Source organism: Rhizobium sp. AQ_MP, assembly GCF_014237835.1.
Classification (GTDB): domain Bacteria; phylum Pseudomonadota; class Alphaproteobacteria; order Rhizobiales; family Rhizobiaceae; genus Allorhizobium.
Window position 1 is genome coordinate 1 of sequence record NZ_JACJVI010000018.1, and the last position, 57318, is coordinate 57318.

At 60.0% G+C, this 57318-nt stretch carries 54 protein-coding genes and 2 pseudogenes (1 of these 56 only partly in view); 26 read left to right on the plus strand and 30 right to left on the minus strand.

Annotation, left to right across the window (positions count from 1 at the left end; all coding sequences use genetic code 11):
- Positions 1-359: 359 nt before the first annotated feature.
- On the plus strand, positions 360-809 hold the full coding sequence (locus tag H6M51_RS20400; RefSeq protein WP_210314893.1) for a MarR family winged helix-turn-helix transcriptional regulator: 450 nt from the start codon (positions 360-362) through the stop codon (positions 807-809).
- 12 nt (positions 810-821) lie between these two features.
- Here H6M51_RS20400 and H6M51_RS20405 read toward each other — a convergent pair whose 3' ends face one another.
- From H6M51_RS20405 to H6M51_RS20440, 8 genes are all read right to left on the minus strand, one after another.
- Positions 822-1331 (minus strand): flavin reductase family protein, encoded by a 510-nt coding sequence (locus H6M51_RS20405; protein WP_185811645.1) that lies wholly within the window; start codon positions 1329-1331, stop codon positions 822-824.
- 26 nt (positions 1332-1357) lie between these two features.
- Complete coding sequence (locus H6M51_RS20410) at positions 1358-2107, minus strand: PDR/VanB family oxidoreductase (protein ID WP_246780607.1); 750 nt, start codon at positions 2105-2107, stop codon at positions 1358-1360.
- Between the two features lie 227 nt (positions 2108-2334).
- On the minus strand, positions 2335-3072 hold the full coding sequence (locus H6M51_RS20415) for an SDR family NAD(P)-dependent oxidoreductase (protein ID WP_246780608.1): 738 nt from the start codon (positions 3070-3072) through the stop codon (positions 2335-2337).
- A 23-nt stretch (positions 3073-3095) separates the two neighbouring features.
- Positions 3096-3590 carry an aromatic-ring-hydroxylating dioxygenase subunit beta gene (locus H6M51_RS20420; RefSeq protein WP_185811648.1) on the minus strand — a complete coding sequence of 165 codons (495 nt, stop codon included), beginning with the start codon at positions 3588-3590 and terminating at the stop codon, positions 3096-3098.
- Positions 3587-4861 (minus strand): aromatic ring-hydroxylating dioxygenase subunit alpha, encoded by a 1275-nt coding sequence (locus H6M51_RS20425; RefSeq protein ID WP_185811649.1) that lies wholly within the window; start codon positions 4859-4861, stop codon positions 3587-3589. The genes H6M51_RS20420 and H6M51_RS20425 overlap by 4 nt, the downstream gene beginning before the upstream one ends.
- 18 nt (positions 4862-4879) lie before the next feature.
- On the minus strand, positions 4880-5242 hold the full coding sequence (locus H6M51_RS20430; RefSeq protein WP_185811650.1) for a hypothetical protein: 363 nt from the start codon (positions 5240-5242) through the stop codon (positions 4880-4882).
- Positions 5243-5269: 27 nt separating this feature from the next.
- Positions 5270-6418, minus strand: coding sequence for an acyl-CoA dehydrogenase family protein (locus H6M51_RS20435; protein ID WP_185811651.1), 1149 nt, complete (start codon positions 6416-6418; stop codon positions 5270-5272).
- Complete coding sequence (locus H6M51_RS20440) at positions 6415-7596, minus strand: amidase (RefSeq protein ID WP_246780609.1); 1182 nt, start codon at positions 7594-7596, stop codon at positions 6415-6417. The genes H6M51_RS20435 and H6M51_RS20440 overlap by 4 nt, the downstream gene beginning before the upstream one ends.
- 430 nt (positions 7597-8026) lie before the next feature.
- Here H6M51_RS20440 and H6M51_RS20445 point away from each other — a divergent pair, with 430 nt between their 5' ends.
- Positions 8027-8593 carry a nuclear transport factor 2 family protein gene (locus H6M51_RS20445; RefSeq protein ID WP_185811652.1) on the plus strand — a complete coding sequence of 189 codons (567 nt, stop codon included), beginning with the start codon at positions 8027-8029 and terminating at the stop codon, positions 8591-8593.
- A gap of 157 nt (positions 8594-8750) precedes the next feature.
- Here H6M51_RS20445 and H6M51_RS20450 read toward each other — a convergent pair whose 3' ends face one another.
- The 4 genes from H6M51_RS20450 to H6M51_RS20465 form a co-directional block, all read right to left on the minus strand.
- On the minus strand, positions 8751-10259 hold the full coding sequence (locus H6M51_RS20450; protein WP_185811653.1) for an aldehyde dehydrogenase: 1509 nt from the start codon (positions 10257-10259) through the stop codon (positions 8751-8753).
- Positions 10260-10327: 68 nt separating this feature from the next.
- Positions 10328-11179: an intradiol ring-cleavage dioxygenase gene (locus tag H6M51_RS20455; RefSeq protein WP_185811654.1), complete on the minus strand. Its 852-nt coding sequence runs from the start codon at positions 11177-11179 to the stop codon at positions 10328-10330.
- Between the two features lie 12 nt (positions 11180-11191).
- Positions 11192-12259, minus strand: coding sequence for a maleylacetate reductase (locus tag H6M51_RS20460; protein WP_185811655.1), 1068 nt, complete (start codon positions 12257-12259; stop codon positions 11192-11194).
- The gene (locus H6M51_RS20465) at positions 12259-12603 is read right to left on the minus strand and encodes a Dabb family protein (protein WP_185811656.1); all 345 of its coding nucleotides are present in this window, start codon (positions 12601-12603) and stop codon (positions 12259-12261) included. Before H6M51_RS20465 ends, H6M51_RS20460 begins: the two co-directional genes overlap by 1 nt.
- Before the next feature lie 217 nt (positions 12604-12820).
- On the opposite strand from H6M51_RS20465, the gene H6M51_RS20470 reads away from it, so the two are divergent.
- Positions 12821-13756, plus strand: coding sequence for a LysR family transcriptional regulator (locus tag H6M51_RS20470; RefSeq protein WP_185811657.1), 936 nt, complete (start codon positions 12821-12823; stop codon positions 13754-13756).
- A gap of 63 nt (positions 13757-13819) precedes the next feature.
- Positions 13820-14218, plus strand: coding sequence for a VOC family protein (locus H6M51_RS20475; protein ID WP_185811658.1), 399 nt, complete (start codon positions 13820-13822; stop codon positions 14216-14218).
- 74 nt (positions 14219-14292) lie between these two features.
- On the opposite strand, the gene H6M51_RS20480 is transcribed toward H6M51_RS20475, so the two are convergent.
- The 4 genes and pseudogenes from H6M51_RS20480 to H6M51_RS20495 form a co-directional block, all read right to left on the minus strand.
- Positions 14293-15591, minus strand: coding sequence for an FAD-binding oxidoreductase (locus H6M51_RS20480; RefSeq protein ID WP_185811659.1), 1299 nt, complete (start codon positions 15589-15591; stop codon positions 14293-14295).
- 65 nt (positions 15592-15656) lie between these two features.
- Positions 15657-16079 carry a RidA family protein gene (locus H6M51_RS20485; RefSeq protein ID WP_185811660.1) on the minus strand — a complete coding sequence of 141 codons (423 nt, stop codon included), beginning with the start codon at positions 16077-16079 and terminating at the stop codon, positions 15657-15659.
- Positions 16080-16160: 81 nt separating this feature from the next.
- On the minus strand, positions 16161-17315 hold the full coding sequence (locus tag H6M51_RS20490) for a tyramine oxidase subunit B (RefSeq protein ID WP_210314894.1): 1155 nt from the start codon (positions 17313-17315) through the stop codon (positions 16161-16163).
- A gap of 115 nt (positions 17316-17430) precedes the next feature.
- Positions 17431-18875 (minus strand): annotated as a pseudogene (locus H6M51_RS20495) (APC family permease).
- Positions 18876-18995: 120 nt separating this feature from the next.
- On the opposite strand from H6M51_RS20495, the gene H6M51_RS20500 reads away from it, so the two are divergent.
- Both H6M51_RS20500 and H6M51_RS20505 read left to right on the plus strand, forming a co-directional pair.
- The gene (locus H6M51_RS20500; protein WP_185811661.1) at positions 18996-20060 is read left to right on the plus strand and encodes an AraC family transcriptional regulator; all 1065 of its coding nucleotides are present in this window, start codon (positions 18996-18998) and stop codon (positions 20058-20060) included.
- 119 nt (positions 20061-20179) lie between these two features.
- Positions 20180-21226, plus strand: coding sequence for an FUSC family protein (locus H6M51_RS20505; protein ID WP_185811662.1), 1047 nt, complete (start codon positions 20180-20182; stop codon positions 21224-21226).
- A 14-nt stretch (positions 21227-21240) separates the two neighbouring features.
- Here H6M51_RS20505 and H6M51_RS20510 read toward each other — a convergent pair whose 3' ends face one another.
- Positions 21241-22176 carry a LysR family transcriptional regulator gene (locus H6M51_RS20510; RefSeq protein ID WP_185811663.1) on the minus strand — a complete coding sequence of 312 codons (936 nt, stop codon included), beginning with the start codon at positions 22174-22176 and terminating at the stop codon, positions 21241-21243.
- A 151-nt stretch (positions 22177-22327) separates the two neighbouring features.
- On the opposite strand from H6M51_RS20510, the gene H6M51_RS20515 reads away from it, so the two are divergent.
- From H6M51_RS20515 to catA, 3 genes are read left to right on the plus strand one after another with little or no spacing between them, the layout of a single operon-like run.
- Positions 22328-23509, plus strand: a complete 1182-nt coding sequence (locus H6M51_RS20515; protein ID WP_185811664.1) for a muconate/chloromuconate family cycloisomerase — start codon at positions 22328-22330, stop codon at positions 23507-23509.
- Between the two features lie 10 nt (positions 23510-23519).
- A complete protein-coding gene (gene catC, locus H6M51_RS20520; protein ID WP_185811665.1) occupies positions 23520-23810 on the plus strand; it encodes a muconolactone Delta-isomerase in 291 nt (96 codons plus the stop codon).
- Between the two features lie 52 nt (positions 23811-23862).
- Positions 23863-24801: a catechol 1,2-dioxygenase gene (gene catA / locus H6M51_RS20525; protein ID WP_185811666.1), complete on the plus strand. Its 939-nt coding sequence runs from the start codon at positions 23863-23865 to the stop codon at positions 24799-24801.
- Between the two features lie 415 nt (positions 24802-25216).
- Here catA and H6M51_RS20530 read toward each other — a convergent pair whose 3' ends face one another.
- From H6M51_RS20530 to H6M51_RS20565, 8 genes are all read right to left on the minus strand, one after another.
- Positions 25217-26242, minus strand: a complete 1026-nt coding sequence (locus H6M51_RS20530) for a BMP family ABC transporter substrate-binding protein (RefSeq protein WP_185811716.1) — start codon at positions 26240-26242, stop codon at positions 25217-25219.
- Between the two features lie 181 nt (positions 26243-26423).
- Positions 26424-27317: an ABC transporter permease gene (locus H6M51_RS20535; RefSeq protein ID WP_185811667.1), complete on the minus strand. Its 894-nt coding sequence runs from the start codon at positions 27315-27317 to the stop codon at positions 26424-26426.
- Positions 27314-28366, minus strand: coding sequence for an ABC transporter permease (locus H6M51_RS20540; RefSeq protein ID WP_185811668.1), 1053 nt, complete (start codon positions 28364-28366; stop codon positions 27314-27316). Before H6M51_RS20540 ends, H6M51_RS20535 begins: the two co-directional genes overlap by 4 nt.
- Positions 28363-29943, minus strand: coding sequence for an ABC transporter ATP-binding protein (locus H6M51_RS20545; protein WP_185811669.1), 1581 nt, complete (start codon positions 29941-29943; stop codon positions 28363-28365). The genes H6M51_RS20540 and H6M51_RS20545 overlap by 4 nt, the downstream gene beginning before the upstream one ends.
- Before the next feature lie 103 nt (positions 29944-30046).
- Positions 30047-31267: an FAD-dependent oxidoreductase gene (locus H6M51_RS20550; RefSeq protein ID WP_185811670.1), complete on the minus strand. Its 1221-nt coding sequence runs from the start codon at positions 31265-31267 to the stop codon at positions 30047-30049.
- An 8-nt stretch (positions 31268-31275) separates the two neighbouring features.
- Positions 31276-32469 (minus strand): cytochrome P450, encoded by a 1194-nt coding sequence (locus tag H6M51_RS24990; RefSeq protein ID WP_185811671.1) that lies wholly within the window; start codon positions 32467-32469, stop codon positions 31276-31278.
- A 51-nt stretch (positions 32470-32520) separates the two neighbouring features.
- Positions 32521-32727 carry a ferredoxin gene (locus tag H6M51_RS20560; protein ID WP_210314896.1) on the minus strand — a complete coding sequence of 69 codons (207 nt, stop codon included), beginning with the start codon at positions 32725-32727 and terminating at the stop codon, positions 32521-32523.
- 93 nt (positions 32728-32820) lie between these two features.
- On the minus strand, positions 32821-33825 hold the full coding sequence (locus tag H6M51_RS20565; protein ID WP_185811672.1) for a LacI family DNA-binding transcriptional regulator: 1005 nt from the start codon (positions 33823-33825) through the stop codon (positions 32821-32823).
- A gap of 174 nt (positions 33826-33999) precedes the next feature.
- On the opposite strand from H6M51_RS20565, the gene H6M51_RS20570 reads away from it, so the two are divergent.
- Both H6M51_RS20570 and H6M51_RS20575 read left to right on the plus strand, forming a co-directional pair.
- The gene (locus H6M51_RS20570; protein WP_185811673.1) at positions 34000-34839 is read left to right on the plus strand and encodes a sugar phosphate isomerase/epimerase; all 840 of its coding nucleotides are present in this window, start codon (positions 34000-34002) and stop codon (positions 34837-34839) included.
- A 180-nt stretch (positions 34840-35019) separates the two neighbouring features.
- Positions 35020-35409, plus strand: coding sequence for a hypothetical protein (locus tag H6M51_RS20575; RefSeq protein WP_185811674.1), 390 nt, complete (start codon positions 35020-35022; stop codon positions 35407-35409).
- 377 nt (positions 35410-35786) lie between these two features.
- On the opposite strand, the pseudogene H6M51_RS20580 reads toward H6M51_RS20575, so the two are convergent.
- Positions 35787-36242 (minus strand): annotated as a pseudogene (locus H6M51_RS20580) (ISNCY family transposase); the annotation flags it as partial.
- A 9-nt stretch (positions 36243-36251) separates the two neighbouring features.
- On the opposite strand from H6M51_RS20580, the gene H6M51_RS20585 reads away from it, so the two are divergent.
- From H6M51_RS20585 to ggt, 5 genes are all read left to right on the plus strand, one after another.
- On the plus strand, positions 36252-36521 hold the full coding sequence (locus H6M51_RS20585; protein ID WP_185811675.1) for a hypothetical protein: 270 nt from the start codon (positions 36252-36254) through the stop codon (positions 36519-36521).
- A gap of 610 nt (positions 36522-37131) precedes the next feature.
- Entirely contained in the window at positions 37132-37941 is an 810-nt protein-coding gene (locus H6M51_RS20590; protein ID WP_185811676.1) for an ABC transporter substrate-binding protein, read from the plus strand.
- Between the two features lie 10 nt (positions 37942-37951).
- The gene (locus H6M51_RS20595; RefSeq protein WP_185811677.1) at positions 37952-38731 is read left to right on the plus strand and encodes an amino acid ABC transporter permease; all 780 of its coding nucleotides are present in this window, start codon (positions 37952-37954) and stop codon (positions 38729-38731) included.
- Entirely contained in the window at positions 38728-39528 is an 801-nt protein-coding gene (locus H6M51_RS20600) for an amino acid ABC transporter ATP-binding protein (protein ID WP_185811678.1), read from the plus strand. The genes H6M51_RS20595 and H6M51_RS20600 overlap by 4 nt, the downstream gene beginning before the upstream one ends.
- 174 nt (positions 39529-39702) lie before the next feature.
- Positions 39703-41289 (plus strand): gamma-glutamyltransferase, encoded by a 1587-nt coding sequence (gene ggt / locus H6M51_RS20605; RefSeq protein ID WP_185811679.1) that lies wholly within the window; start codon positions 39703-39705, stop codon positions 41287-41289.
- Positions 41290-41359: 70 nt separating this feature from the next.
- Here the strand turns inward: ggt and H6M51_RS20610 are convergent, their stop codons facing one another.
- From H6M51_RS20610 to H6M51_RS20625, 4 genes are all read right to left on the minus strand, one after another.
- Positions 41360-42388, minus strand: coding sequence for a histone deacetylase family protein (locus H6M51_RS20610; RefSeq protein WP_185811680.1), 1029 nt, complete (start codon positions 42386-42388; stop codon positions 41360-41362).
- Positions 42385-44409 (minus strand): proline/glycine betaine ABC transporter permease, encoded by a 2025-nt coding sequence (locus tag H6M51_RS20615; protein WP_185811681.1) that lies wholly within the window; start codon positions 44407-44409, stop codon positions 42385-42387. Before H6M51_RS20615 ends, H6M51_RS20610 begins: the two co-directional genes overlap by 4 nt.
- Positions 44397-45353 (minus strand): ABC transporter substrate-binding protein, encoded by a 957-nt coding sequence (locus H6M51_RS20620; RefSeq protein ID WP_185811682.1) that lies wholly within the window; start codon positions 45351-45353, stop codon positions 44397-44399. Before H6M51_RS20620 ends, H6M51_RS20615 begins: the two co-directional genes overlap by 13 nt.
- 147 nt (positions 45354-45500) lie before the next feature.
- Positions 45501-46457: an ABC transporter substrate-binding protein gene (locus H6M51_RS20625; RefSeq protein ID WP_185811683.1), complete on the minus strand. Its 957-nt coding sequence runs from the start codon at positions 46455-46457 to the stop codon at positions 45501-45503.
- Between the two features lie 197 nt (positions 46458-46654).
- Here H6M51_RS20625 and H6M51_RS20630 point away from each other — a divergent pair, with 197 nt between their 5' ends.
- From H6M51_RS20630 to H6M51_RS20675, 10 genes are all read left to right on the plus strand, one after another.
- Entirely contained in the window at positions 46655-47449 is a 795-nt protein-coding gene (locus H6M51_RS20630; protein ID WP_185811684.1) for an SDR family NAD(P)-dependent oxidoreductase, read from the plus strand.
- On the plus strand, positions 47446-48489 hold the full coding sequence (locus H6M51_RS20635) for a glycine betaine/L-proline ABC transporter ATP-binding protein (RefSeq protein ID WP_185811685.1): 1044 nt from the start codon (positions 47446-47448) through the stop codon (positions 48487-48489). Before H6M51_RS20630 ends, H6M51_RS20635 begins: the two co-directional genes overlap by 4 nt.
- Before the next feature lie 85 nt (positions 48490-48574).
- Positions 48575-50029, plus strand: coding sequence for an amidase family protein (locus tag H6M51_RS20640; RefSeq protein WP_185811686.1), 1455 nt, complete (start codon positions 48575-48577; stop codon positions 50027-50029).
- Positions 50030-50105: 76 nt separating this feature from the next.
- Positions 50106-51059: a glycine betaine ABC transporter substrate-binding protein gene (locus tag H6M51_RS20645; RefSeq protein WP_185811687.1), complete on the plus strand. Its 954-nt coding sequence runs from the start codon at positions 50106-50108 to the stop codon at positions 51057-51059.
- A 257-nt stretch (positions 51060-51316) separates the two neighbouring features.
- Positions 51317-52063, plus strand: coding sequence for a GntR family transcriptional regulator (locus H6M51_RS20650; RefSeq protein WP_185811688.1), 747 nt, complete (start codon positions 51317-51319; stop codon positions 52061-52063).
- A gap of 407 nt (positions 52064-52470) precedes the next feature.
- The gene (locus H6M51_RS20655; RefSeq protein WP_185811689.1) at positions 52471-53226 is read left to right on the plus strand and encodes an SDR family NAD(P)-dependent oxidoreductase; all 756 of its coding nucleotides are present in this window, start codon (positions 52471-52473) and stop codon (positions 53224-53226) included.
- A 103-nt stretch (positions 53227-53329) separates the two neighbouring features.
- The gene (locus tag H6M51_RS20660; protein WP_185811690.1) at positions 53330-54115 is read left to right on the plus strand and encodes a creatininase; all 786 of its coding nucleotides are present in this window, start codon (positions 53330-53332) and stop codon (positions 54113-54115) included.
- Positions 54112-55071: an agmatinase gene (gene speB / locus H6M51_RS20665; protein WP_185811691.1), complete on the plus strand. Its 960-nt coding sequence runs from the start codon at positions 54112-54114 to the stop codon at positions 55069-55071. Before H6M51_RS20660 ends, speB begins: the two co-directional genes overlap by 4 nt.
- A 190-nt stretch (positions 55072-55261) precedes the next feature.
- On the plus strand, positions 55262-56317 hold the full coding sequence (locus H6M51_RS20670; protein WP_185811692.1) for a tartrate dehydrogenase: 1056 nt from the start codon (positions 55262-55264) through the stop codon (positions 56315-56317).
- 3 nt (positions 56318-56320) lie between these two features.
- On the plus strand, positions 56321-57318 hold the 5' portion of the coding sequence (locus H6M51_RS20675; RefSeq protein WP_185811693.1) for an NAD-dependent succinate-semialdehyde dehydrogenase. 460 nt of this gene lie beyond the right edge of the window; 998 of the gene's 1458 nt are visible here — the first part of the coding sequence; its start codon is at positions 56321-56323; its stop codon lies beyond the right edge, outside the window.

The following is a 57318-nucleotide window of genomic DNA, read 5'->3' on the forward strand; positions in this document are numbered from 1 at the left end:
GAGTTTGAATGCGAGAGTCTTGGTCATTGGCTTTCCTTGAGCAAAGACCCAACCCAAACAGTGGCTTGGTCTGGACTTGATTGGCGTTTCCGAAGTGTGGCGGCACGTCTATAAAAAATTGCTAATTTCGGATCTTGTGGCCAAGAGAATCGACACCTGGAGCGACGCCTATTCGCAGCGCGGCCAGAGATTGCTCCGGAAACAGGCAAAATGACTTTTACGCACACCAGCAAAGTCGACTTTTGATATGTCTGTTGGTGAACCGCTTGGCGTTGACGAGCGCCACCCTGACAGAATAAGCGTAAACTTACCGTGAAAATTGATATAAACAGCCTGGTGAATGAGAGATTGGAGTCGCTGTGAGCGCCAAGATTGTCACCCCACATTCCAAAAAGACCTGGCCTTTCTACTGGATCAGCCGTGTTGACCAGCGCTATGTGCAGGTTCTGGAAAAGCGCCTGAAGCCCATGGGCATCGATGCACCACGCTGGCGGGTCTTGATGTCGCTGAGCGAGGACGCCTATCTGTCCGTCTCCGAGATTGCCGAGTTTTCCGCAATGCGGCTCAACACGACGACCAAAGTGGTGCAGCGACTGATTGCCGACGGGCTCGTCACAACCCGTGTTCGGCCGAGTGACGCGCGCGCAACAGAGGTCTGCTTGACACCAGAAGGCCAGCGCATGGGTGCGCTCGCCCTCGAAGAAGTGCTCGACATCTTCGACCTTGCCTTCCGTTCCGTGAGCAATCAGGAAATGGAGATGCTCAACAGCATTCTGGAGAAGGTGTTCCTTCAGCTGAAGCGCATGTAGGCAGCCCATGCTTCAGCGTGCGGCTTCGGCCTGGAGGTGGTGGAAGTGACGGCCGAACCAGATGAGGCTTTCCGGCTGATCGGAATGCAGGCGCACCGCATCGACCTCGCACGTGAGAACCGAATGGGAGCCGACGGAGCGGACGTCGACGATCCGGCAGTCAAAGGCGACTTCGGCATCGTCGAGCACCGGAGCCCCCGTTGCAAGCGTAATCCAGTCAGCGCCATCGAAACGATCACCCACATCCTTGCTGGCGAAACGGCGCGACAGATCCTGATGCCGCCCACCCAGGACGTTGACGGCTAACACCGCGTTCTCGACGAAGAGATCGTGACAACGGATGCCGCGATTGACGCAGACAATCAGGGTCGGCGGGCTGTCCGTAACAGAAACCACGGCCGAAGCCGTCATGCCATGGCGACCTGCAGGGCCGTCCGATGTCAGCAGTGTCACGGCAGCACCAAGACGGCTCATGCCCTCCCGGAAGGTCAAAGCGGCTTCAGTCGGCTGCGGCATTGTCATGATCTCCTCCTTGGCGCCTTGGCGCATCAAACATCCAGAACCAGTTTCGAGCTGCAGGACCGCGAACAGCAGGCGCAGATCATCGTGCCCTCCTCCCGCTCGTCGTCGGTCAGGAACTTGTCACGATGGTCGGGTTTTCCATCCAGCACATCCGTTACACAGGTGCCGCAGACCCCCTCCTCGCACTTGACCTCGACTTTTACACCTGATCTGGCGAGGGCCTTGGCGATCGTGTCCTGCGGGCCGACGGTGACCGTGATGCCCGAGCGGCGCGCCTCCACTTCGAAGCTTTGGCCCGATGTGTCCACGTCGGCGCTGAAATACTCGCGATGAATATTTGCAGACGCATGTCCGGCCGCCTCAGCACCGGAAATCACCCAATCCATGAAACCTTGGGGCCCACAGACATAAAGATGCGTATCGGCAGCCGGAGGGGGCAAATCACGAGTCAGATCCAGCTTTTGCTCTGGCGCCTGATCGTCAAAGTGAAAGATAACCTTATCCTTCCACGGCGCATGCGCGATAATCTGGCAAAACGCCGTGACGGCGCGGGAGCGCGTGCAATAGTGCAGCACGAAATCTCGACCGAGCGCATCCAGCCGTCGCGCCATGGCAAGCATCGGCGTTACCCCAATCCCCCCGCCAAACAGGACGGTTTTTCGGGCGGTCTCGGCGAGCGGAAAATGGTTCCTTGGACCATCGACCTCGAAAACCACGCCCGGCAGAGCCAGCTTGTGAACCGCAGCGGAGCCGCCGCGTGTCTTCGGATCGAGCAATACGCCAATCTCGTAGAAACCCGTTTCCGCAGGATCCGAACACAGGGAATACTGGCGCCACAGATCGACTTTGCCGTCATTGAGCCGCAGGTCGAGATGCGCACCTGCTTCGAATTTCGGCAAGGGCCTGCCATCCGGCCGTGCCAATCTCAGGCGAAGAATGTTACCTGGCTCTTCCAGCCGTTCGGCAATTTTCAGGGTCAAGCCTTGCGAAGTCATAGTCCACCTCACCGCATGTATATGCCGCCATTGACGTCCCAGCAGGCGCCGTTGACGAAGTCAGCCGTTGGACCGGCCAGGAGAGCAACAAGCTCGGCGACGAAGACAGGGTCGCCCAGCCTTCCCACGGGAATATTCGCGAGCGCGGCTGCCATTTTCTCCGGCGTGATGACAGACCGCACCATGGGCGTATCCATAGGACCGGGGGCGATTGCGTTGCAGGTCACGCCGAAAGGCGCGAGGTCGCGAGCGAAAACCTTGGTCAGCGTCAGGATGGCACCCTTGGAGGCGGCATAGTGGGCACCCGTTGCCGTGCCGCCATTCTGTCCCGCGAGCGAGGCCAGGTTCACGATGCGGCCGAAGCCGCGATGCTTGAAATGGCGACCGAAGATCTGACTGCCGGCGAAAGTGCCGCCGGCATTCGTGGCGAGCACCGCATTGAAGTCTGCCGGATCGATGTCGAGCAGCGGTTTCACCGCCGTGCGGGCGGCATTGTTGACCAGCACCTCGACCGACCCCCAGCGCTCGACACACCGATCGAGGACAGACTGGAAGTCCTCGGGCTTCGATACGTCAAGCGTCGCGGTCACCGCCGTCTCACCCGCGAGATCCAGTTCGGAGGCGAGGCTTGTACCCGCCTCCGCATCCACATCGGTGATCACCACGCGGAAACCGGCACGGTGAAGTGACCGGACGATCTCGGCACCAAGCCCGCGAGCGGCTCCCGTAACGACCGCCGTCTGCATTTTTTCAGGAAGGGGTGCCGCCATCAGAACAAATAGCTGAACGAATTCAGCATCCCATCCGAGTTGAGAAGACGCACCACCTTGCTGCGGATCTTGAAGCCTTCGCCCGAAGCCACCAGCACATGGCGCACATTGGCGGCCCAGATGCGCTGTCGGCCGAACTTGTCTTCGACCACCTGCTCGGCGCTGGAAACCGTGACTGTATCCCCCTCGACGGCATCGATGACGAAACGCGACACGGTGCGGACTGTGCGCGCTGGCGGGGCCGACGAGATCGAAAAGCCCTGCTGGAAGCGCTGGATCCGGTCTCGCCGCATCCGATCATTGTCATGGCAAAGGTTCAGCTGATTATCGAAATCATCACCTTCGCCGATCGGCAGCGTGTAGAAGCCTTCCGGTATCCAGAGCGCGAGCCAAGAATCGTAGTCCTTGCTATCCAGAAGCGACGCTTCGGCCCAGAGGTAAGCGCTGACCTTTTGCAGCAGGACCAAGTCCGTGGTTTTGACCATCATATTCATACCGACATCATCCTCTTCCACATCTGATAGGCGGCACGCATGCCGGTTTCAGCGCTGATATGACCACGCGGACCGAGGTCACCAGCTTGCTCGTCAACGAGGCCTCGGTTGACCAGAATGGGCAGATCCTCGCCCCCTTTCGTGCCGCGCTGGACGCGCTCCCAGACTTCGGCATCGTCGGGCGATCCGAAGCCCATGGGGCCCTGGAAATGCTCGTGCAGGCGAAGCCGCGCGCGATTGGCCGCCGCCGGTCCGCCATCCATCCCGATCGCGATATGGCGAATATCTGTGCGCTCGACGTTGACCGGGGTCAGTACGCGGAAGAAGGCCAGAGAAAGAGAGACGTTGGGGAAGAGGTTGAGATTGAAGCCGGCACCACCCACGGCACGCACGATCTTCAAGACCTGGTCTTCCGGATACCCATATTCGCGAAGCTCATGCACCAGCGGCATGAAACGCTCTTCGATCGGATCATCGAGATGTTCATCGAGATCGATGCGCTCGGGGATCATCACCATGACGGAATGGCCGTTGCCAAGATCCTCGACATAACCCTTGCCGGTGTCGAGGAACTTGAAGGCCTCCTCCGCATCGCCGTCGAGCGACTGCATGAAGCTCTTGTGCACGACGGGAAAGTGATAGGCATCGGTCGTGTTTTCGAGCTGGATCTTCCAGTTCATCGGCACCGTGAACTGGTGTTCGCCGAGCACCTTCACCGGGAAGCCGCCACCCTGCTTCATGAACAGATCGATGTAGCGACAAACGCCCGGCCCGAGGAAATCGACCAGCGGCTCAATCTCGTCATTGAAGGTGGCGAAGATCATACCGGCATAGCTTTCGGTACGCAGAGACTTGAGGCCATGCGCGCCCTTGTCGAAATCCTCGCCATACTGTTCCGGATAGGGCAGTCCTCGCAGCGAGCCATCCAGCCCATAACCCCAGCCATGATAGGGGCACTGGAAGGATGAGGTCTTTCCCTTCTTCACCTCGCATACCGTTGCGGCACGATGGCGGCAGCGGTTGACGAGGACGTTGATGTCGCCCTTGCGATCACGCACGACGATGACCGGCTCCAGGCCGACATTCGACAGCTTGAAAGATCCCTTGTCCGCGACCTCGCTTGCATGGGCGACCCAAACCCAGGTGCGTTTGAAGATCCGCTCCATCTCTTGGCCGAAAAGGTCGGCATCTTCGTACATTGCGGTCGCGACCTTGGCTTCGGGCGAGTAAAGGGCGTCGAGATCGCTGAGTTTTTCTGCTGCGTTCAACATGACAGCTCCTATCCGTTCTCAGAGTTCGGGAATGGTGAGCGCGCGGCCCATGCGGGCTTCGACGCGCATGTATTTCCAGAGCCGATGATCTTCCTCATCGACCACGATCGTGCGCAGAAGGTTGCAGGCCGCGATCACCGACTGCCGGTCGGGGAAATCGCAAAGCATGTACCAGGTCCAAGGAAAGGCAGGCGACGTGCCGACCTGGGTCTGGTCATCGTCAAGCGTGCCAAGCACGGTCACGCCGTCGAGTTTCGCGACGCCGGCCATGAAGGCCTGTGTCGCCTTCCACACGCCGCCGATCTGTCCGAACGGCAGATCGAAGAAGGCAGGCTGGACGGCCAGGCAGAGCAGGGTCCTTATGGGTGTCGGTTCAGACATGGAAATCTCCTTTTGAAAATCTTGTGTTCAGGGGTAGCCGGGCGGCGTCTGCTGCTCGAAGAGCGCAGCACCGGCTGCCTGCCAACTGCCGGCATTGATGAAGGCATGCTGGGCGACACAAGCAGCATCGACCATGGCTCGCCCCAGCGGATGGCCGGATGTCATGGCATCCGAACCGCCGAGCACGAAGGCGATACGAGCGGCTTCGGCCCCGTCCTGCGCAGCCTTGGAGGCAGCATGGCGCAGCCGGATATGGGTCGGCCGGTCAATCTCGCCCTGGCTCTCCAGCTGCCGCCACCCGGTTTCAATGGCATCGTAAAAGGCAGATCGCGCTCCGGCGAGCAGACCCTCGGCACGCGCAAAATCGATCTGGACGTAAGCCCGGGCAGCGGGGCTTGGGGCCCCTGTGATCGAAGTTCGGGCGAGAGCATCGCTACGGACCCAGTCAAGCGCAGAGCGCGCCGCACCGAGTGCCACCACCGCCAGCACTTGCGCTGCAAGGGCCATGGCCGGATACCGGAAGATGATATCATCCATCTGTGGTTTGCCCCCGCGGATGAACGTCCAATCCTCGGGCACGATCACGCGGTCCGCCACGATGTCATGACTACCGGTGGCTCTGAGGCCAATCGTATTCCAGGTTTCGTCGACCGTGACCTTGTCGCGCGGCATGATGGCCGTGCGCGGCAGCGGGCTAGACTCGCCCTCGATCTTGATGCCGGCACCAACGATGGAAGCCCCCATTACGCCCGACCCCCATGGCCAGCGTCCGCTGACTTCAAAACCGCCATCCACACGTCGGGCGGCTTGCGGCGGGAACATCGCGCCCGCAAACACCGTGTTGGGGTCCTTGCCGTAGATCTTCGCGTATGTTTCTGGCGGCAGAGATGCCAGATAGGTGGCCGAAACGCCAAAGCTGGCGACCCAGCCGGCAGACGCATCCGCCGTGGCGATCTCCTCAACCAGCCGACAGAAAGCCTGTGGCGTTAGTCCGTCCCCGCCGAAACGTTTCGGCACGAAGGCACGATAAACGCCAACCTCCTGGAACCTCCGGACGATATCGACAGGAATATGCCGCAGATCCTGAAATTCCTGTCGTCTGAGACTGATCTCAGCCTTCAGGGCCTTCAGGGCCTCCAGCGCGTCGGCGGGCGCAATGCTGCTATGGGAATTCATGCTTCTCCCCTCAAGTCTGAGAACATCGGGTGGTGATCGCAAAGCCAGCGAGCGACTGCACAGAGCCGTGCATCAGCACCCTTGCGAGCTATGAGCTGGACGCCGGACGGCAGACCGCTCGAGGTTACGGCAGGCAGGACCAGTGCCGGGTGACCCGACAGGTTGAACGGCCGCAGATACCGGGTCAGTGGCAGGACCTTCGCCGGTTCAGAGGCTTCCGTCAGAAGCGGTGGCGCCTGCGGCAGAGCCGGCGTGACAATTACGTCGAACCTCGAAAGACGGTCGTTGACGGATTGCGTGAACGTGGCTCGGATGTTTTCGGCCTCGGCGAGCATGACGTCACTGATCAACAGTGCACCCTCCAACCTGAGGCGGACATCCGTTCCAAACTGCGCCGATGCCTCGAGAAGAGCCCGGTTCGCATCCAGTGTTTCTCGCGCGATGATCGTCATCCCGGCGCGAAAGGCTGCGTCCAGCTCCGGCAAGTCGATTGAGCCTGCCACCAGCCCGGCTAGACGAAGAGCCTGATGCGCTTCGATCATGTCGGGATTGTCGGCCTCATCGATCGCCAGGCACGCGATGCGCGGAGCGCTCGTCAGCGTTTCGGTCTGATAATCAGGGGCGATCATCTCCATGGCGCGGTCGATCATGTCGATGGTTCGTGCCAGGGGGCCGATGCAGTCGAGAGAACTGACCGCCGGCAATGCCCCTCGACGATCAACGCGTCCGAAGGTGGGCTTGAACCCGATCACGCCACAGCAGATCGCAGGTTGCCGCACCGAACCGCCGGTATCCGTACCGATCGCGAAATCGACAGAGCCCGCGGCGACCGCGACGGCAGAACCCGACGACGAACCGCCTGGGATGCGATCAGGCCAGCGAGGATTGACGGGCGTACCTTCATAGGCATTTACACCGGTCATGCCGTAGGCGATTTCATGCAGGCGGGTCTTGCCGACAATGCGACATCCCGCTTCGAGCAATCGATCGACAACCGCGGAATTGGTCAGCGCTGGAGCGGCATCCGCATAGGCTGCCGATCCGCAGCGTGTCACATGACCAGCGATATCGAGACAGTCCTTGACCGCCACGGTTGGGCCACCATCGACACCGATCGCCAGCATGCTGGCAAAACCCGTCGCCGCCGCACTCCCGTATTGTCCATCCCAGCTGTTCATTTCGCGTTCCCTTTTACGTGAAAATTACTGCAATAACGCGCGCTGTCAATCCGGTATCTGATCCGCTGAAGATATTTTTTTGTTTTAGATCAATTACTTAGGAAGATGGCAAAGCTTCGCCCCCGGCATGAAGCCGTTCCGGTCTCCGGATAGGGATGTCTGAGCCCGCCTCCTCAGCAGGTCAGCGTTTCTGTTGTACCACATGGCCCACGAGATCAGTGTTGCAGCGACTGCAATTCTGTTTTCTGGCGGTGAATTTCCCGATAAATCAGAGGGTTATCGGCGTAGCCTATTAAATCAAAAATTACGTGAATATTACCGCTTGACGCGGAATGGACCCCGGCTACCATCGTCAGAGCGTGGCTGACGGGACGAGCGATCCCGAGGTCGTGACCGCGCCGAGGCACTTTCATCTCCAACGAGGAAAATCATGACCGGAGAGACCGATATCATTGCCCTGTTGCGCCGCATCGAGGTGCTTGAGGCGGAAGCCGACATCCGCCGCATCCAGGCGCGTTACATGTTCCTGTGCGATACGCCAAATCCCGAATTCGGTGTCGCCGACGACATGGAGCGCATCGACCGGATCATGCAGCTCTACACCGAAGATGCCGTCTGGGAAGGCGTCGGCGAATACTACGACAATCAGTTCGGACGCGCCGTGGGTGCCGCTGCTATCCGCAAACATTTTGAAGGCTTCTGGGGCGGCAAGACGGACCCGGCGCTGATCCTCAACTGCCACTATCTGACGTCGGAACAGATCCATGTGCACGACGGCGGGACGACTGCCGATGGCCAGTGGGTCCATATGCAGCCCTGGCTTTTCTCTGACGGCAAGGCGTTGCTTCGCTCGTCGCGACTGAACAACACCTTCCGCAAGGAGCCGGACGGCACCTGGAAGATTACCCGCACCCGGACCGAAAACGTCTTCGTGGCGCCGCTCCCGGCCACCTGGGCGTCCGACTATCCGTCTAAATCGGTGCTAATGAAACCGTAAGGCCTTGCCGACGGAAGACGCGGCTCCAGCAATGGGACAAACATGAAAAAACGCTCCCGGCACCAACCGGGGGCGTTTTTGCTTGACGGAGAAAGGGCTGATAGCGAGGCCAGGCGCGGACGCACCCGGTTTCCCGGAAGCGCCCGAATCTTTCACCTTATCGATATGCGACGCAGACGGACTTGGTCTCGAGATAATTGTCGAGCGCGCCGCGTCCGTGTTCACGGCCAATGCCCGATTGCTTCATGCCGCCGAAGGGCATGTTCTGATCCGGGATGTTGTGGCTGTTGACCCAGACCGTACCGGCTTCGATCTTCGGCACATAACGCATCATCTTGTTGATATCCGTCGTCCAGATCGATGCCCCAAGGCCGTAGCGCGTGTCATTGGCCATCGCGATCGCCGCATCCGCATCGTCGAACGGCGTCATGGTGATCACAGGTCCGAAGACCTCGTCCTGCATCAGGGCCATGTCCTGCCGCACATCAGTGAAAAGTTCCGGCGCGACGAAGAAACCCTGTGACGGAGCCGTGGCACCGATAACCGGCTTCGCGCCATCTTCAATGCCGCGCGCAATGCACGCCTTCACATGCGCCTGGTGGCGGGCGGAAACGACCGGGTTGATCTGGTTACGCGGGTCGAGACCCGAACCGATGGCGAGACTGCGGGTGACATTCGCGATCACCTCCAGCGCCTTCTCGTAGATGCCCTTCTGGGCATAGATGCGCACACCGGCGCAGCAGGTCTGCCCGGTATTGAAGAAGCTGCCGATGCCGGCTGCGACGCCAAGCAGGTCGAGGTCCATGTCGTCGAACATGATCATCGGGGCCTTGCCGCCGAGCTCCAACGTGACACGCTTCATGTCCCTCATCGCCTGCACGCCGATCAGCTTTCCCGTCTCTGTCGAGCCGGTGAACGTGATCTTGGCGACTTGGGGATGCGCAACGAGCGGCGCTCCGGTTTCCTCACCGAAACCGGTCACCACATTGACAACGCCCTCGGGAACGCCGGCTTCCAGGCAGATTTCAGCCAGGCGGATCGAGGTGAGCGGCGTTTCCTCCGCCGGCTTCAGCACCACCGTGCAACCGGCTGCAAGCGCCGGCGCGATCTTCCACACAGCCATGTTGAGCGGGAAATTCCAGGGCGTGATCGCTGCAACGACCCCGACGGCTTCCTTGCGGGTAAAGGCCTGGTAGCGCATGCCGGGCGGGATCGGGATGGAGACGTCGAGCGTTGATCCCTCGATCTTGGTCGCCCAGCCCGCCATGTAGCGGAAATACTCGGCCGAGGACTGAACCTCGATGAGACGCGAGAGCATGATCGACTTGCCCTGGTTCAGCGTCTCGAGCTGGGCAAGCTCCTCGCCATGGGCTTCGATCAGATCGGCAATCTTCAGGAGAATGCCTTGGCGCTGGGTGGGCAGCATCTGCGACCATGGGCCCTCGAACGCGCGACGCGCCGCCTTCACGGCCAGATCGACATCCTCGGCGCCACAGGCAGGGACCTCGGCCAGCACCGAGCCATCGGCCGGGTTGAAGACGGAATAGGTCGTGCCAGACAGCGCCGCATGCGGCTTGCCGTCGATCAGACACTTCGGTGCGGACAGAAAGGCGGTGACCTGCGCAGAGATATTGGTCACGGCACTGTCAGGTTGGGCGATTTTCATAATGTTTCCCTCCGGTTTGGTTTTGTTCGTTCAACAGCTGCGTTCCCGGCGCAGCTGTCCGTCCAGGCTCAGGCTTGCTTCGCTACGGCAGGAGCGAGGACAAAATCGAAATGCGCCCGCCAGCGCTCACTGGGGCTCACGGCCGGCTTGAAATCGACGATCAGCGTTTCCTTCACACCAAACACGGCGTCAGAGGTCAGATAGGCGTCGCCGGCGACGAAGATGTGGGTAATGAGGCGCTCGCAACCGGGTGCCGAAACCAGGAAATGCATGTGCGCCGGACGCCAGGGATGGCGTCCGAGCGCCTCCAGCATCTTGCCCACTGGGCCGTCGTCAGGGATCGGATAGGCGACCGGCTTGATGCCCCGAAATGCATAGCGGCCATCCTTGCCGGTCCGGAAGATGCCACGATTGTTGTAGGGTGGCTGTACATCCGGCTGCTGCACGTCGTAGAAGCCGTCCTCATTGTCCGACCAGACGTCCACCAATGCGTTTTCAATGGGATTGCCATCGAGATCGAGCACCCGACCTTCGAACAGACAGGTCTCGCCCTTGCCATCGAGGCTGATATTGGCGCCCATCTCGCGCTCCGGCGCGCCATCGACGTGGAAGGGGCCGAAAACCGTGGTCTCTGTGGCCTGACCGGGAGACCGGTGGTTGATCGCATCGACCAGCATGGAGACGCCGAGTACATCGGAAAGCAGGATGAACTCCTGCCGCGTATCCGAACAGAGCTGCCCGGTCCGGGTCAAGAAATCGATGGCTGTAGCCCACTCCGCTTCCGTGAGCTCCACATCCTTCACGAAGGCATGCAAGTGGGTCACCAGCGAAGACATCACGCGCTGCATGCGCGGCGAGACCTTGGGGCCCATACGTTCGTTCACGACCTCCGCCGATGCCTCCTCGGTGAAATAGCGCATATGACGTCCTCCTCAGTCGATGACAGGCCGCTCACCGGAATAAGCACGGACGATCAGCGCGGTGATCGCCTCCTTTTCCAGCGGACGCGGGTTCCAGTATGGGTTGGCAAAGGCACTCTCCACGGCCTTGCCGATGCCGTCCTCGGGCATGCCGATCTGGGAAAGCGAAGCAGGCGCCCCGATGGCGCGAGCGAGATCGAAGAGCGTTCCGGACGGATCGGGGCCTAGAACACCCGAGAGCTTTTCCATCACCTGAGGCATGGCCGGCGCGTTATAGGCCAGCGCATGCGGCAGGATGATCGTATGGGTCTCCGCATGCGGCAGATCAAAGCTGCCGCCGAGCGTGTGGCAGAGCTTGTGGTGCAGCGCCATGCCGACCGACCCCAGGCAGATGCCACAGAGCCAAGCCCCATAGAGCGCATCCGCACGCGCATCACGATCGCCAGGGTCCTTGGCAATCATCGGAAGTGCACGCGCCAACGACCGGATCGCCTCGATGGCGAGCGCCGAGATGATCGGGTTCGCCTCGCGTGCATAAAGTGCTTCTATGGCATGCGCCATCGCGTTAATGCCGCTGGTCCCGGACATTGCGACCGGTAGTCCGAGCGTCTGCTCGACATCATAGATGACGACTTCCGGAAGCACCTTGAGCGTGGTCTGTGTCCGCTTCACGCCGCTCTCGGTCTGGCCGATGATCGGCGTCATCTCGGAGCCGGCATAGGTGGTCGGCAAGACCACCTGCGGCAGATCGGTGCGCAGGGCGATCGCCTTGGAAAGCCCGATCGTCGATCCGCCGCCAACGGCGACGAGCACATCCGCTGAAAGCGCTTGCGCCTGTTTCGTGGCAAGCTCACTGACATCAACGGGCGTGTGCATCACGGCACCGGCGAAGACGCCGGCACCCGCCGGCCCGAGCAGCGCAAGCAGCGTCTCTGCTTCCTTCTTCTGGGCAGGCGTTGCCAGGACCAGTGCCCGCTGCTTGCCGAGACGTGCGAGTTCCTCCGGCAAGCGGGCTGTCGTGCCGAAGCCGAAGATGACGCGCGCGGGGTGACTGGTGTAGACGAAGTCTCGATCAGCCATCACGCGGCATCCATCGAGCCGAGGCAGTAGTCCACCTGATAGCGGGCGACCCTCAACCCTTGCAGTCGGTCTCGGACGGCCAGGTGCAGAGGATGCGTCGCGTAAGCCTTCAGGCTAGCTTCGCTGTCGAAATCGGTGACGAGAACCATGTCGCACGCATAGTCGATGCGGCTGTGGTCGATCCCGATCTCCAGCCGGATCAGGCCCGGGATGCGGCCACGCAATGCCTCGAACGCATTCCGTACGGTATCAATTGCCGCATTCCGCTCGGCCGGCGTGTTTCCCGCGACATTCCACATCACGATGTGACGAACTGGGAAAGATGTGGGACCGGCATCGGGCATCAATGAACTCCAGATATTGCGTGATCGGCTGTTTGCGACGATTGCGAACCCCGGCATCCTGCACGCCAAATGAAACGTGATAAATCACGTAAATCGGAAAACATTCTTGCAGATCCCGCAAGACCGATAACTCCCGTTCAGCCCACTTGATAAAATGCATATTTAGGTGAATATTACCGTTATAAAAAACGGGAACTTCAAAAATTGGGTAGACAAGATGGATCGCTTCGTCGAACTGGAAGTCTTCACGCGCATCGCCGATGAGGCGAACCTGACGCGAGCTGCGCAGGAAATGGGTCTGTCGGTTTCCGGCGTGAGCCGGCATTTGACGAACCTGGAAAACCGCCTCGGCGTGCGGCTCGTGCAGCGGACAACGCGGGCACTGTCGCTGACCTCCGAAGGACAGCGTTTCGCCCGCAGCGCCCGCGATATTCTCTCCACGCTGCAGGAGGCCGAAGAAAGTGTCAGCCACGTTTCGGCAGAGCCGACCGGCGTGCTCCGTCTTGGCGCGTCGCTCTCCTTTGCGATGCTCCACCTGATCCCGGTGATCAACGCCTTCAAGGCACGCCACCCGCAAGTGCGCATCGACCTGCAGGCCTCCAACCGCTACTGCGACATCATCGAAAACGGGCTTGATCTCGCCATCCGCACGCGACGTGCCGAGGTGGACAGCAGCGTCACGATCCGCAAACTGGCCGAGATGCCTCGCATGATCGTCGCAGCCCCGGACTATCTTGCCCGCAATGGCGTTCCGCAGGTGCCGGAAGACCTCGAACGTCACGCGCTGCTTCTTTACACCCTCTCGGAAAACTGGGATCAGCTCACATTCACACGCGGCAAGGAAGAACGCCGCATCTCGGCCCTCGCCGAAATGGCAAGCAATGATGGCCAGCTTCTGCGCCAGGCGGCCCTGTCGGGCATGGGGCTGCTGGTGCAGCCGGCCTATGTCGTCCACGAGGATGTCGAGGCCGGACGTCTGGTACCGGTCTTGACCAACTGGGCCCTGCCGAGCCTCACAATGAACATCGTCTTTCCATCGCGAACCCATCTCCCGGCTCGTACCCGACTGTTTATCGATGCGCTCGTCAGGCATTTTCGCGAACACGACCTGGAACGAACATGGCAGCAGGTGGCATCCCGCCCTCTGCAGTGAAAACAGGGTTACGCGCCGATCGAACTGCAAAGACGGCCCGCAGTAGAAAGAAAAGGAATTCCCATGTCTGAAATGAAGACTGCGACGGCGGCCTATCTCGACCATGTCGCTTTCACCGTCCGCGACATCACCCCGCATCTCGCCTTCTTCCGCGATGTGCTCGGAATGACCGTGACCAAACGTGACGGCAATCTGGAGAAGCCAAGCCAAGTCTGGTTGCTCGGCGGCCTGCAAATCGTCGAAGACGCAGATTTCAGAGGTCCTGAAGGTCGCTTCGCGCATCTGGGCCTCATCTGTGCAGACGTTCCGGCAGCCATCAAGGGCGCTCTGGCTCATGGCGGCAAGTCTTTGGACAAGGGCGCCCATTGGGTCGAAATGCCCGACGGCTTGCTGCTCGAATTCCTGCCGGACACCCGCAACGCGGTTGAGACAGTGCGGAACCTCGACCCACGTCGCAGCTAAATGACGAGAAAGGCGGGCACGAGCGGCCCGCCATTCGTGAGAGGCTGACAATCGATCGGCAGCCTTGTTGGAGCTCAGGAAAAACGCTCCAGACGGTAGGGCGTCGGATCGAGCAGCGGCGTAGAGGACGCCGTGACGAGGTCTGCGGCAAGCTGGCCGGCAGCAGGTCCCGTACCGAAGCCGTGGCCTGAAAAACCGGTCGCAAGCGTAAGTCCCGGAATACCGGCAACCGGACCGATCACCGGCAGGGAATCCGGCGTGATATCCATCATACCCGCCCAGACCTCCTCAATCACCGCATCGCCAAAGAGCGGCCAGGCACCGGTCAGGTTGCGCATGGCCTCAGCATTGATGTCGGGATTTGCCGGCGGATCCATCACGCGCACGCGCTCGAACGGAGACCGAGATTCCGGACCCCAGCGACGCGGCAGGGAGATATCTTTCATGAAATCGGACCCGAGGCTGATGCGCAGCAACTGCCGCTGGCCGCGCAGCATGTGCAGGTAACGCAAGCCGATCAGCAAGTGGTCGAGCATCAGCGGTGCGCCGAGCGCGCCGCGCTGGGTGATGGTATAGCCACCGTCCAGGCGTTTGCGGAAGGAGAAGTCCGGGCCGCCCACGGCGATCTCCGTCGGCCCCTCCATGGGGGCGGTGCGGATGACCGAGCAGACCAGTGGCAAAGTCGGCAGGGAAACGCCGAGATTGGCCAGGAACTTGCGCGACCAGAGCGCGCCGGCGAGCACGACCTGATCACAACGGATTTCGCCCCGTTCGGTGACAACACCCGTGACGCGGCCTGCAGAACGGACAAGCGTGCGTACGGCGCAGTTCTCGACGATCACTGCCCCTTTCGCGATCGCGGCCCGGGCAATTGCACTTGGGGCGAGCGTCGGCTCGGCACGGCCATCGGACGCGGTGTAGATGCCACCGGCCCAGGTCCCCTTCCCACCAGGAACCCGGTCATCGATCTCCCGGGCGCTCAGCATCTGGGAATCGAGCTGCAGCCCTTCGACCGTCTTCATCCATTGGCGGTGCATCTCCATCTCGGCCTCGGTGCGGGCAAGGTACATGATGCCCGCCTGGCGATATCCGACATCCATTCCGACCCGTTCGGGCATCTGAGCCCAGAGACGGTCTGCTGCCTGTGCCATCGGCACATCCGGCGCCGAGCGGCCCATCTTGCGGATCCAGCCGAGATTGCGCGAGGACTGCTCCCCCGCTACCCGCCCTTTTTCCAAGAGCACAACGGCCACGCCACGCTCGGCAAGAACGAGGGCGGTCGTCAGCCCGACGATCCCGCCGCCAATGACGACAACGGTCGTTTGCGCCGGAAAGTCGGAAGCTGTCTGAACGGGGAGGATGGTGGGTGCCATGGCTGTAAACCTGAAGTTTCGGGGAAATGACGGAGGGCTGAATCACAGACCTCCCGGACGCTGGATCAGAGCGAGATGACGCGTTCTTCGGTCTCGGCTTTTCCGGCACCACGATAGGCCGTCACCTCGATCTCGACCTTGTAGACCGTCGATCCGAGCGGCGGGCAGGTGACGGTGCTGGCGGGATTGATGCCGCGGAACTTCTCCCCGACCACCGTCATCACGGCCATGGTATCCGTCGGATCCTGGATGAACACCCGCGAAGCCACGACATCGGCCAGGCCGGAATCGACGGCCGCCAACGCAGCTTCGATGTTGGAAAAGACCTGGAGCGTTTGCTCGGTGATATCCTCCGGAATTTCCTTGCTGACCGGATTGCGGCCGGCCGTATTGGAGACGAAAATCCAGTTGTCGATCGCGACGATACGCGAATAGCTGCCGTGATCCTCGAACTTGGATCCGGTCTTGATCTTGACGACCTTGGTCATGGTGCACTCGTTGCTCAATTGAAAAGAAAGGCCGGGCGGCAAGGCAATCGCTGACCGCCCGGCAAGTTGGCGCCGGGGATATCAGCGCAAGACGGGAACATCCCAGAGGTTGAGCTTGACGCCGATTCCGCGGCTGATGGCGTTTCGGTAGACGATGGTGCCCCAGGCGACATCCTCGACCGGCATGCCGCCGACGGACATGATGATGATCTCTTCGTCGTTCTGACGACCCGGCGCATCGCCGGCGACGATCTTGCCGATGTCTTCGAGGTCGGCGCGGTCCATGCGGCCCTCGGCGATCATGTCCATGAACTTCACACCGACGATCGGCACATGCACATGGGCCGGCTTCGGCAACTCATGGAACCAGGCGTCGTAAAGGCCGGTATTGTCGAGCACCTTGCGAACATCACGGGCTTCCATCGCTTCGTCGATATTGCAGAGCGCCGGCATCGCGAGGAACGCGCCGGGCTTCACCCATTCGCGCTTGACCATCGGATAGGTGGAGGGATCGCCGACGGCACCCGAATTGCAATAGCTGACGAGGTCACTGTCTCGAACCACGGCCTCGATGGTGTCAACGACAGTGACGGAAGTGATCTGGGGATAGGTTTCGGCGACCCATGAAAGGAAGCTCTTCAGGCTCTTTTCACCGCGACCCTTCAGCTTAAGCGTATCGATGTTGGGGCAAGCGGCCATGAAGGCTGCGAGCGTGGTCTTCGCCATGACGCCCGGTCCGAGAATACCGACAACACGGCTATCCTTGCGGGCCAGATGGCGTGCGCCGACGCCCGGGATGGCACCGGTGCGATAGGCAGAAAGCAGGTTCGCAGACATGAAAGCGAGCGGGGCACCGGTGTCTGCATCATTGAGGCAGAACATCAGGATCGAGCGGGGCAGGCCCTTGTCCCGGTTTTCAATGTTGGAACCGTACCACTTCATGCCCGCCGTACGGAAACGGCCACCGAGATAGGCAGGCATCGCCATGAAACGACGGTCGGCTGTCGGCTTCGGCATGTCCGGAAACGGCGAGTCTTCCGGGAAGGAAATGGCCGCACCATGGCTGTCGCTGTTTGGACCAGCCATCCGGTAGTCACCGTGGTAGAGCAGGCCGAACATTTCTTCCATGGCATCGACGCAGGCCGGCATATCGGTCACGCCGGCTTTGATCATGTCTTCTTCCGACAGATAAATGAAATCGATTTTTGTGCTTTGGATGGCAGTCATGTCGTTCATGGTCAGGGCTTTCGTTTTGCCACGGCACATCGCATCCAGCGTCAAGGACTGGAGCGAGGCCACTTTGGGGAAGGGCGGGACGGCGCGGCGCCGTCCCGCAGTCTTGAGATTGGAGTTACGCCTCGAACACCTTGCCGAGAGCCGCATAGCGAACGGGATCCGCGCCTTTGATCCGTATGGCGAAGATCACACCGCCGAGGCCGACAAGCGCCACGATGATCGGGAAGCTATCGACGACGATGTTCGAAGCCCCCGCCAGGAGTTCAAGATTGGAGATAACCAGGCCAAGCGCTCCGACGAGACCGACGAAGGCGACGGCCGGGGCAATCAGGGTTTGCCAGAGGCCGTGCCCATGGCTGTCCTTGCGGAAGTAAAGGATGACCGCAATACAGACCACGGCCTGCACCGTAAGGATACCGATGACCGTCAGCGCCGACATGTAAGGGAACACAACGGTGAAGGGATCTTGTCCGGCGACCGCGAAAGCGATGATGACGGTTGCTGCGGATACGGATTGCAGAACACCGGCGACATAAGGTGACCCGTGAAGCGCATGGACCTTGCCGAGCGCACGGGCAGCAAGACCTTCGCGACCCAGGGCGAAGAAGTATCGGTTCAGCGTGTTGTGGAAGGAAAGAACACAGGCGAACAGGCTGGTTACGAGCAGCAGGTTCATTGTGGTGGCCGACCAAGCGCCGAGGACGTTGGTGGCTGCGTCGAAGTAGAAGGCACCCAGCAAGTTGTTCGCCGCCGCCTGCACATTGGATGGACCGAAGTGCAAACCAATCGTCCAGGTGGAGAAGGCGTAGAAGACCGCGATCAGCACGATGGAGATGTAGGTTGCCCGGGGAATGGTGATCTCAGGACGGTCCACCTCCTCGGCGAAAATGGCAGTAGCCTCAAAGCCAATGAAGGAGCCGACGACGAAGACCAGGGTAACCCCGAGACCGGCGCTGAACACCGTCGACGGTTCGAATGAAGTGAAATTTATGCCCTCGGGGCCACCGCCGACAATCAGGATGGCGATGTTGAGGACCAGCAGGATGATGATTTCAGCCACCATGCATACGCCGAGGATGGTGCCGGAGAAGGCGATGTTCCGCTGGCCGGCCAGATGCACCAAGGCAAGGAACCCCAGAGCCCAGACATACCATGGCAGGTCGAGTCCGAAGGGCGCCATCATGCTCTGGGTGGAGAAGCCCAGCAGAGCGTAGACAGCAATCTGAACGGAGCTGTAGGTCAAGAGCGCAATGAAGGCACCGCCCACACCAACGGGCTTGCCGATGCCCTGAGTGATGTATGTGTAGAAGGCCCCAGCCCCCCGACATGTCGGCTCATGGTCGTGAAGCCGACCGAAAAGATGAGATAGAGCAGTCCGGCGAGCACGAATGCGCCGGGAACACCGGCGCCGTTGCCGAAAGCAAAGGCGGGCGGTGTCGCGCCGACGACAGCAGTCAGCGGCGCAGCGGCAGCAACAACGAAGAAGACGATGTGGGCAATGCCCACGGAATTCCGGGCCAGGCGTCCTGCGGACGCCGGCGCATTCTTTGCGACAGTCATGTGAACCCCTCACGGTTTCTTTGTTTATTGTTAAGAAAGATGAGAGAGCACTTGCGACTTTGACATTGCGATATGTGACATTAATTTGATAATTTATGCCAAAAAGGAAGGAAATTTGCTATGTTCCAAGGTGATGGGCAGCTGAATGGCCGACAATCTGTCACCTACATTCGGGTCGCGGCGCTCACGCCTTTCATCGAGTATCTCCAGAACGCCGGGGTTTCGCCGATCACATTGCTTGAACGGCACGCCATCCCTTCGAGCCAGCTCGCGGATCCCTATGCTTTGATCCCGCTCCATCACTTCGTTGCATTCCTCGAGGATGGAGCGGCAGCGACGGATGACGACGCATTCGGCGCGAAGCTGGGGGCACACCTGAAACCTGCCGATATAGGCCCGATGGGTATTCTCTTTTCCGTCTCGCCGACCATCAACATCGCCCTCCAGAGGATTGCCCGCCTGGCCAACTCCCTGCAGGGAGCAACCAATTCCGGCGTGGTGGAAGAAGAAGGCACGCTGACCTGGAGCTACGCCTTGACCGATCGCTCCATATGGCCACGCAGACAGGATGCGGAATACTCGATGGCGGCAACCTGCGAGCTGGTGCGTTCCTGCTTCCGTACCAACCTGAATCCGCTCGAGGTGCATTTCGAACACGAGCGCCCGGCAAAGATTGAGCCTTTGAAGCGGATCTTTCGGGCACCGATCCTGTTCTCGCAATCCAGCAACAGACTGGTTTATGACGCGAAAGAGGCGGATCGTGTCTATCGCGGAGAGGACAAGTTCCTCGTGGCCACCCTCGAGCGCCATATCGCCGACCTGATCAGCGAGACCAAACCGGAAGAAGGCCTGTCGGAAAAAGTCAGGTTCCTGATCCAGCTTTATCTGGGCCGCCGCCCCGTCACCACGGCTTTCCTTGCCCAGGAACTCAAGATGAGCCTGCGCACCCTGCAACGCCGCCTCGACGACGAAGGAACGTCGGTGCGCGCCCTGATCCGCGAGCATCGGTCGGAACTTGCAACCAGTCTTCTGGAGCGCCCGGATAGCAGCGCATCCAATGTCGCCCTGGCGCTAGGCTATGCAGACGGCGCCGCATTCTCTCGGGCGTTCAAGGATTGGACAGGTCGGTCACCTCGTACACTGCAAACCCGCCGACAGCGCAGGCGACAGGAGCAAGAAAGCTAGCAGCAACTGGCACAGAACAGCTTCTGGGTTCTGGACAGGTTCGAAAGACGCAGCTAGGAGCGGTCTGCACCGGCCTTGCATGACTGGGCAGCAATTCAAGATGTAAGGGGGCACCCTTCTTGCCGATAGGGCACAAATGGCAGTTGCCGGGCTTCGACTCGGCCGTTCTCTTCCTTGCGCTGCAACTCTTCATCGCCTCAGGACTTGCCCTCGGCTTCGCCAAGCAGCTCGATCTTGCAAACCCGTTTTGGGCCGCCATGCCCGTTTGGGTGGTGCATCAGCCCTTCAGAGAAGATCTTCTGACCCGAGCCGCCTTGCGAATTGTCGGAACGCTTGTCGGCGCGGTGGTCTCCCTGTGCCTCATCGTTCTGCATCCGCCTCAGCTAGTGCTGATTGTTTGTCTCTCTGCCTTTATCGGGGGCTGCGCGGCATTGGCTTTCACGATCGGCACGAGCCGAAGTTACGGCACCTTTATGGCGGCGATTACGATGCTTGTCGTTGTGTTGCCTTTCCTTTCTGGCTTACCGCACCAGGGAGCAGCGACCCCCGTCGCGCTGGCTGTTGACCGTATTCTCTGCACCATTCTCGGTGTGATTTGCGTTGCGGCTGTGACGGTTCTTTTCACGCCGGCGCGCGGCTCAGATCTTGTCCGGCCACCTCATGGTCGTACGAAGTGGGCCGGTGCAAAGCGCTTTCTGCTCTGCGGCGGCGCCACCCTGTTTGCAGCCATATCCACGGCCTCGATCGCAAGCTTCCCGGTGCTCGCGTTCGGGATGACACTGGTTGTCTACGCGCTGATCATGTCCAGCGCGCCCGATCCCCGACCGATCCACCGCAGCCTGTTACCAGGGGTCGCGATCGGCGTTGCCAGCGGGATTGCGTATCACGCGACAAGCAATTTTGTCCTCGTCCATCATCCAGTGCTGCTTGTTGCACTGACTGCCGCCTTCCTTGCGGCCGGCGCTCTTCTTAGGGTCCACCGGAAGACACAGCCGGTCGGTCTGGATGCCAATATGTGCTTTCTGCTGGTTGCCGAAGTCGGCACGTGGCGGCATGGATCCTCGGACGTCATGGCAGGCGGACTGGCAATGCTTGCCGCAGCGTCACTTGCCTGGCTCCTGATAAGGCAAACTATTCTGAGGGACTTCACCCGAGAGAGTGCCTGATCCGCGCCACGTCGCTAGAGATCGACATTGATCGAGATATTGTGTTCGGACTCCAGCCAGGAATGCCTTTCCGCATAAAGCTCACGCAGGAGGCGCTTGACCTGCAGCACCGTTGCAGATTCGTCTCCGGCACGGTGGTTCAACACGACGGGCGACGTCGCACGTTCCACTTCAAGCAATCGGTAGTGCAGGTCAGAGCGCAGCGTGCGTGCCGAAGACGGGACAATGCAGACACCGGACTCCGCAGCCACGAGCCCCAGCGCCGACTGGATATCGCTCACTTCATGGACTTCCTGTGGCTGGACGTCATGGTGCAGCAGCATGCCAAGCACCTGATCAGCATAACTCGGTCGCGGCTCGCGCGGATAGACTATGATTTTCTGGTCGGTCAGAGCCTGCGTACTGAGCGGGGTGCTCGCCCTTGAAAGCGGTGCGCCTTGTGGGATGGCAACAACGAGGCGCTCCTCGCGCAACACCGTGCACCTGATGTGCGGATCATTGTGTCGCAACCGTCCGAGACCGATATCGATCCGCCCCTCTTTCAAGGCAGGGAGCTGGTTGACTGACATCATCTCCAGAAGCTGAATATCTGTGCCTGGCGCCTCGTGCCTCAGTTTTCGCACCAAGGCGGGTAACTCACCGTAGAGTGTGGATGCGACGAAGCCGATCGACAGAACGCTGTTTTGATTGAGACCGACCCGTCGCGTCGCCTCCTTCATCTGCTCGACACGACCGAGGATCTGCAGGGCCTGTTCGTAGAAGACGCGGCCAGCTTCCGTCAGACGAACCGGCCGGCTGGAGCGGATGATAAGTTCGACGCCGAGTTCTTCTTCCAGCAATTGAATCTGGCGGCTCAGGGGCGGCTGTGCGATGTGCAACTGATCGGCGGCACGTGTGAAGTTGCGCTCCTTCGCTACGGCAACGAAGTATCGAAGCTGCCTAAGGTCCATGACCACCCTGCCCCTACTGGTATGATTGCGACAGATTGCGCCAGATCGGCTCTCAAATCCAGCAGCCAAGGCAAGTATCATACCCTGAAGGTATCATGCGACACCCAAATGGTCTTGGACGGGCCGGCCGATCTTTTCCATGATCGTCTTCATGAACGCGACCATTCACCCACCCCTTGAGGCGCTTGCCGCCGCCCCGACAATCGAACGCATCGAAACGATGCTCGTCGATCTGCCGACAATCCGACCGCACAAGCTCTCGGTTGCGACGATGACCGGCCAGACGCTGATGATGGTCCGGATATACGCAAGCGACGGCATCGTCGGCATCGGCGAAGGCACGACCATCGGCGGGCTCGCTTATGGCGGCGAAAGCCCGGAAAGCATGAAACTCTCGATCGATCGCTATTTTGCGCCGGTTCTGCTCGGCCAGGATGCCACGCGTATCCAGTCCCTGATGGCGCGGCTCGGCAACATGGTGAAGGACAACCGCTTCGCAAAGAGTGCGGTGGAAACCGCCCTCCTCGACGCCCAAGGCAAACGCGTAGCATTGCCAGTCAGTGAACTCCTTGGCGGTCGCCGCCGGGATCGATTGCCTGTGGCCTGGACGCTCGCCTCGGGGGACACCGCCCGCGACATCGACGAGGCTGAGCAGATGCTTTCGCTCCGTCGCCATTCGACCTTCAAGCTGAAGATCGGTCTGCGCGCCGTGCGCGAGGACGTTGCCCATGTTGCCGCCATCAAGCGCGCACTCGGCGATCGCGGCGCCGTCCGTGTCGATGTCAACATGGCCTGGACCGAAACCGAAGCCAATCTCGGCATTGCGGCTCTTGCCGACGCTGGCTGCGAACTCGTCGAGCAACCGGTCAAGTCCACGGCAGCACTTGGCCGCCTCGTCCGCCGCTTCCCGATCGCCGTCATGGCAGACGAATCCCTGACCGGACCGGAAAGCGCATTCGAGATTGCGCGCACCAATGGCGCCGATGTCTTTGCCGTGAAGGTGGAGCAGAGCGGCGGACCATTCAACGCGCAGCGCGTCGCAGCCATTGCCGATGCGGCCGGTATCGAACTCTATGGCGGCACCATGCTCGAGGGCGCAATAGGAACCATCGTTTCAGCCCATGTCTTCTCGACCTTTGCGGAGTTGCAGTGGGGAACCGAGCTCTTCGGCCCGCTGCTTCTGACCGAGGAGATCCTGGAAACACAGCTCGACTACAGCAATTTCTCGCTGGCAATACCGACAGGCCCCGGTCTCGGCATCTCGCTCGACGAAGACAAGCTCAAGCGCTTCACCCGCGAGGGATCGCGACACATGACCGCGGCGCAGGACTGAGGACAAGACGATGCTGTTTCACGTCAAGATGACCGTCAACCTGCCGCATGATCTGCCTGCCGAGCAAGCCAGGGATATCCTGGAGCGGGAAAAGGCCTATTCCCAGGCGCTGCAGGCGCAAGGCAAGTGGCGGCATATCTGGCGGATCGCCGGGCATTACGCGAACATCAGCATTTTTGACGTGGCCGATAACGATGAGCTGCACGCGCTGCTCTCCGGCCTGCCCCTTTTCAAATTCATGCACATCGAGGTGATGCCGTTGCTGCGCCATCCCTCGGCTGTTCGCGACGACGACCGCTGACGACAAGGCCGGAGAAATCTGGCTCTAATCACCCATGTGAGGAGGACATGACATGAGCGTAAAAATCTTCAATCGCCCCGATATCCAGGACTTTCTCAAGGTCTTGAGCGGCTTCGAGCAGAAGGATGGCAATCCGCGCGTCAAGCAGATCGTCCACCGGATCGTCTCCGACCTCTTCAAGACGATCGACGATCTGGACGTCACGCCGGACGAATACTGGACGGCAATTGCCTGGATGAACGAGATTGGTGCCACCGGACAGGCCGGCCTGATTTCGCCCGGCCTCGGCCTCGACCATTTCCTCGACGAGCGCCTGGATGCGATCGACGAAGCGCTCGGCATCAAGAACGAGACGCCGCGGACGATCGAGGGGCCGCTCTATGTCGCTGGGGCTCCGGAATGTCAGGGCTTCGCGCGTCTCGATGACGGCACGGATACCGACGGTCATACGCTGATCATGCATGGCACCGTCTATGGCGCCGACGGCAAGCCGAGCGCTGGTGCAAAAGTCGAGGTCTGGCATTGCGACACGCGCGGCTTCTATTCGCACTTCGATCCAACAGGCAAACAGGCACCCTTCAACATGCGCCGCACGATCATCGCGGACGAAAATGGCCGCTACAAGTTCCGAAGCATCGTGCCGCACGGCTATGGCGTGCCTCCGGGCAGCCCGACCGAGAAGCTCCTCTCCGCACTCGGTCGCCACGGTCAGCGCCCGGCCCATATCCACTTCTTCGTCAGCGCCGAAGGCCATCGCAAGCTGACAACGCAGATCAACATCGCCGGCGATCCGCTGATCAACGATGACTTCGCCTATGCGACACGCGACGGCCTGGTACCGGATGTCATCGAGCTAAACGATGAAGCCAGCATCAAGGCGAATGGCCTGAGCGGCCCCTTTGCGGAGATCGTTTTCGACATAAAGCTGACGGCCCTCGTCAACGGCGTCGACAACCAGGTGAACGCTCTGCGCCCACGCGCCGCCGCCTGACGGTGATGGATTGACAGCCGCTCCCTTGGCGCGGCTGTCAATCCGATCGATTACCGCTGGTCTTCACTGGTCGAAAAGCAAACGCCTTACCTGGCCCTGCCACGCCGCCGCCCGTAGTGGAGCGGCGCCCTCATACGGGGAGAAGTTTTCGATCATCGCACCCGCCGCCAGTCGCTTGTGGCCGGAGCGATTATCGAGGTTGACGACATTGCCAGATGGAAGGATGTACGCTCGGCTCTTGAGCACTGCACCGCAATCAACAGCTCAGCCCTCCGAGCACCATTCCGGAGGGCTGAGACAAACGACAAGAGTTAGAACTGAGGGCTGGGCTCCAGCACCCGACAATCGCAATCACCGAGTGCAGCCTTGTCATAGCCTCCCTCGAAGACGAACATCCTCGGTAGCTTCAGCGCTGTCAGATGGTGGTGATGAAGGGGACGATGATCGACCCGTTCAGGATGCCGGCGCGGGCTTTGTCGACCGCCTCCATCGCAGCTTTGGTCTTCTCGACCAGGTCTTTCGGCCCCTGTTCGGCGAAGACGGGTGACGCTATGAAGTCGATGACGCCTGAGCCCAGTCCTGTCTTTTCGTGGATGCCGCCCTTCCAGTCCGGCGCGAGGGCCTTGGTGGTCTCGTTGTAGAGCGAGGCGCCGAAATCGAGACCAACGATCGAAATGACCGACTTCGGGCCAAGAGCGTATTGTGCCTCAGAGATGCAACTCACCATCCGGCCTTCCATTTCGGTGGCGGCGGCAATTACACCGCTATCCGTGGCCGCTGAATCAGTCTGGATGTAATCAATGCCATCATTGTACATCTGCGTCGCGATTTCCTGGCCCTTTGCTGGATCCTGAAACGATCCGGCAAAGGCGCCCGTTACCGTGATGTCGGGACGGATTGATATTGCGCCGGCTTTCAGCGCGTTAAAGTCGGCATTCAACTGCGGCAGCGATACGCCGCCGACATAGCCGATCTTTCCGGACTTCGACATCACGGCGGCGAAGACGCCGGAGAGATAACAGCCGAGGTGATAATCATAGGAAACGGTGACGACATTGGGGATCGGTGGGTTCATCGGGTCGCCGAATATCTGAATCCATTTCGTCTTGGGATAAGACGGCGCGAGCGCCTTGAAAGGCTCTGTCACACCGTTGAACGTCGAGATGATGATTGCCGCCCCGGCGTCACCGAGCGCTCGGAAAACAGACTCGTAGGTGGCAGGATCCTGGGCGTAGACAACGCGGTACTCGAAGCCCTTCTCCGCGGCCAGCTGCTTCAACTTGGCAATCATCTGGTCTACGGGGCCGTTGTCGCCGGCAGCCTGCGTGTGAACCAGTGCGACGACACCGTCGGCCGCCATCGCGAGGTCTGGCAGAAGGCTAGTCGTGACGGAAAGGGCCGCCGCGCCAGCACTCAGATGAAGGAAGCTGCGGCGATTGATTGAAGAATTCATCCCAGTTTCGTTTGTCATATCAATTCCCTCTTTTTGGTTGGCTTGTTGTTGGTGTTTTCTGCACCCACCCGCCGCCCCGGGACGATGCTGGTCTTTCAGGATGGCGGCTGAATGCTCTTTGCCCCGCTGAGAATGACGCTCTTGCGTCCCACCGCTATTTCGCTGCTTTCTAAGGATCCTTGAGTTCGGCGAAGCTGCCCGTCGCCTTTGCGCCGCCCCGGACCTTGCCGGAGAACCAGATGCCGAAGATGGTCGCCAGGTAGGGCAACGCCTGCAGGAGGTCGCGAGGCACCCTGTCGCCGAACATCAACTGAGCCCGAATGCCCAAGGCGCCCACCACGGCGAAAAACAGCGCAGCCAAAGTCGCGGCCAGCGGATGAGCCGCACCCAGGATGACGGCAGCGAAAGCAATGAAGCCACGACCTGCCGTCATGCCCTGAGCGAAGAACTGCAGGCTGCCGGCGGAGAGTTCCGCACCGCCAATCGCACACAGCACGCCACCGATCGCCAGTGCTATCAGCCGCATGCGAGACGGGTTGATCCCGACGCTCCGGGCCGCGAATGGATGCTCCCCCGAAGCCGCAAGCTGCAATCCGAAGCGGGTCCGGCGCAGCAAGATCCACATGCCGAATACGACGAACGGCAAAGCCGCGACGGCGACGGACAGTACGCCGTAGGCGCCAAAAAATGGACCCAGCTTCGGCAGGCCGAACGGCGCGGTCACCGTCGCTTGGCTGCCGAAGATCGATTCGATCGCTAGGCCGGTTCCGCCTATGCCGAGTCCGGTGAGGCCAAGACCCGCAATGATGGGATTTGCCTTCAGACGATCGATGACGAACCAGAGCAGCACGGAAGCCAGAACGCAGATCAGCATGGCAATCAGCAGAGCCGCGACCACGGAATGGGTCAGCATGATGCCGAGGATCGTGGCACAGGCACCCATGATCATCAGCCCTTCAAGGCCAAGATTCCAGATACCCGCACGCTGGGCAATCACGCCGGCCAGAGTGACGTAGACCAGCGGCGTTCCTGACCGGAGCACTCCGATAATGATCTCGTTCATTTCGAGGCCCCCCCTGCATCGGGTGCTCTCGAACCGAACAGCCTGTCGATGAACTTTGATCGTGCGGTGATGAACAACGCTATTGCCGCATTGATGATGTCGATCGCGGAGGCCGGGAGCCCGGCCATGACGGGCAGGTAGAGCGCGGCAGAGGCAAGGCCGCCGAAAAAGAGGGCCGTGACAGCCGTTCCGACGATGGAAAGGTTGGCGACCAGGGCGATCAGGATGGCGGTGAAGCCATGCGCCGGAAGGAAGCCGGAGACGACGCGCCCGTTTGGACCCATGAATTCGATCGCACCCGCCAGACCGGCAAGCGCCCCGGACAAGACGAAGCTGGACAGCCCGAATCTCCACAGTTGCCCGCCCTGCCACGTCAACATCGTGCCGTTACGGCCGGCGAGACCGGCCAAGATGCCGAAGGCCGTGCGGTTCACCAGAAGCCACATGACGAGTCCGATGATGAGGGCGATGGCGATGATCGTTGGCGAAAGGCCGAGGGAGTCCGAGATCCGGTAGGCAGGATCGAGAGGCCGGGTCGATGCCTGCTGGCCGGAACCGGAGGGATCCTTGAGCGGCCCGGATGTCACATAGAGCAGCAACAGTGTCGCCAGAAAATTGCCCATCAATGTCGTGATCACTTCGTCGGTCCCGGACCGCACCCGCAACAGACCAGGCCAAAGGCCCCAAAGCGCGCCACCCACGACGCCGGCGAGAAGGATCAGGGGAATGGCGGCGAATGCGGGACTGCCTCTGAGGAACTCCGCCGCGAAGGCAGATGCGATCGCGCCGAGGTAAAACTGGCCTTGCGCACCAATATTGAAGAACCCGGCGCGGAAGGAAATCGACACGCCGACGGCCGTGATGAAGAGCGGCAAGGCCCATCGCAGATCCTGGACAATGGCGCCGTCCCGAAGGAAGGCACCCTCCGCGACCGACCAGAGCATGTCTGGCGCGCTGTAACCGGCCATCTGGAACACGCCGGCGCAGAGCCCGAGCGCAAGCGCAACGAAGATCAGGCTGCGGCCGACGGTGAAAAGGCTGTCTCTCATGCTGTCGCCTTCATCGCTGTGCCGGTCATTGCTGCACCCACCGCGTGGATATCGTAGGGAGGGAGAAATTCGCCGCTGATCCGGCCGGACAGCATCACGACAACACGGTCGGAAATATCGAAAATCTCATCGAGGTCAGACGAGATCAGGAGGATGGCAGCCCCGCGATCACGGGCCGCGCGCAGCGACTGCCAGACGAAGGCCGTGGCTCCGATATCGAGGCCACGTGTCGGCTGGGCGGCGATGATGAGCTTGGCATCACCATCGACCTCCCGTGCCAGAATGACCTTCTGTGCATTGCCGCCCGACAGCGACCCAGCCTTCTGGCCGGAGTTCCGATAGTGAACGCCCCAACCGTCAAGAGACGCATCGCAGGCGGTGCGGACGGCGGAAGGTCGGATGAAGCGCAGCAGACTGCCCTGAAGCAGTTTGCGCGTGCTCCAGTTCTCCCACAGCGAACTTGTGAGGCTCAAACCTTCAACATTGCGTTCGAAGGGGATGATCCGCAGGCCGGCATTGCGCCGTGCCGCGAGCGGCTTCGACGTCACGTCGAGACCGGAAAGCGATATGGTGCCCTCGCCCAGATCGACCAGCGCAGCGATCGCGCGAACCAGCGTTCTCTGACCGTTTCCCTCGACGCCCGCCACTCCCACGATCTCGCCAGGACGGATCTTTAGACGGACCGCATCGAGCGCAACGCCTTCTCTGTCGGGCCGGGTCGACACGTTACGAAGTTCCAGCGCCGGAGCTCCGGCAAACACCGGCACCGGATGCGGCGCATCGCCGGACACACCCGCTTCTGCACTTGCTCTATCGCCATCATTCGCGCTCTGCGACTTGGACGGCGCATCGCCGACGATCAAGCTGGCCAACTCGTCGCCGGAAACTTCCCGCCCGTCGAGCGGTCCACATACCTTTCGGCCGCCACGCAGGACTGTGACGGTGTCGGCGATGGCGAGAACCTCTGCGATCTTGTGCAGAATGAGGATGACTGTGACGCCCCGCGACTTGAGACGACGCACCCGCGCAAAAAGCGTATCAATCCCAGTGGGAGAAAGCACGGCAGTCGGCTCATCAAGGATCAGCACCTTGGCCTCCGTTATGAGTGCGCGTGCAATCTCTATGCTCTGCTGGGTTTCGATTGGAAGATCGGCAACCTTCCGGTGGAGATCGACCTGAATGTCGAGATCGGCGAGATGCTTGCGCCACTTTTCGGCGAGAGCGCCGCGGCTGTAGATGCGACCCTTCCCTGTCGCGCCGAACTCCATGACCTCTGCAACACTGAAGGACGGAGGAAGCGCAAAGCTCTGGTGGACCAACTCCACGCCCGCCGCACGGCTTTCGCCGACATCACCTGGGCGAACCTCGCGTCCCAATACATCCACGCCACCCGAGCTCGGCTGCAAGAGACCTGCAGCAGTGCGGGCAAAGGTAGTCTTCCCTGCCCCGTTCTGACCGACCACCGCATGAATCTCGCCGGCAGCGAAGGCTACACTCACATCCTCGAGCGCCGTTGTCGGGCCGAACCGGACGGTAACATCACGACATTCAAGCGCAGGTCTTGTCACATTGGACATTGTTGGTTCCCCTGGTTCGTCTTGATCCAATGGACTGACGATCCGTTTTGGCTCTTGATTCATGAAAGCTGACTGGGATCGCGGACGTGCGAGCGGCCAGTTTTCACATGCTCTTGAACTGCGAAAGTATCTCCTTACGATAGGACATGATCTGCTTCGGCATGTTGATCGCGACCCCGCCGCGGAGCTTGTCGCCACGCCAATAACTGCCTGCGAACCGGCCACTATCGGGTTCATCGTGATCGACGCGGAACGTGTCCGAAGGCATGAAACGGCCGACGATCTGGATTTTCAGGCCGTATTGATCCGACCAGACATAGGGAACGTGTTCGAACGACGCTTGCTCTGCAGATCCACCATAGAGCTCCCGGAGGAGATACGGGGCCAGATGCTGCCCCTGTTCGCGCGCGGTGGTCCAATGTTCCACCCGCATCTGCTCAGCGAAAAGAGGATTCATCCAGGATGCTGCATCCCCGGCTGCGTAGACCGCAGGCAGGCTGGTCCGGCCATGGGCGTCACAGAAGATCCCGTTATCGATCACGATCCCCGAATGCCGAAGCCATTCGAGCGCCGGTCTCACGCCGACGCCGACCAGGACATGATCGGTGTTGACGGTCGTTCCATCGTCAAGCGTCAGCGACCTGACTTCGGCGCTGCCGTCGGCCGAGACGACGGTCCGGCCGCAGCGGAATCGTATTCCGTGTCTCTCATGCAGGCTCAAAATGCGCTTCGCCACCTCAACGCCAAGCCTTGCCCCCATGGGCATGGCCGACATCTCGATGACGGTGACCTTCAAGCCGAGCGACGACGCGATGGCCGCCACCTCAAGGCCGATGAACCCGCTACCGATGATCGCGAGATGGTGCGCGTTGCGGAGCGCCTCGCCCAAGAGGCGCCCATCTGCCAAGGTGCGCAGGGCCGAAACGTTTCGACGTCCCGCAAGACATTCGAGCGTGACAGGTTCCGCTCCCGTCGCGATGACAAGACCGTCGTTTTCGACCCTGGAACCGTCGGCAAGACGCAATCGCCGTCCGCTGGCCTCCAACCCTGCAACCCTGCAACCGAGCCGCAGCGTCGCACCGATCTCCTGCCACCAGGCCTGATCATGAAACCGCAGTTTCTCTTCATTCCAATCGCCCGAGGCGAACTGCTTGGAGAGAGGCGGACGATCGTAAGGAAGCTCAGGGTCGGCATCGAAAACGTCAATCGACCCTTTGAACTCCGCTTTCGAGAGGGCTTCGGCAGCAGCGACACCCGCAACGGATGCGCCGACGATCGCTATGCGCTTCGATGCCAGATGTGTCGCAGCGGTCAAATCTGTCACCGCGGCACCTATGCGTTCAGCTTGTTGCCGGGAGTGAAGGTGACCGGGACGGACCGCTGGCCATACGAGGACCCAATCGTGTCGGGCCCCACGACCTTGTCCCAAACCACCTTATAGTCGGGGATTCGCTCCAGCACACGGTCCAGCACGATCCGCAATTCGGTGCGCGCCACCGTCGAACCCTGGCAACGATGTCCGCCAACACCGAACGTCAGGTGCCGGTTGGGCATCCGTTCGATGTCCAGTTCGTCGGCATTGTTCCCAAACACCTTTTCATCGCGATTGGCGCTGGCCCACAGCATGAAGACGGTTTCACCGGCCTTGATCGACTGGGTTCCGATGCATGTGTCGCGCGTCACGTATCGGCCAAAGCCCTGGATCGGCGCCTCGAACCGCAGAAACTCTTCGATTGCCGTCGGAAGAAGACCTCTGTCCTCGATGAGCCTACGGCGAATGTCGGGATGTCGATCCAGCTGCAGGAAGATGTTGCCAAGGGCGGCAACCACGGTATCCATCCCGCCGAAAATGACCATTCGCGCCAGGTCGATGACTTCCTGACGGGATGTCTTGACGCCATTGTACTCGGAGGCAAGCAGGCGCGAGATCATATCGTCTTTCGGCGTGGCGATCCGCGTGTCCACTTCTTCGATGATCTTCTGCGAAAAAGAGAGAACGCGCCGCTGACCATCTTCGTTTTCAGGCGTGCCGGGACGGGTGTACATCACATCGTGCAGCGGCTCCGCAAACATGCGCCACTCGGCGGGATCGAGACCAAGAAGCCGCATGGTCAGTTTTGCGGGGATCGGGTTCGCAAGATCCATGACGAGGTCGGCCGAACCCGTCTCGATCCATGAATCGATGGCCTCGTCCGTGATCTCACGGATGAACGCCTCCTGTTCCTTGACCGCCTTGGGCGTCAGGAACGGATTGATCAATGTCCGGTAGCGCTCCAGTTCAGGCGGATCTGCCATGATGGGCAGCAACTGGCCGACATCGGTGCTGGGAACCACCGCCCCCTTCGTGGAAGAGAAAGTATGGTCGTCGCGCGCAACCTGAAAGACCTCGTCGTAACCCGCCAGAACCCAGTAGCCGCCATGGCTTTCTGTCCAGGCCACCGGACATTCCGAACGGTGTCGTCGATAGGTTTCGTAGGCCTTGTCGACATGTTCTCTGCTGTTGTGATCAAAGTCTACGATGGTCACCAGGATTATTCCCTCAAAATGTGGTCACGCGGCCAATGAACGTGGCTCGTCTCATTCCTCGATGATAGTGATCGCCCTCTCCGGACAGACCTCTGCAGATTTTCGCGCAGCGGCGTGCATGTCCTCGGGGACGGGGTCCAGCAGGACAATCGCGCGACCGTCGCTGTCGCGGATTTCGTAGAGCGCCTCGGCCGCGAAATAGCAGAGCCCATGCCCCTGGCAGGCGTCCAGATCGACCTTCAAATGCATCTTCGTCATTTCTCTCTCCAATGGGTCCAGCATCGCAATCTACTTAAGTTAAGCGCTTAACTAATCGGACAGGAATCCTTCTTTGGCATCTTCTAAAGGGGTTCAGGGGGTCGAGCGCGCCCGGGCTGTGGATCCACGTCGCTGCAGTTCAACATCGATAACGATGCTGGCGATGCGGGCAGACTTTCGATCGAGCAATCCGCGAAGCTCCGCCACAGCACCGCGAGCGAGCGCGTCGCCCGGGAGGCGAACGGATGTGAGTTGAGGCTCTACGACCCGCGAGAAGGGAAGGTCGTCGAAGCCTGCGATAGACATTTCGTGGGGGACCGAAATGTTTTCGGACTTCATTGCGGTAAGCACGCCGTAGGCCTGCAGATCTGTTGCGCAGATGATCGCCGTCACTCCATCATTGCTCCATTTACGAAGCAGCGGTTGAGCAACGCGCTCCGCATCCAGCATGTCGATGTCGGTCTCGATCACCGCCGGGGGCGCGACGCCGGCCTCTTCCAGAGCCGTAAAGAGCGCATTACGGCGAGCGGGAAATGTGCGCGACCGCGTGGTCGCCTCGACATAGATGATCCGTCGGTGACCGAGCTCGACGAGATGTTCCGCCAAATCCCGCGCGCCCTTCTCCACCGCGAAATTCAGCGCCGCGACACCCGGGCCGAAGCGATCGGTGTCAATGAGGATCATCGGTATGTCCGACTGGATCGGGCGCAAATAGGCGCTATCGACCGACATCGCCACGAGCGCATCGATCCCCATCGCCAGAAGCTGCTCGATATTCCGTCTCGCAACCTCCTCGCCCACATCGGTTGCCACGGTCAGCACCTGATAGCTGCTCCCCAACTCCCGCAACAACTCCATGTGAAGGGCGCCAAAAAACGGATTGCCGACGCTGTTGGGAACGAGAAAGCCGATGAGGCGGCTTGTTCCGGTCGCCAGACCCCGCGCCCTCAGATCCACGGTATATCCGAGGTCTGCGGCGACCTTAAGCACACGCTGGCGGGTTTCAAGAGGAACACGCTTCTCGGCCTTGCCGTTCATCACCAGCGAGACGGTTGCCGTTGAGACATCCGCAGCCCTGGCAACATCAAGCGCTTTCACTCGCGGTTTTCTCATAAGGCTCTGCCTCCCCCGCTGACCTTATAGCGGATCATACACCACACCTAACGATCGTCAAGCGCTTAACTTATGCGAATTGATCCAGGTTAAGCGCTTGACTCCTGCTTCAGAGAGCAGTCTCTTAAGTCATGAAGAACTGACGTAACAGGGTCGCAGATGCAAGAACTGGTCTTCCTACAATCCCTTTGGGCAATGGAGCGCCGCCATACGGACGGCTTCGAGCGATCCCTTGAAGAGAATATTGCAAAAATCGCCGAGGCGGGTTTCGGTGGTGTGAGTGCCCATTGTCACGATCGCGAGAAGGTGCGGCGGATCGCTGGTCTTCTACCGAAGGGGTGCACCTATTACGAGGGGCAATGCTTTGTCAGCACGGTCGACGATCTCAAGCCCGTACTTGAGATCGCTGCTGAATTCGGAGTGGGACACATCGATCTCCACGCGGACATCCGTCCCCGCACGGTGTCAGAATGCATCCCGATCCTAGAGGGTTGGATGCGCCTGGCAGAAGAAGTGAGCTTTCCCGTCCTCATCGAAACCCATCGCGACCGTATGACGACGGATCTGCATTTCACGCTGGATCTTTTGGAGGCCATGCCGGACCTGCCTTTGCTGGCAGACCTGTCGCATTATCTCGTCGGTCGCGAATTTGCCTGGCCCGTTCCGGAGGAAAGCCATTCACAAATCGAGCGGATCCTCGACAATTCATGGGCGTTTCACGGTCGAGTGGCGAGCCGCGAGCAGATTCAGGTCGAGGTCTCCTTTCCCCATCATCGGCAATGGGTGGATCTGTTCCTCGGATGGTGGCGCCTGGGATTCCGGAGCTGGCGGCACCGCGCCGCTGCCGATGCTGTTCTGCCCTTCGTCTGTGAGCTCGGCCCCAAGCCCTACGCGATCACGGGAGCAGATGGAAACGACATATCCGACCGATGGAGTGATGCTCTTCTGATGCGTGAAATGGTGGCAGATATCTGGCGGGAAACTGAGACGGGCGCGTGAGTGCGCTGATCTGGCGAATTGTGTTCTGTGGCGTCTCTATCGCTTCAGATACCGCTAAACGCGAGGTTTCTGCTATACAGGAGCTTAGAAAGTTACTGCGGCGATCGTCATCGAGCCCTGACCGCCCAATGCTGCTGTGCGCGATCGGGTGACGCACGCCTCACGACGGACCATCCGGCCATGGAGCGCTTCCACCTCAGCTTCGACCATCCAAGCCGTGCATGGAGCTTCGGCGGGCGGCTCTACCGGTCGGCCGGCGCGGCCCATGCCCTTCCGGTGACAGCGCCGCGCCCGCAGCACGCCGCCCTCGTCGGCCGCTATCGCAGCTATTTCCCGTGGTCCCCCACATTCCGCATCGTGCTGCGCGAGGGCCGTCCCTTTCTGTTATCACCGGGCGGGGTGGAGGGACCCGATCCCGATATGGAACTCGTCCCGATCGGCGAGAACATGTTCCGCATTGGCGCCGATCCGCGCCTGCCCGAACGGCTGCGGATCGCCGCGACCTGCGACGGCCGCCCTGTCACCGTCTACCGCGACAGTTGCCGCTATTGCCGCATGTCGCTGGGCTAGGACAAGAGCCCTGCTCGGACTGGTCGGGCGGCACTCTAGATCCCGGGCAAAGGTTGTGGTCGCGGCCTGCGAGGCCTTGCCGGATTTTGTGGCGTCCAAACGCAAAGCCGCCCCGGTGATGCGGAGGCGGTGGGTTTTTCCTGTTTAAACTGGTTGCGGGGGGCCTGATTGCACAAAGATTTGCATAAAGATCGCGTCGAGATGGCTAAAACTAGCCTTTGTCAAAGCTGGTTATAGACGCGTGCTTACCAGCCAGTTAGAAACGCGGCACTGGCGCTGCCGATCAGCCCCGATCTGAGCGGCAGACCCGCTTGCAAGATCAGATCGGGGCGGGTGGGGGCGCACCTCTTCGGCTTTAGCTTTGAGACTGGCTCACGTCATTCTGCGGCTTCCATGCGCGCCAAAGCCTTCTTCCTTTTGGCGATGACTTCCGGATCGTTCATGAAATTCGTCCGACGGCCGGGCTTGCGGCCACGTTTCTGGTAACCGTTTCCAATGCTGCCGTCCCGAATGCCAAACATATGATCTTGCTGACCCGTCCGGGATGGGCCGCTCCTGCTACGCTCAAGTTCGCGCCTGGCCTGCATCGAAGCTACGATCGACAGCATGTCATCCAGCCGCTTATTGTCGACGACCTGTGCTCGATGCACAGACCCTAATCTGTCGAAAGCTCTGTAGGGCACGGAAAAGCTGTGATGCATGATCTCCAGCCTGCCGTCCGGGTAACCACAGACGACGACCTTCTGCCCAGCCAGTGGCTGCGAGATCTCGGTCGGATCGACAATGGACAGCACCTTGTCGTAACGTAGAGTCAAAGCCTGCGACAGGGTCTGGAAGCGTTGATGAGCCGGCATGACATCATCGGCCACATCCACGGTCGAGGATTGTTCATCGGCGTCGAGCTGGTGATCGACCACGAAACGAAGGCTCCAGCAAAGCTTGCCGCACGTTGGGTTCGTGAACGGCTGAAATCGCTTGGCGTGCTCGTCTCGTCGACAGGCCGTTCGGAAACATCATCAAGATCCGCCCGCCTCTGGTCTTCAGCCTGGCAGACGTTGCGCGATGCCTTGAGACACTCGATCAAGCCATTGGCGAGATACCCGCAGACTTGAGGACAAAAGGCACCTGAGACAAAGCCAAGTCAACGGCGGGAACGCCTCAGATTTTGCCTGATACTGCGCCTTCCCTGCTGGCCGCACCTGCTTCGTTTTGACGGCGGTTCTCTTGCAGAGCCACTGAAACCCTGCCAGAGCAGGGCAGCCCAACCTTGCGCGCGATCACTGCGGCTTCGGGCGCCTCTCATCGTTTCAGCCCTTGACCGCGAATTGCGGCTTCGCAGCCGGCTTCCGGTCGCGTTCGCGCACACCAAGACACTGCCGAAAGTCGGAAAAATCCCCGTCCATACTACGAGAATTCACTAAGTAATGCGGGACATCGCGGAGCTATCATCCTTCTGTTGCAGAGTGGTTGGGGCATCCGCAACAAGCGATCGGACGTCGCGTGCAGGTGATTGGCGAGGGCCCGAAATGCCCATGTTCGATCATCTATTGGCAAAGCTTGCGGCCGTCATAGCGCGAGACTTAGGCTCCCCCACCCTCGCTGCCTCAACCTGGCCAGCTATGCCTCGGCCAAATGTAAGTGCCCACCAATAAAATAAAAATGGTCTCTCGCTCGAGATGCAGAAGCCTCCGCGCGAAGAAAATCCAGAAGGAGAACATCGACATGAAGCGTTCACCGCTTAAACTGATCAGCGCCATCGCGCTGATGCTCATGGCAGGCACCGCCAATGCAGCAAGCGTTGCCCCTCCGGCCAATCTCACGCAGGCCGGCAAACTGACATTTTGCGCAGAGTTCGGCAATCCACCGCTCGGCTTCTATGACGAGGCCCAGGTTCTGACGGGTTTCGAGATTGAACTTGGAACGGAACTGGCCAAGCGGATGGGTCTAGAGGTGCAATGGAAGGAGGTCGCCTTTAGTGCCATCATCCCAGCGCTGATGGCAAAGCAGTGTGACGCCATTCTCTCCCAGCTCTTCGACAAGCCGGAGCGTCGCGAAGTGGTCGACTTCATCAACTATATGTATTCGAGCCAGTCCCTGCTGGCCCCGAAGGGCAACCCGAAGAACATCAAGGGCCTTGCTGACCTCTCTGGCCTGAAGGTGTCCGTCGGCAACGGAACGACCATTCAGAGCCTTCTCGATGAGCAGAACAAGCTTTTCAAGGAAGCCGGCAAGCCGGAAGCCAACATCGTCGTCTTCCCGAAGGACGCCGACGCGCGCCAGGCACTGCAGACTGGTCAGGTCGACGCGTATGGCACAACACTGGAAACCGCCGCTTTCTTCTTCACAAAGGCCGGTCAGATCTTTGACATCGCGGGAGAACCCTTCAACAAGATCAAGACGGGCATGGCGATCCGCAAGGGGGAAGCCGACACGGTCGGTGCGCTTCAGAAGGCCTTCGATTCCATCCGCGAAGATGGAACCTACATGAAGCTGCTGGAAAAATGGGAACTCGGGGCCGACGCTATCGAATAGGACCTGACCCATGAACTTTGATCCGAGTATCTTCTGGGAGTATCTGCTCAGGCCGAGTACCGTTTATCTGAACGGTCTCTGGCTGACGCTCAGCATCAGCGTCATTGCCCAGGCACTGGGCACGGTGCTGGGACTGTTTCTGGCACTCGCGACGATTTCCAGATACCGCTCGCTCAACTTGCCCGCACGATTCTTCGTGTGGGCATTTCGGGGCACACCGCTGCTCGTGCAGATTGTTTTCATCTACACAGGTCTGGCTGCAGCAGGTCTCTACCGCTTTGAAGACGTTGATCTCGGTATTGCTGTCCTGCCGGGCAACATCCAGGCCGGCGTCTTGGCACTGACGCTGAATGCCGCTGCCTACATGGCCGAGATCATACGAGCCGGTATAGGGTCCGTAGGCGTTGGCCAGGCAGAAGCCTCCAAATCGCTGGGCATGACCTATCCCCTCTACATGCGACGCATAATTCTCCCGCAAGCCGCACGTGTCGTCATTCCACCGCTTGGCAATGAGTTCAATGCCATGCTGAAGAACACCACCCTTCTCAGCGTTATTGGCGTGCCGGAACTGCTCCTGGCCACGCAGATGGTCACCACGGTGACATTCCGCGTGTTCGAACTGTACCTGGTCGTTGCCTGCTACTTCCTGACCCTGACCACACTCTGGGGTTTCATTCAAGTTCGTATCGAACGGAGATACGGAGATCCCGCCGCGCGAGCCGCCTACAAGAAAGCGGGATCCATCTATCGTCGGATGCTTGGGTTTGGTGCCGTCAAGGAGCCGAAATGACCAATACGCATGACAACAGGCAGACACCGATCGTCAGGGTTCGGGGCGTCGAAAAGCGATACGGCGACCTACACGTCCTGAAGGGCATCGATCTCGACGTCTACAAAGGCGAGGTCATCGTCATCGTGGGCTCTTCGGGATCCGGCAAGACCACCTTCATCCGTTGCATCAATCATTTGGAGAAGATCCAGAATGGCCGCATCGAGGTGAATGGCCATCTGATCGGCTATCGCGAACAGAATGGTCGGATGGTCGAGGATACGGAGCGCAACATTGCGAGGCAGCGATGCGAAGTGGGAATGGTCTTCCAGCTGTTCCACCTTTTTCCGCATCTGACGGCCCTCGAGAACATCATCGAAGCGCCGGTGCATGTTCGCAAAATTGGTCGCGAGGAGGCAATCCAGACGGGTCGCGCCCTGCTGGCACGGGTCGGGCTTGCGGACAAGGAAGACTTCTATCCTTCGCAGTTATCCGGCGGACAACAACAACGTGTAGCCATTGCACGTGCGCTCGCAATGCGGCCATCGGTCATGCTTTTTGACGAGCCCACCAGCGCGCTCGACCCCGAAATGATCGGCGAGGTGCTGGACGTCATGAAGGAGTTGGCTCGCGAAGGCATGACAATGATTGTCGTCAGTCATGAGATGGGCTTCGCGCGCGAGGTCGCCAATCGGGTCATCATGATGCACGAAGGACGCATCATCGAGGATGAACCGCCGGAGGTCTTTTTCACCGCCCCGAAGCACGAGCGAACGGCCGCCTTCCTCTCGCGCGTCATAGGCAAACGGGACCACTGATCCAAAGAGCTGCCAAAAATCAACGCTCGTCCGGCTCGGACGGGCGTCCACCCGATAGAATATGCCGATGATCCTTGCTCTGATAGCGTGAGACGATCACTGGCGACAGCAAAGGCAAGATCGTTCTGGTGCGGCAGAGCCGCCGCCCCAGCCTCTTGCAAAACGGAGTTCACGATGCGTGATTTTCAACTTCCTGGCCGCTCCGCCGCAATGGCGATGAATGGAATGGCAGCCAGCCACAATCCCCACGCGACAAGGGTTGCGATCGAAGTCCTGCGCAGCGGTGGCGCTGCGATCGACGCCGCAGTTGCTGCTGCAGCCGTTCTTGCGGTGGTTGAACCGCAGCAAACCGGCATCGGCGGGGACTGTTTTGTTCTAATGAGCAAGAACGGCACCGATGAGGTGAGCGGCTATAACGGGTCCGGTCGTACGCCGCGCGGATTGCCCACCAGCGGTCTTGCCCCGGAGGGCGCGACACAGGTGGAGGACAACAGTCCCCATGCCGTGACCATTCCCGGTGCGATCGATGCCTGGACGCGTCTGGTGGCCGACCACGGCCGCAAGGAAATCGGCGAGCTTCTGGCGCCGGCTATCGATTTTGCGCGCAATGGCTTCCCGGTTCATCCAAGGGTAGCCCGCGATTGGATCGAAGACGCACCACGTCTGCAGCGCGATCCGAACGCCATGAAGGTTTTCCTGCCCAAGGGCCGGCCGATGCGTGCCGGTGAAGTCTTCCGCAATCCAGGGCTGGCCGAGGCGCTGGACCTTATTGCTCGAAACGGCCGAGATGGGTTCTACAAGGGACCGGTTGCGAAAGAAATCGTCGAATATCTGCGCGGCCTGGGCGGATACCACACGGAAGATGACTTTGCGATCACGCAAGGGGAATATGTAACGCCGGTACGCACGACCTATCGCGGCATGGAAGTCTGCCAGATCCCGCCAAACAACCAGGGCATCACGGCGCTTCTGATGCTGAACATCCTGGAAGGTTACGATCTCTCTGAACTTCAACCGATGAGCGCCGAGCGGCTTCACCTGGAAGTCGAAGCCGGACGTCTCGCCTATCGCGATCGCGACGCCTTCGTCTGCGATACATCAAAAGCCTCCTTCCCCTTTGAAGAGATCCTGTCCAAGGACTATGCCGCGCGGCTGCGTGCCGAAATCAGCACGGACCGTTTCGCAGCCCATCTGCCCCCACCGCTGATGCGCCGAACCGATACGGTCTATCTCACCGTGGTAGACCGTGATCGCAACTGCGTCAGTTTCATCAATTCCGTCTACTGGGGTTTCGGGTCGACGCGGGTGTCACCGACCTATGGCATCACCTTGCAGAACCGGGGCATGGGCTTCTCGCTCAACCCGGACCATCCGAACGCAATCGGACCCGGCAAGCGCCCCCTCCATACCATCATGCCCGGCATGACATTGAAGGACGGGCGACCCTATCTGGTTTACGGCGTCATGGGCGGGGACTATCAACCCTTCGGGCATACGCATGTGCTCACCGGCGTCACGGATTTCGGCCTTGATCCGCAGGAGGCGATCGACCAGCCGCGCATCTTCCACAGCATGGGCGAAACCATCGTCGAACGCGGAATTCCAGGGGCCGCGATCAGAGGGCTTCAGGAAATGGGCCACAAGGTCGTCGTTGCACCGGAGCCCCACGGCGGCGGGCAGATGATCATGATCGACTGGAAGGAAGGCGTTCTGATCGGCGGATCGGACAGCCGCATGGATGGATGCGCGCTCGGTTATTGAGCGCTTCCGGCAATCCTATGTCTCCGCCCTTTGAGCACATGCCCCGAAGGGCGGAGATGAAGAGCCAGATTTAGAGGCGACGGCTGGGCTCCAGCACTCTGGCAACACAATCCCCCAGCGCAGCCTTGTCATAGCCTCCCTCGAAGACGAACATCCTCGGTAGCTTCAGCGCCGCGATCGCTTCGCCGATGCGGGAGAAGTCCTCTTGTCTGAGGTTCAGCTTGCCCGAGGGATCGCCCCGGTAGCCGTCCACGCCGAGCGCGATCACAATATAATCGGGGGCGAAGTCATGGATCCTGGCGCGCGCGGCGTCGAGTGCAACAGAGTAGATTTCCATAGTTGAGCCGGGCTGGAGTGGCAGGTTGAGGTTAAACCCCTCACCGGCTCCACCTCCGATCTCATCGGCATATCCGGAGAAGTACGGGTAATCATCGGCAGGATCCGTGTGGATCGACACTGTCAGAACATCGGAGTTCTTCCAGAATATGTCTTGTGTGCCGTTGCCGTGATGCGCATCCACGTCGAGAACAGCGACACGGGCTCCGCTCGCTGCAAGTGTCGAGGCTGCGAGCGCCGTGTGGTTGAGGTAACTGGTTCCACCTCCCATGTCGCGACAGGCGTGATGGCCCGGCGGTCTTACGAGTGCAAATGACGATTTGCCGGAAGCCAGCAGATGCTCGGCAGCGCTTCGGGCAGCCCCGGCTGCCCCTGTCGCCGCGGACCAGACATGCTGAGTAACCGGGCTCACCCCGTCGAAGAAGTAGTAGCCGAGCTTGCCTTCGATAGCCCTTGGAGGGCGCGGCGGGCGGTTCCGGTGCGGCCAGACGAAGGCGATGCCGTCATGTTCGTCACCGAAACCCGCAGTCCATTCGTCCCAAGCGGTTTCAAGGAATGACAGGTAATCCAGATCATGAATGGCAAGGAGATCCGCTGCCGTCAGAGGCAGGCAGTCTACCGGAGCCTTGAACCCCCTTTCCGCCAGCACTCCCCACACGAGGTCTATCCGGTCGGCGGTTTCGATCGTCGGAACCAGTTCTCCCGGAACAAGCTCGCATCGTGCTTCATGCGCGCGATGCCCGCCATGGCTGAAGATTTTCATGCGGTGATCCTTGCCTTGCGAGATTTTTCAGGCGAGCAGCTTTCTGCCGCCGCGTTCAAGATGCGGTCGATCAAGATCGCAAGAGCGCAGATCGCGAGACCTGCCACCAGGCTTCGGCCAGCCTGGACCTTCGCGATGGCTTCGATCGTTTCCAGTTCCAGACCGCGTGTGCCGATGAGCGATGTGATGACAACCATACCGACAGCCATCATCAGTGTCTGATTGAGCGCCAGGAGCAGGCCCGGCCAGGCAAGCGGGAGGCGCACCTTGAAGAAGGTCTGCCAGTAACTGGCACCGAACATTTCGGCTGCCTCCAGGACCCCCTTGTCGACCTCCTTGAGCGCATGAGAGACGTAACGGATCGTTGTCGCCATGGAGTAGATCGCGATCGCCAGAAGACCGGACACATCTCCGGGTCCAAGCAACATAACGATGGGGATCAGATACACGAAGGACGGCAGAGTCTGGAGTGTCGTAACGATGCCATCCGTAATCTTGTAGACCCGTCGCGACGACGATGCCCACATTCCCAGCGGCACCCCGACCATCAGGGACAGGAGCGTGCCAGCGAAGACGAGATGCAGCGTAGTCACCGCCGCTTCCCAATAGCCGATCGCCGAAATCGCCACGATAATCAGCACAGAAAGCAGCGCCACCTGCGGCCGCTTGAATGCCAGGCAGAGAACCGCGAGGCCCAACGCGGTGGCGAACCACCCGACACCCTGCATGGCGTCCAGAAGCGGACGCAGGATCCAGAACGTCATGAAAGTGCGGAACGCTTCGAAATAAGATCCCCAGTGACCGTTCAACCAGACGATCGCTTTCGACCAGACATCGGATGAAGACACGGTCCAGGTTTCCGGAAACTGCCGGAAGGCCGGGGAGAGGAGTGCTAGAGCGACCGACAGTGAAATGACAGCCAGAACGACTGCATATCTCTTGCGGCGTTCCTGACCATCCTCGTGTGAAGGCCGGCGGGTGGCAACGGCGTGACCGAAACTGTAGAGCTGTATGGCCATGAGCGTGATGGCAATACCGGCTTCCAGCCCGCGACCAAAGCGTAAGGACTGAAGGGCCTTCAACACTTCGCCACCGAGCCCGCCTGCGCCGATCATCGACGCCAGGATCACCATGGCGAGCGACATCATCACGAGCTGGTTCAAGCCAAGCAGGATATCGGTGCGAGCGGTCGAGATGAGGATCTTCCACTGTTGCTGCCAGAAGCTTGCGCCCGTCATCTCCGAGAGCTCGATCACCGAGGCCGGCACACGCCGGAGCGCATAGGCCGTTGCCTTGGCCATGGGAGGGAGCGCAAAAATCATGGTGGCGACGAGCGCCGCAACCGGACCGAACCCGAAGAGCACGAGAACCGGAACCAGATAGCTGAACGGCGGTATCGTCTGCATGATGTCGAAAATGGGATTGAGCACTTTCTCCAGTCGCGGCCAACGCCAAAGGGCGATACCTGCCAGCAAGCCGAGCACGACACCGAGAACAATCGTCACCGACACGGAAGCAAGCGTCAGCATCGCCTCGTTCCACAGGCCGAAAGCGGCGTAATAGACGAAGGTCACAAGGGTGAAGGCGGCGAGCCGAGACCCGGCTGCAAACCAGGCCGCAGCGACGAAAACGGCGGTCACGACGATCCACGGCAGCGGCGGAATGCTGGCACGTGCGCCATCCGCCCCGACATAACTCCAGCCATTGGCCAACGCGCTTTGAATGAAGCGCATCGGCACGCCGAGCAATTCTCCAAGGCTGCGTGTATAAAGCCGCAGCGGTTGATCGAAAATCTCGGTGCGGCGAAGCAATTGATCGAGCCAGTCGTTCGCTGCTGCCTGAAGGGGAATTCGGTAGGCTTGGGGCCAGGTATAGAGGCCCTCCGGCAGGACGCTCCTGGCAAAGTAGCCGAGCACGAAGATCGTGAGCGCGCTAAGCAGCAAGAGCTTGGTGGCGTTCGCGCCGAAGATGCCGGCAGCAGGAGCTGCCGGCGCTTGATTGACTTCGGTTACTGCAGCCATGACGACCAGATCCCGTTATTGGCGTCGATCCACTCCTTGGCCGCCGTTTCCGGCGTGACACCGTCGATATCCTGACGGGCTATGCCTTTGGCGACATCGGCGGAGGTCAGCTTGAAACTCTCGAAGATCTTCAGAACGTCAGGGGCCTTTTCGGCAAAATCCACATTGTAGAGCTTGACGATATCACCAGTCGAAAGAGCGCAATCCCAGACGGCGTCGGGGTTGGTGCCCCAGCTGGCGTCCGTCGGGCAGCGATCGTCAAACTCGGGGAACTCGATGAACCGGCCCTGGTCCGATCCATAGAGCCAGTGTGGGGTCATCCCCCAGCCGATAATCGGCTCCTTCTTCTGGATCGCCCCCTGCATGGTCGCAACCATCGTCCCGACCGTGCCCGGCAGCGTGATCTTCACGTCGAGGCCGAGCGCCTTGATGCGCTCATCGTCATAGGCTGCGAAGTCAGGAGGAGTTCCGAGATAGTTGATCTTGCCATCTGATGTCGATGTGGACAGCGCCTTCACGCAGGCCGGATCCTTAAGGGCTTTCCAGTCGGGAAGACCAGGGCACAACTCGCCGACATAGGTGGGATACCACCAGGTCTCCTTGGTCTCCACACCGGCAGAGCCGGCATTCTTGACCGACCCTGATTCCAGCGTCTTGTTGATCAGATCCTTGCTTGTTCCCCATACGGCCGGCGACAGATCGACATCGCCGAACTCGAGAGCGGTGAAATGCGCCGTGTAGTCGATCTTGACGAACTCGACATTGTAGCCCGCTTTTTGCAGAACCTGGCCGAAGACATAGTCTACGAAGTCGGAATCCGGGACGTTGTAGACAGGGATCCGCACCGTTTCCTGGAATTTGGCATCCTGTGAAAGCGCGCCGCTCGCCGGGAGCAAGAGTGAAAGTGCGCTGGCGATGGTAAGAGTGAGGCGTCGGTTGTTCATTGTGTTCCCCTTGTTGGACGACCTTAGGAAAGCCGGCCGGAACGGTCGGCGGCGGAAGAGGCCTGTTGGCGCAGTTCGGAATGTCTTGGTTGACCGTGCAGCGCCACGGACGGAGTGGGACGGCCCAGACGCGAGCCGCCCGCCTGATCATTTGGTCCAGGGGGACCAGAGCGCGGAATTGGCTTCAATCCATTCCTTCGCGGCTTGCTCCGGCGTCACACCATCAAGATCCTGACGTGAGATGCCACGGGCAACGTCGTCGACGGTCAACTTGAAACTCTCGAGCACCTTGATGACATCAGGAGCCTTCTCGGCAAACTCGACATTGTACAGCTTGACGATCTGCCCGGAGGGAACGGCACAATCCCATGTGGCCTCAGGATTGAGACCCCAACTCGGGTCGCTCTCGCACGCGGCATCGAATTCGGGAAACTCTACGAACTGGCCCTCTCCCGAGCCGTAGAGCCAGTGAGGAACCATGCCCCAGCCAATGATCGGCTCCTTTTTCTGCATGGCGCCCTTCATGGTGGCGACCATGGCACCGACGGTGCCCGGCCGTGTTATATGCACATCGAGACCAAGGGCGGCGATCCGCTCCTCGTCATAAGCAGCAGAGTCCGGCGGGGTGCCGAGATAGTTGATCTTGCCTTCTGATGACGAGGTGGACAGTGCCTTCACGCAGGCTGGATCTTTCAGAGCCTTCCAGTCAGGCAGTCCAGGGCAAAGTTCGCCGACATAGTTCGGATACCACCAGGTTTCCCTGGTCTTCACCCCAACCGAACCCGCCGTTGCCACGCTACCGGATGCGACGGCCTTGTCGATCAGCACCTTGCTGGTCTCCCAAACCGCCGGCGATATGTCGACATCCCCGAATTCCAGTGCCGTGAAATGCGCGGTGTAGTCGATCTTCACATACTCCACCCGGTATCCGGCCTTTTCCAGCACCTGACCGAAGGTGTGGTCCACGAAATCCGAATCCGGGATGTTGAAGACGGCGACACGAACTGTGTCTTCAAATTTGCCATCCTGGGCAATGGCAATTCCAGTTGACGCGGCCAGCGACATGGCAAGCGCGATGGCCCGGTTGGTGCAATGAGATCTCATACCTGGTTCCCCTTGTTCTTGTCATCACAAGTGAGAGCCCAATGAGGCGATCTGTCAATCACAAAAATATCTCAAAACTAAAAAAATCGGACTATGAACGCCTTTTTCAGATTGATTTGTGATTTTTTTGTGCTTCTTATGATGAAGAACAGACATGGGCTTCATGCCCGGGCTCAAGCCCATCACGAGGGAACACGATGAGAAATCAGACAGATACGCCAGTAGCCCTGGTGACGGGCGCCTCTCGAGGCATAGGTCGAGCCATTGCAGAGCATCTCTTGCAGGAGGGGTACGATCTTCACGCCACCTACCGGACCAAGGCTGAGACAGCGAAGGAACTGGTCAGCTATGGTGAGAAACTCGGCCGGAAGGTTACCCTTCATCACCTCGACGCGACCTCGCCTGCCAGTCAGGAAAAGCTGGTCGGCGAATTGTCTGCGGCCTCCTTCAACTGCCTGATCTTCAACGCCGGCATGATCGAGTTTGAAGACTTCGATGACTACGACCAGGGAATTTGGGATCGGACGCTCGAAACCAATGTGAGTTCGATCCTTCGCTTCTCGCTCGGTTTGAAGGAGAGGTTAACCAACGGCGGCTCAATCGTCATGGTGTCGTCCACGGACGGCATGATCGGATCCTATGCCAGCATGGCTTATGCAGCATCCAAGGCTGCACTCAACAATCTCACCCGCAGCCTCGCCTGCAATTTCGGATCCAGGAACATTCGCGTCAACGCCGTGGCGCCCGGTTGGATCTCAACGGACATGACGAGCGAAGGTTCGTCCGACTCTGCCTCGGTGACGCCTTTAGGCAGAGACGGGACGCCGGAAGAAGTCGCCAACGTTGTTGGATTTCTCGCCTCGCCCAAGGCCAGTTTCGTCACCGGTGCCATGGTTGTCGTGGATGGGGGCTACACGTCCTCCGACCCGATCATGTTGAACGAGGCCAGACACTTCCAGGCATCGAAGGCAAGCTCCGGAGAGCAACCATGATCATCGAATGCAAGAACCTCTGGAAGATCTACGGGGATGGCGGCGCTGCCCAGGACGAGCGGACCCGCTCCGTAGAGGAGCGGATTGAACTTGCCGAGAAGACCGGGGCCTATGTGGCACTGGCGGATATCAACATCGGTGTCGGCCGCGGCGAAACACTCGTTATCATGGGTCTGTCGGGATCGGGCAAATCGACGCTTCTGCGCTGTCTGACACGGCTGATCGAGCCGACATCCGGCGAGGTCCTTTACGAGGGCACCAGGATAACAGGCATGGCGCGCGCTGATCTCTTGGCGCTGCGCAGGCAGCACATGAGCATGGTCTTCCAGAACTTTGCCCTGCTCCCGCACCGCACGGTTCTCGGCAATGTCGAATTGCCGCTCGAGATCCAGAAGCGGGATGCGAAGTCTCGCCGCGCTGCAGCCTTGGAAATGATCGAACTGGTCGGCCTGAAATCGAAGGAAGATCACTACCCGCACGAATTGTCGGGCGGCCAGCAGCAGCGCGTCGGCATTGCCCGAAGCCTTTGCAGCAACCCGGCGCTGTGGCTTCTTGATGAGCCTTTTTCCGCGCTCGATCCGCTGATCAGACGGGAAATGCAGGACGAAGTGCTGCGGCTCCAGTCTTCGCTCGCCAAGGCCGTCATCTTCGTGACCCACGACTTCGAGGAGGCTGCCCGGCTCGGCGACCGGATCGCAATCTTGCGCCGAGGTCGCCTCGTGCAGTGCGGCACTGCAGAAGAACTCGTGACAAACCCCGTTGACGACTATGTCCGCGCATTTACGGCCGAAGTCGATCGGGGTCGGGTCTACATGGCAGAGCGCTTCATGGAGCCCGGTCAACCGCCGGCGTTCGACAAGCGTCTGCCGAAGCGCACGAGCCTGAAGGATGTCTCGCGTGCGTTTGCGGACGGCGCGAACGTCGTAGCCTTCTGCGACGACAGCCAGAAGACCGTGGGCTTCATGCGACGGGAAAAGCTCGGCGAGGCCCTGGCAGCCTCCGAACTCGCCGGTCCGCTGAAGCACCACCCGACCGTTTGAACGGTGCAGCGCAGGACTTCAGTTCCGTCCTGGACACCCAAAAAATCTTATCAAGAGACCCCGCGACAAGCGCTGTGAGGAAATCATGCCGAAGACGACGCCCCCGCATTGGTGGACAGCAACAGAGACGCTTGAGGAACTGCACAGCGGCAGAATCGGCGCGGTAGAACTTCTGACGCACATGAAGACGAGGGCCGAAACGCTCGGACCTCAGATCAATGCCGTCATTGAAGCGCAATTCGAGACAGCCTTCGAGACAGCGCGTGCCGTGGACGGTGGCAAGATCAAGGGCTCTCTTGCAGGCCTGCCGATGACCATCAAGGACACATTTGAGGTTGAAGGCTTCGGATGCCGCGCCGGCATCCCCGAATTGGCGGACTACAGATCGGCGCGCGACGCTGACGCCGTCGCGCGACTGCGTTCAGCCGGGGCGGTGTTCTGGGGCAAGACCAACGTACCGCTCGCGGCAGCCGACCACCAAAGCTACAATCCGATCTTCGGCGTCACCAACAATCCGTGGGACCATGAACGAACGCCCGGCGGCTCCTCCGGTGGCTCGGCTGCGGCCTTGGCGGCGGGCTTCACCTCCCTCGAGCTCGGCAGCGACATCGGAGGCTCGATCCGAATACCCTCTCATTTCTGTGGCACCTGGGGCCACAAACCGAGCTACGGCATCGTTTCGCAGCGCGGGCAGGTTCCGCCGAACCCGGGCGCCTTGGTACAGTCACCGATCGCTGTCTGCGGCCCCATGGCGCGAAGCTCCGCCGACCTGATCCTCGGTCTCGACATCCTGGCCGGCGCTCCTCCCGGAGAAGCCTGGATGCTCAAGCTGCCAGAGAGCCGGGCCGGTACACTGAAGGATTTTCGCGTCGCAGTCTGGTCCGGTGGCTACCCGGTCGATCCGGAGTATCGGGCGGCCATCTCCTTGTTCGGTCACGCCTTGGCTAAAGAAGGTGCGTCGGTGGTCGAACTCGACGCGACACCGCATCCGCTTGTAGGCGATGAAAATCTCTATATCTCCTTGCTCTTTGCGGTGATCGGCGGAGAACTCGCGGGAGCAGACCTCTCCGACTACGACCATGCGGCGGCCATCTATGCGGCAGACACTGTCGCCGGACAGGCCGCCCGGGCGATCCGCGGCAGCACATCGGATTTCTTCATCCTGCTTGAAAGACAGGCTCAGCACATCGCCAAATGGAGCGCCTGGTTCCAGAATTTCGACATCCTCATCGCTCCGGTTTCGATGACACCGGCCTTCCGCCATCAGAATCAAGACGGCGATGGCCCCGTCCCCAGTATGGCGCGAACCCTGGACGTCGGTGGCGAGAAGGTTCCTTACCTAGAGAATCTCCTTTGGCCTGGGGTGGCGACCCTGGCCCATCTGCCATCGACTGCACGCCCGATTCCCTGGAAGGTGGGCGGATTGCCGGCGGGGGTTCAACTGATCGGCCCTTCCTACGGCGACAGGACCACCCTGGCCTTCTCGACGCTTTGCGACGAGATCTTCGGGACGTTCGTCCCGCCCTCAGGCTACGCATGATCAACGCTCGGCCTCCGGGTCGACGGGGCCGCGCGCGACGGACACGAAGTTCTTAAAAGCGAAAAAGGGGAAGCAAATGAACGATCTGAAATGGATGACAGCAGCAGCGTTTCTTGTATCGACGGCCTTGCCGGGAGCAGCCATCGCAGCCGGAACACCGCAGTCAACGGATCCGATAAGACTCGCGGTCTTCAACATTCCGGACGCCGATTTCATCAGCAATGTCTTGGGCCAGGTGCTGACGAAGGCCGGCTATGCAGTTGAATATGTAAAGACAGACTACAGCGCCCATTTCACCGCTCTCGAGTTTGGCGATATCGACGCATCTCCCGCAGCTTGGAGTTCGGTCAAGGAGCAGATCGACAAGGCACTTGCGAGTGGAAGTGTCGAAAAGGTCGGCGAGGTTGGCGTCGTGGTGAAGGAAGGCCTCTGGTACCCATCCTATGTCGGCGCGCTTTGCCCGGGCCTCCCGGACTGGAAAGCCCTGCTGGAGCCCGCATGCGTCAAGGCATTGTCCACACCGGAGACGGAAGGCAAGATCAACTTCCTTGGCGTGCCGGCAGATATCATCGGACCAGTCGAGACTGCGCAGGCACTTCAGTTCGACATCAAGATTACACCGCCCGGATCGCTGGGGACCATGATTGCCACCATGCAGGGCAATATCCAGAAGAAGACGCCAGTCATCGGCTATGGCTTCTCGCCTCATTGGCTCTATGGCGGAGCTGAAGGCAGCTTCATCGCACTACCGGCCTTCGAGCAGGCCTGCTACGACGACCCGGCTTGGGGACCGAACCCGAACGCCACGCGCGATTGCGCGCCCCCGGAAGGATCTGTCTTCAAGCTGGTGAACACCGATTTTGCGGCGAAGGAACCCTACGCTATCGACATCTTGAAGAAGATGACGCTCGGCACCGAAGAGGTGGCCGACGCCATCAAGCTCCAAGAAGTTGACGGCAAGTCCGCAGAAGATGTGGCGGCCGCATGGCTCTCTAGCAATGAGGCCGTATGGACTGCTTGGGTGAAATGATCCGAGATGGCGGGGCGTGCTCCGACAGATGCGCTTCAGGCGAATTTGCCTCCAAGCGTCACCTGAGTTCGCCCTGCCCCACAGGACCGGCCCCAAGCCTGAAGTGTCGACGGCGGGAACATCGGTATCCATCAAAATGGTGGGTCGACGGCTTTGAATTGCGAAGAACTGAAAACTGTTGTGGCAGCTGAACACGAATGGCCTATAGAACTGACGCGCCAACTGAAACATTCGACCGCTTCGGAAAGCCGAAAACCATGAATGACACACGCCTGACAGAGGGCGGCAAGGAAACCATCGCGGACCAAATCTACAATTCCATCCGCAAGGATCTGATGGAATGTCGATGGCCGGCCGGTCATACCTTGAAAATCAGGAATCTTGCCGCCGAATTCGGTGTCAGTCCGATGCCTGTGAGACTTGCCCTGAAGCGTCTCGGCAACGAAGGAGCCTTGACGATTGAGGAGAACCGGTCAGCACGCGTACCCGTCATTTCCCAGCGCCGTTTCAGTGAATTTTACGAGGTGACGGTCCGTCTTGAGACACTGGCCCTTGAGAAGGCGTCGCAGCGAATTACGCCACAGCAATTGGTGGCGATGATCGATAGGGCTGAAGCCATTCGGCAGGAAGTCGAACAAGGCAGGACCGCCGGATACGCTCAGCGCTTCAATTCGATGCTGATGGAAATCTACCGGACCGGCGGCTCCTTGGCTTTGATCGAAATGATCGAATATGCGTGGGTTCATGTGGCTCCGCCGTCCAACGCGATCTTCGAGGCGCCCGCCTTTGTCAGTAAGATCCATGTCCATCTGCTGGAGATCCTTGAAGCGCTCAGGCGCAAAGACCTGGCAGCAGCCCAGACGGCGCTCGTTGCAGCCTTGAGTTACGCGGAACGTGCCATGACCTTGTTGATGGACATGGAGCGCAGTTCGAGCAGTCTCAGCGTCCAGAAAAGACGGATGCGCAAGGCTGAGGCGACCGCTGACATCACGGAGCGCGGTTAGGCGAAGCCTGCCCCTTAAGACTGAATGACGGCGAGGGCTCTGACTCCGCGCGCTGATAGGGAAATGTCTGGTTTCTTCAGACTGCAAGGTTCAGCTGCGGCAAAGGTGAGTCTGGCTAGCGCTTCGGTGCCAAAAGGTGTTGCAACATACCCTCCATACGCCTGGGAACATTGATCTGTGCAAATGCAGCATCGCAGATCGCTGAATTTACATCATCACGCCGCGTGTCAGGCTCTGAACCATAAGTGCGCTCGGGATTAAGACGTGAAGACCGGTGATGAGGCCTCCCTCGTTCTCGACCGGCTGAGTGTCGAGAGCACCAAGTTTTTCGCAAGGCTGGGGCGAAAGCGATCTACACGACTTTGGAAAGACCCCAATCGAGCAGATCGGCCTGGAATGGATATGGCATGGGTTCGTCATTTTCTAAAAAAACAGTCGTCATCACGGGAGCGAGCCGCGGCATCGGCCTCGGCGTGGCGACAGCCTTCGCAAACGAAGGCGCCACTCTCCATCTGATCGCAGATGACGGAGATGTCATAGCAGCCGCCCAAAGCATCGGCGCACAGGGCCACATTTGCGACATCACGGATGTGGCGGCCCTCAACACCGCATTCAACAACATTCCGCGTCTCGACGTCCTGATCAACAATGCGGGCTACGAGCGGATGACCCCACTGGTCTCTGCCCATGACTGTGTGGACGACACATTTCGACGCGTCATAGAAATCAACATCATCGGGACACGGAATGTCACCCAACGCGCAATTGCCAAGATGGTCCCGGGTTCTTCCATTGTAAACACGGCATCCATCTGGGGACGCGTGGCAGAGGCACGGTTCGATGCCTATGTCGCCTCCAAACATGCCATCATCGGCATGACCAAGACCTGGGCAAGGGAACTCGGGCCACTCGCAATCCGTGTCAACGCGGTCTGCCCGGGATGGGTAAAGACGCAAGCCTCCATGCGGTCCTTGGGGATGATGGCGGAGAGGCGTGGCATTACGGAACAAGCCCTTCTGACGGAGGTAGTCGCCGCGCAGGCACTGGAGGGGTTGATGACCCCGGAGGACATGGCTGAAACCTACCTCTTCCTGGCCTCGGATCGGGCTGCCAACATCACGGGTCAGTCACTTGGCGTGGACCGGGGAGAAGTGCCCTGGTGAGCATCCTTGGGACGCGAACAAGCATCACGGGCAGGCTGGACACTATCTTTGACAATCCCGCTGTGAGTGCAGGGCCTGGCACTGCCACGTCTAGGAGAATGACATGAATGACAGCGTCTATTGGTGCGAGCAGACCTGGCCGGAAAGCAAAGCCAAGGTCGAGGCAGGCGCACCCGTCTTCCTGCCGCTTGGCTCGACTGAGCAGCACGGGCACCACATGGCGCTTGGCGTTGATGTCGTCTTGCCAACAGAAGTGTGCGAAAGGGTGGCGCGAGAAGTTGGAGGCTTGGTTCTACCAGCGGTTCCCTATGGCAATCGCTCACAGCCGAGATCCGGAGGGGGGCCCGGATTTCCAGGCACGCTCAACCTTTCTGCCCAGACCTTCTCGCTCGTCGTCAAGGATGTGATCTGTGAACTCTTTCGTCAGGGCGTACGCAGGATTGTGGTCGTCAATGGTCATTATGAAAATCTCTGGCCCTGCGTCGAGGGGATCGAACTCGCCCTCGACGCAATTGGTCGCAATCAGCTCGGTGACCTGAACATCCTACGCATGGACCACTGGGAATTTGCCCGCCCTGAAACAATCGCGCAGATCTTCCCTGACGGTTATCCCGGAATCGAGCTGGAACATGCCAGTGTTCTCGAGACATCGATGATGCTGGCAGTCAGACCGGATCTGGTTGATCTGTCGCGCGCTCTTCACGACGGCCCGGCGCAATTCAGGCCCTATGACCGCTTCCCTGTGCCTCCGGTGGAAGTCCCGCCCTCCGGCGTTCTGTCAATGACCGAAGGATCGACGGCAGAGAAGGGGGAATGGCTGTTTTCCGATGTCGTGGGACGCATGGTCGATATCGTCAGACAGGAATTTCAGATGGGAAGCTTATCATGAGTGACAGATTTCATCAGCCGATTGATGCGGCAAAGGTCCCGCGCTTCGCAGGGCACGCGACGTTCATGCGGCTGCCAGCCGTCAGCTCGGCGGCGGGACTGGATATCGCACTCGTTGGAATTCCCTGGGACGGTGGAACCACCAACAGGGCGGGTGCGCGCCACGGCCCCCGGGAGGTGCGAAACTATTCAAGCCTCATGCGAAGCAACCACCATGTCTTCCGCACGGAACCCTACAAAGTTGCCAATATCGCCGATGTCGGCGACGTTGCGGTCAACCCGATCGACCTTCTGGACGGGCTCAAGCTGATCGAATCCGGCATATCCGAGATCGTCGCCCAGGGTGCGCTTCCGCTGTCGGTCGGCGGGGACCACCTGACAACGCTGCCTGTGTTGAGGGCAGTTGCCAGCAAGGGCCCTTTGGGCCTCATCCATTTCGACGCCCACTCCGACACCAACGATACTTACTTCGGCAACAATCCCTACACGCACGGCACCCCGTTCCGGCGTGCGATTGAAGAGAAGCTCCTGGATCCGCAACGCGTTGTGCAGATTGGCATTCGGGGCTCCATATACGAGCCCCACGAACACGATTGGGCGCTACAGCAGGGCATTCGCATCATTTACATGGAAGAATTCGCTGAGAGGGGGCCGAATGCGGTAATGGCCGAGGCCCGCAGCATCGTCGGCGACCTCCCCACCTATGTCACCTTCGATATCGACTCAATCGATCCGTCCATGGCGCCAGGCACTGGCACACCCGAGATCGGCGGGTTCACCACGCGGGAAGCACAACAGATGCTGCGGCTTCTTGACGGTCTGAATTTGGTCGGGGCAGATGTGGTGGAAGTCTCACCGCCTTTCGATCTTGGCGGCATGACTTCGATTGTCGGTGCAACGATGGTGTTCGAACTCATGTGTGTCATGGCCCGGCAGGTGGAGCGCAATCGCAAGTAAACCTGGCCCTTCTCCTGGCCGCCGCTCCCGATCCACATGGAGCACCTTGGCTGGCCATGGAGAGCAGCGACATGTTTGGTCACCCGCCCTGACAAACGAAATTTCCGACTGTCCTTTGAGCAAAATCAGCAGATGGCACGGCCTTAAGGTCGGTAGGCTGATCTGTATGGGGAGCAGGCGGAAAACCTTTATGCGCACACATCGTATCGCTGTCATTCCAGGGGACGGTATCGGCCAATCTGTGACAGAGGCAGCCCTGCGCGTGTTGCAGGCAATAGGCTTGCACGAAGGCTTCTCGCTTGAAGCGATACATTTCCCTTGGTCTTGCGATTTCTACAGGCAGACCGGGGCCATGATGCCGCCGAACGGCATCGAGATCCTCAGGGGCTTCGACGCGATTTTGCTTGGGGCGGTGGGATGGCCAAGCGAAGTCCCGGACTCGGTTTCGCTCCACGGATTGCTCTTGCCAATCCGCAAGGCGTTCGGCCAGTACGCCAATGTCAGGCCGCATCGCCTGCTGCCGGGCGTGAAGGGCCCACTGCGTGTCGACGCGTTCGACATCCTGTGTATTCGGGAAAACACCGAAGGCGAATATTCCGGTGCAGGTGGACGCGTTCATCAGGGAACAGCAGACGAGGTTGCAGTCGAGACATCGATCTTCACCAGACGCGGCATCGAACGCATCCTGCGTTTTGGGTTCGAGCAGGCGAGGACGCGACGCGGCAAGCTCGCTTCCGTCACCAAATCCAATGCCCAGCGGTTTTCGATGGTGCTTTGGGACGAAGTTACCCAGATCGTCGCAAAGGATTATCCCGAAATCGAAGTGTCGAGCTACCACGTCGACGCCATGGCGGCTCGGATGGTGATGAACCCCGAGACACTGGATGTTGTCGTGGCATCCAACCTGTTTGGCGACATTCTCACCGATCTCGGTGCCGCCATCCAGGGCGGCCTTGGCTTTGCGGCCTCCGCCAACATCAATCCGGAGAGAACAGCCCCCTCCATGTTCGAGCCCGTCCATGGCTCGGCACCGGATATCGCCCATCTCGGCATTGCCAATCCGATTGCTGCCATCTGGTCGGCGGCGATGATGCTCGATCATCTCGGAGAACAGCACGGGGCACAGAAAATTCTTGCGTCAATCGAGGTGACGACGCGCTGGGGCATCGGCACGGTGCCGGGACGTGACACGACGGACAAGATTACCTCCGCAGTACTCTCTGCCATCGAAACTCAAGGGAAGTAGCACATGTCTGCGATCACGGAACTCGAACTGTTTCGCCAATCAGGACTGATCGACGGGCAGTGGGTAGCTGCGGACACCGGTCGGACAATTACTGTAACCGACCCCGCCACCCGCATGTCCCTAGGGACCGTGCCCGACATGGGAGCGTCCGAGACACGTCGCGCTATCGAGGCCGCAGACCGTGCGTTTGCTACATGGAAGCGCAAAACGAATGCGGAACGCGCGCAGCTGCTGGAGGCATGGTATGGCCTGATGATGGCCAATCTCGAACCTTTGGCAAGTATACTCACGGCGGAACAGGGCAAGCCGCTTGAGGAAGCCCGCGGTGAAATTCGCTATGGTGCCGGCTTTGTAAAGTGGTTTGCCGAAGAGGCACGCCGGGTGGGTGGCAACACCATCCCCTCGCCGACACCCGATCGCCGTATCGTTGTGCTGAAGGAAGCCGTCGGCGTCTGCGGGATCATCACGCCCTGGAATTTCCCCAATGCAATGATCACGCGCAAGGTGGCGCCCGCGCTGGCGGCGGGGTGCACCGTTGTCATCAAGCCGGCGCAGTTTACACCCTTTTCGGCAATTGCCCTCGCTATTCTGGCAGAAAAGGCCGGCATCCCGGCCGGCGTGATCAACGTCGTGACGGGCCAGCCCAGAGAGATCGGCGACGAATTGCTGACGAATGAGATCGTCCGCAAGATCTCCTTCACGGGTTCGACGCATGTCGGCTCCATGCTGATGCGCGGCGCTGCCAGCAGCATCAAGCGGCTATCCCTCGAACTCGGCGGCAATGCACCTTTCATCGTCTTCGACGACGCGGACATCGATCTTGCCATCGAAGGCGCCCTGGTTTCGAAGTTCCGCAACGGCGGCCAGACCTGCGTCTGTGCCAATCGCATCCTCGTGCAAGCCGGCATCTTTGACGTCTTTGCGGCACGTCTGGCTGATCGTGTCGACCAGATGCGCGTTGGTGCCGGAACAGCGCCGGGCGTAGCCATTGGTCCCATGAT

What these genes read in the sequence shown, in the direction of transcription:
- H6M51_RS20405 (WP_185811645.1), bottom strand. Translation starts at nt 1,331, where the DNA reads ATGACAATGCCGCAGCCGACTGAAGCCGCTTTGACCTTCCGGGAGGGC.
- H6M51_RS20415 (WP_246780608.1), bottom strand. Translation starts at nt 3,072, where the DNA reads ATGCAGACGGCGGTCGTTACGGGAGCCGCTCGCGGGCTTGGTGCCGAG.
- H6M51_RS20420 (WP_185811648.1), bottom strand. Translation starts at nt 3,590, where the DNA reads ATGAATATGATGGTCAAAACCACGGACTTGGTCCTGCTGCAAAAGGTC.
- H6M51_RS20425 (WP_185811649.1), bottom strand. Translation starts at nt 4,861, where the DNA reads ATGTTGAACGCAGCAGAAAAACTCAGCGATCTCGACGCCCTTTACTCG.
- H6M51_RS20430 (WP_185811650.1), bottom strand. Translation starts at nt 5,242, where the DNA reads ATGTCTGAACCGACACCCATAAGGACCCTGCTCTGCCTGGCCGTCCAG.
- H6M51_RS20435 (WP_185811651.1), bottom strand. Translation starts at nt 6,418, where the DNA reads ATGAATTCCCATAGCAGCATTGCGCCCGCCGACGCGCTGGAGGCCCTG.
- H6M51_RS20440 (WP_246780609.1), bottom strand. Translation starts at nt 7,596, where the DNA reads ATGAACAGCTGGGATGGACAATACGGGAGTGCGGCGGCGACGGGTTTT.
- H6M51_RS20445 (WP_185811652.1), top strand. Translation starts at nt 8,027, where the DNA reads ATGACCGGAGAGACCGATATCATTGCCCTGTTGCGCCGCATCGAGGTG.
- H6M51_RS20450 (WP_185811653.1), bottom strand. Translation starts at nt 10,259, where the DNA reads ATGAAAATCGCCCAACCTGACAGTGCCGTGACCAATATCTCTGCGCAG.
- H6M51_RS20455 (WP_185811654.1), bottom strand. Translation starts at nt 11,179, where the DNA reads ATGCGCTATTTCACCGAGGAGGCATCGGCGGAGGTCGTGAACGAACGT.
- H6M51_RS20460 (WP_185811655.1), bottom strand. Translation starts at nt 12,259, where the DNA reads ATGGCTGATCGAGACTTCGTCTACACCAGTCACCCCGCGCGCGTCATC.
- H6M51_RS20465 (WP_185811656.1), bottom strand. Translation starts at nt 12,603, where the DNA reads ATGCCCGATGCCGGTCCCACATCTTTCCCAGTTCGTCACATCGTGATG.
- H6M51_RS20470 (WP_185811657.1), top strand. Translation starts at nt 12,821, where the DNA reads ATGGATCGCTTCGTCGAACTGGAAGTCTTCACGCGCATCGCCGATGAG.
- H6M51_RS20475 (WP_185811658.1), top strand. Translation starts at nt 13,820, where the DNA reads ATGTCTGAAATGAAGACTGCGACGGCGGCCTATCTCGACCATGTCGCT.
- H6M51_RS20480 (WP_185811659.1), bottom strand. Translation starts at nt 15,591, where the DNA reads ATGGCACCCACCATCCTCCCCGTTCAGACAGCTTCCGACTTTCCGGCG.
- H6M51_RS20485 (WP_185811660.1), bottom strand. Translation starts at nt 16,079, where the DNA reads ATGACCAAGGTCGTCAAGATCAAGACCGGATCCAAGTTCGAGGATCAC.
- H6M51_RS20490 (WP_210314894.1), bottom strand. Translation starts at nt 17,315, where the DNA reads ATGAACGACATGACTGCCATCCAAAGCACAAAAATCGATTTCATTTAT.
- H6M51_RS20500 (WP_185811661.1), top strand. Translation starts at nt 18,996, where the DNA reads ATGTTCCAAGGTGATGGGCAGCTGAATGGCCGACAATCTGTCACCTAC.
- H6M51_RS20510 (WP_185811663.1), bottom strand. Translation starts at nt 22,176, where the DNA reads ATGGACCTTAGGCAGCTTCGATACTTCGTTGCCGTAGCGAAGGAGCGC.
- H6M51_RS20515 (WP_185811664.1), top strand. Translation starts at nt 22,328, where the DNA reads ATGAACGCGACCATTCACCCACCCCTTGAGGCGCTTGCCGCCGCCCCG.
- catC (WP_185811665.1), top strand. Translation starts at nt 23,520, where the DNA reads ATGCTGTTTCACGTCAAGATGACCGTCAACCTGCCGCATGATCTGCCT.
- catA (WP_185811666.1), top strand. Translation starts at nt 23,863, where the DNA reads ATGAGCGTAAAAATCTTCAATCGCCCCGATATCCAGGACTTTCTCAAG.
- H6M51_RS20535 (WP_185811667.1), bottom strand. Translation starts at nt 27,317, where the DNA reads ATGAACGAGATCATTATCGGAGTGCTCCGGTCAGGAACGCCGCTGGTC.
- H6M51_RS20540 (WP_185811668.1), bottom strand. Translation starts at nt 28,366, where the DNA reads ATGAGAGACAGCCTTTTCACCGTCGGCCGCAGCCTGATCTTCGTTGCG.
- H6M51_RS20545 (WP_185811669.1), bottom strand. Translation starts at nt 29,943, where the DNA reads ATGTCCAATGTGACAAGACCTGCGCTTGAATGTCGTGATGTTACCGTC.
- H6M51_RS20560 (WP_210314896.1), bottom strand. Translation starts at nt 32,727, where the DNA reads ATGACGAAGATGCATTTGAAGGTCGATCTGGACGCCTGCCAGGGGCAT.
- H6M51_RS20570 (WP_185811673.1), top strand. Translation starts at nt 34,000, where the DNA reads ATGCAAGAACTGGTCTTCCTACAATCCCTTTGGGCAATGGAGCGCCGC.
- H6M51_RS20575 (WP_185811674.1), top strand. Translation starts at nt 35,020, where the DNA reads ATGGAGCGCTTCCACCTCAGCTTCGACCATCCAAGCCGTGCATGGAGC.
- H6M51_RS20585 (WP_185811675.1), top strand. Translation starts at nt 36,252, where the DNA reads ATGAGCCGGCATGACATCATCGGCCACATCCACGGTCGAGGATTGTTC.
- H6M51_RS20590 (WP_185811676.1), top strand. Translation starts at nt 37,132, where the DNA reads ATGAAGCGTTCACCGCTTAAACTGATCAGCGCCATCGCGCTGATGCTC.
- H6M51_RS20595 (WP_185811677.1), top strand. Translation starts at nt 37,952, where the DNA reads ATGAACTTTGATCCGAGTATCTTCTGGGAGTATCTGCTCAGGCCGAGT.
- H6M51_RS20600 (WP_185811678.1), top strand. Translation starts at nt 38,728, where the DNA reads ATGACCAATACGCATGACAACAGGCAGACACCGATCGTCAGGGTTCGG.
- ggt (WP_185811679.1), top strand. Translation starts at nt 39,703, where the DNA reads ATGCGTGATTTTCAACTTCCTGGCCGCTCCGCCGCAATGGCGATGAAT.
- H6M51_RS20610 (WP_185811680.1), bottom strand. Translation starts at nt 42,388, where the DNA reads ATGAAAATCTTCAGCCATGGCGGGCATCGCGCGCATGAAGCACGATGC.
- H6M51_RS20615 (WP_185811681.1), bottom strand. Translation starts at nt 44,409, where the DNA reads ATGGCTGCAGTAACCGAAGTCAATCAAGCGCCGGCAGCTCCTGCTGCC.
- H6M51_RS20620 (WP_185811682.1), bottom strand. Translation starts at nt 45,353, where the DNA reads ATGAACAACCGACGCCTCACTCTTACCATCGCCAGCGCACTTTCACTC.
- H6M51_RS20625 (WP_185811683.1), bottom strand. Translation starts at nt 46,457, where the DNA reads ATGAGATCTCATTGCACCAACCGGGCCATCGCGCTTGCCATGTCGCTG.
- H6M51_RS20630 (WP_185811684.1), top strand. Translation starts at nt 46,655, where the DNA reads ATGAGAAATCAGACAGATACGCCAGTAGCCCTGGTGACGGGCGCCTCT.
- H6M51_RS20635 (WP_185811685.1), top strand. Translation starts at nt 47,446, where the DNA reads ATGATCATCGAATGCAAGAACCTCTGGAAGATCTACGGGGATGGCGGC.
- H6M51_RS20640 (WP_185811686.1), top strand. Translation starts at nt 48,575, where the DNA reads ATGCCGAAGACGACGCCCCCGCATTGGTGGACAGCAACAGAGACGCTT.
- H6M51_RS20645 (WP_185811687.1), top strand. Translation starts at nt 50,106, where the DNA reads ATGAACGATCTGAAATGGATGACAGCAGCAGCGTTTCTTGTATCGACG.
- H6M51_RS20650 (WP_185811688.1), top strand. Translation starts at nt 51,317, where the DNA reads ATGAATGACACACGCCTGACAGAGGGCGGCAAGGAAACCATCGCGGAC.
- H6M51_RS20655 (WP_185811689.1), top strand. Translation starts at nt 52,471, where the DNA reads ATGGGTTCGTCATTTTCTAAAAAAACAGTCGTCATCACGGGAGCGAGC.
- H6M51_RS20660 (WP_185811690.1), top strand. Translation starts at nt 53,330, where the DNA reads ATGAATGACAGCGTCTATTGGTGCGAGCAGACCTGGCCGGAAAGCAAA.
- speB (WP_185811691.1), top strand. Translation starts at nt 54,112, where the DNA reads ATGAGTGACAGATTTCATCAGCCGATTGATGCGGCAAAGGTCCCGCGC.
- H6M51_RS20670 (WP_185811692.1), top strand. Translation starts at nt 55,262, where the DNA reads ATGCGCACACATCGTATCGCTGTCATTCCAGGGGACGGTATCGGCCAA.